We start from the raw sequence: 57671 nt of genomic DNA, 5'->3' as shown, positions 1-57671 counted from the left end.
GCCAGCAAAAGCCGATCCTGGGAAGAAAAGAGTTTTCGCTCGTTAATGAATGCTAAAAATTCGGTCAGCACGCTTGCGAATGGTTAATTTTGCCCATGCAAATGAAACACTGGCAAAGATATATTTTAGGGTTGCTACTCTTCCTTCCACTCTGGGGATGGGCTCAGAATCCCACGCCCGCTCCGGCAGGAAAAGTAGTGGATGTAGATTATTCCGATACACTCTGGGTGGACCAGACGGTCGGTAATACCTTTCTGCGGGGAAATGTACGCATGCGACAGGGGAATGTCGTCTTGCTCTGTCACCTGGCCAAGAAAAATGACCTCATCAACGTCGTCGAAGCTTATGGAAATGTAAAAATCATCCAGGGCGACAGTCTTACGCTGACGGGTGATACGGCGATGTACTTTGGCAACACCCGGCAGGCCAAGATTACGGGCCGCGTTGTGACGCTGAATGATAAGGTGTCTACGCTGAAAACCCGTAAGCTCGATTACGACATGAATTCGAAAATCGCCAGCTACAATACGGGAGGGACGCTGGTGGATAAAACCAGTACCCTGGTGAGTAAAGAGGGCTATTACAATACGGCTACCAAGCTTTCGGTATTCAAGCGAAATGTGAAAGTGAAGAGTCCGGAAACCGATTTATTTGCTGATTCACTCCGGTATAGTACCCTTTCCAAGGAAGCCTATTTTATCGCTCCTACGCAGATTATTTCAAAAAAGAAAAAGCAGGAAGCAGCCAACGATACGCTTTTTACATCCTCAGGTTCGTATAACTTGAATTCGCGGATTTCGAATTTCAGGGGACGTTCGACGGTACGTATGCCCAACAATGATTTAACGGGTGATTCACTGTTTTACGACCCCATTACCCAAATCGGCATTGCCCGAGGAAATGTAGTCATGGTGGCGAAGAAAGACAGTGCCATACTAACCGGACAGGTAGGAAGGTATTTCGGTAAAACGGGCATTTCGCGGGTGTACGGCGAAGCTTTATTACAAAAATTCTTTGCCAGGGATACCTTATTACTCTCCGCGGATACGCTGATTTCGCAGGAAATACGTGGGGTCAAAGACACTACCCGAAGGTTTATTGCGGATCGTCATGTACTGATTTTCCGTAACGATTTACAAGCCAAGTGTGATTCACTGGTCTACAATCTGGCTGATTCACTGATTTCCTTTTATAAAAAGCCGATACTCTGGAACGGCCAGAATCAGTCGGAAGCCGATAGTATTTTTGTCCGTTTAGTAAATAATAAGATGCGGACGATGTATCTCAACCGACGAGCCTTTATTATTGCCAGAGATACATTGATTCAGTACAATCAAGTGAAGGGTCGACGAATAACGGCTTATTTTAATGCGGATTCAAAACTCGATAATACACTGGTAGAGGGGAATGGCGAAAGTATTTATTTCGCTAAAAAAGATGATAGTAAACCGATTGGCATGAATTACGTCCAAGCTTCACGGATGCGGCTTCATTTTAAGGAAAACCAAGTGAAACGCATCGCTTTTGTGGGAAGTCCGGACGGTGTATTAAGACCTCCCAAAGAAGTAACGGCGGACAATCGGGAGCTGGATGGGTTCAATTGGCGGGAGAAGGAAAGACCTACGCGGGAAATGGTTAAACGCTTACCAGTCAAGCAGGTTAAGCCTACCCCAGTCAAGAAAGTAGAACCAACGGCTACCCTGAAAAAGTGAGAAAATTTGGGGAAACCAGGGTAGAAAATATTTGGTATGCCTTTTTCTCTGAGTAATTCACAAAAGTAAATTATTTAGTGTTAATACTTGTTAAAAACTTGGTTATCAAACGTATATGGCTACATTTGCTCCTGCAAAAAGTAGCGATTGCATTTCATACAACAATTTATGAAACACCTTTTACTCTTTCTGTACGGCATTTCAATCGTCCTGTCTTCAGCAGTGACGCTTGATACGTACGCTCAGGGAGAGCCGAAACGCAGTCGACTTGACATTAAACCAAAAGCAAAATCTGCGGTCGTTCCCCAACAAATGAGTTCTTTTTTCTATCCCAAAGCCGAAATGTCACGGGAGGTAAAGTTGAATCGTTCGACGGCCGTTAACGAATATTATCGTACGCTTTTACGGAATCGTCCCAAGTCGACGGGCTCCCCTAAAACGGATCAACCATTAGCTCCCTTAGCGGTAGTAGCTACGGAACCACTGGCTTCTGAAGAATCCAACCCATCGACGGAAAAACTGTACGTCAGCGATAAAATCACGATCTCCAATCTGTATCCGAATCCGGCTAACGATCATGTAGACGTAGAGTATGCCATAGCAGCTAACGCTGGCGATGCAAAAATTACCATTTACAGTCCGTTAGGTATGCAAGTGGCGGACATTATGCTGGATCGCAGTGAACGTAAGCAACGTATCACTACGTCAAATCTTCCGAACAACATTTATTTTTATCAGCTTTCGCAGGAAGGAAGAACATTAATTACGAAGAAATTACTGGTACGTCATCCCTAGTACGACCTGAAAAAACAATAGAAAGAGCTTCAGAAGAAATTCTGGGGCTTTTTTTGTAACGCCTTACGGGTGATTTTCGTATTTCTGCCGACGAGCATGTGACATTCTATACACAGCTCCGTAACTTTCGATTCTCAAGTCAAATCCCATTTTTGTTCCTTTAAAACTGAATACCTTGTTTAGAATTGGCATTTTCTTCGGTGGCCCGGCTCGCGAACGGGAGATTTCATTTTTAGGCGGAAAGACAACCTATACGGGGCTGGACCGCTACTTGTTCGAGCCCATTCCCGTATTTATTGATGGTCGGGGAAATTTTATCCTGCTTGAAACGCAGTACATGGAAGCGGCTTCCATTCGGGATTTCTACCCGCCTCAGTCATTCGTTCGTACGGAAGGATATCCGTTTCGGGTCTACGAAGAGTCACTGGAACTGACGCCTGAACAGGAGGAGAACATGATTAGTCAGGTAGGTAAACGCCTGATGCCGCACGAATTCAGGCAGTATTTTGATTTCGCTTTCCTGGCCGTGCATGGTCCTCAACTCGAAGATGGAGCCATTCAGGGCTTGCTCGAATGGTATGGAATGCCCTACTACGGCTCAGGCCTTATGGGTTCAGGAATTGGTATTGATAAGATTACCCAGAATCAACTCATTCAACAAACGGTAGGCTTGAACAAGCGACTCTTTTCGCTGAGTAAATCGGAATGGGATGAGTTCGATCGGGAATTGCTTTTTGAGCAGGTTAAACAGAATGTAGGATTTCCTTTTGTGTGTAAAGCTCCGCATCAGGGCTCGTCCATCGGCGTATCCTTTATTCGCAAGGACAGCCAGGAAGTATTCGAAAAAGGCGTACGGCAAAGCTTCTTTCAACAGGAAATTCGCCCCGATGAATGGGTTTATTTAAGTGATGAAGAGAAGGGAGCTTTTTTACAACGCGTCACAAACCTGGATGAAGGCATTGCTTTTCCGCTCACACTCAATGGCGAAACTACCATTGCTCACCCGGCTGATTTATGGAAAGCCCTTGACGAACAGTTTGCGGCCCAGTACTGTATTGTTATGCTGAGTTCTATTCACGCCGAGGACGCGGTATTGTTTGAAAGCTTTGTGTACGGACAGGAGTTTAGCTGCGGCGTAATTCAGGATTTTGACGGTTCTCCGCTAGCCCTGCCTCCTTCGGAAGTAATTAAAGCCGATGAAGATGTAGTATTTGATTTTGCCACGAAATACCTGACCAACACCGTACGCAAAGGAATGCCTATCCGTACCAGTTTGGAAAATAACCAGGAAGTACATCGGATGGTAAAAGAAACCTTCCGCCTGCTGGGTTTTGGCGTTTGTACCCGGATCGATGGGTTCCTGACACCGGCTGGAGAAGTGTTACTGCACGATCCGAATACCTTGCCGGGTATGTCACCCAGTTCGTTCATCTTTAAACAGATGGCTGAAATCGGGTTAAATGTTACCGACTCACTGACGTACTTTATTCGGTTCTCCATCCGCGAACGCATTCGTACGGGTAAATTCACGACGCTGTTACGCCAGCAACTGGCTCGTCTTGATGAAGCGATTGAGCAACGCGTAGCAGGGCTTCCACAACGGGAAGTTAAAACGATTACGTTTACAGCGACGGATGAATCGTATGAGCTGGCGAAGAAACTGTACAATGTCCTGACGGCTTCTGCAGAATATCGTCCCGAAATCATCTATACACACTCGGATGGCAGGGAACTAATTTTAAATGCTGCCTTTATGGCTAAACCTTCCATCGCTGATCTGGAACTTTCTTTGAGTGAACCTTTACATCCGCTCATTGAAGAATGCCGGATTAATGCCGCCGCTGTAACAACGTTCCTGACGGGCGAGTTAGTCCCATCTATGCTCGTACGTTCTTAGTTTGTTTTAAAGGACACAAAAAAATACCGCTCGAAATCCGAGCGGTATTTTTATTACAGCTATGATAATCAAATTATCTTACTACGAATTCGCCCTGGCCGATTTTAAAACCTTCGGCGTACAGCTCAACGTTATATTTACCTTTTTTGTACTGCTGACCACGCGTGTACAGCATCTCAACGACAGGCCGATTGTTAGAGTACTGAATCGACTGTTTGTAGGTATACTGCATGTCACGTCCCTGGAAAGAGAAGATGCCTGAACCCGTTTCAGTATCCGACAATACGGCACCTTCGGGATCAACCACACGCATCATAATGTCTTTCGATTCCTCTTTCGTCAGCGGGTTGGGAGCCAGCGTAAAGGCTACTTTAATTTTATCTACGCGTTTGCCTTTGTACTCGTTCTCATCATTTGAGCGAGTCTTGCCTTTCTTGTTAACGGCCAATACACGTACATTCTCAGCCCGAAGTGCGGAACCAATCGTTACTTTATCAGCTAACTCCTGGTTGCTGGTACGAAGCGTACTAACCGAATCACTATACGAACGACGGGTATTATCCAGGTCCGTACGGATAGTGGTATTTTCCTGCGTCAGTTGCTGGTTTTGATTCGTTAACTGACCATTTTCTTCCTGCAAGCGGGCAATTTCTTCATCTTTTTGGGTCAGAATTGCCTCATATTCTTTAATCTTCTTGGTATACTTAGCAATTGAGACATTTTTGGTCTTTAACAAAGAGGCTTTGTCCGCTTCGAGTTGCACTTTAAGTTTTTGTAACTCTTCGATGTTTCCACCTAACTGTTGTACTTGAGCAATTTTAGCATCCAATTCTCTAGAGATGGAATCCAGACGGCTGTGCGTGATAGCCAGGTCCCGGGCCTTGATACTGATTTCAGTCGATTGCTTATCGGTCTCCGTTTTTTCCTGGAACAGCAAGAAACCTAATACGCCTGAAATGGCCAACATTACTGCAAAGGCAGCTCCCCAAATTCCGCTAGATGATTTGTTTTGATTCGTAGTCTCCATAGTTATACGCTATTACGATGGATAAAGGGTTAAAAATGAAATTCAACAAAAAATAAGAGTGCGTAAAAAAGAGGACGATTAACTCCGGCTTTTTACAGGTTACTAAAATCTGGTGCAACGAGGCCCTAACATTTTAGTAAATAAGTGGTTAATGTAATGGGTTGATTTGTAACTGATTCTCATTTCATATTAACGAGATTTTAATAATGGCTGGATTTGTAAAGCCGTAAATTTTTTCGACGAAATGTACAAAGACTTGTTTCACAAGTAAAATTCCCCGTAAGATTGTACTACTATTTAGTAAGCATTTTAGTAGTAGAATTCTTTTTTACTCCGTGATGCACAGAATTTTGTAGTTTCCTCATACATCTTAATTTTTTATCAACTTTAACTACCTATATGTCAACCGGTCTCGACGCGATTATCCGCCAGAAAGTACAGAATTGGGTTTCTGGAAACTACGATGAAACAACCAGAACAGCGGTTCAGAAACTGCTGGATGAAAAAAATGATACGGAATTAACCGATGCCTTCTACAAAGAATTGGAATTCGGTACGGGTGGATTACGTGGCTTGATTGGCGTAGGCTCAAACCGTATGAACAAATACACGGTAGGGGCGGCTACGCAGGGTCTGGCCAATTATTTGAAGAAAAGTTTTCCCAGTCAGGAAATAAAAGTAGCCATCGCTCACGACAGCCGGAACATGTCCCCTGAATTTGCTCAGGTAACGGCGGATGTCTTCTCCGCGAATGGAATCAAAGTATTTCTCTTCAAAGAACTACGTCCAACGCCCGAGCTCTCGTTCACCATTCGCTTGCTGGGTTGCCAGAGTGGAGTAGTCATTACAGCCTCTCATAATCCGAAAGAGTACAACGGTTACAAAGCCTACTGGAACGACGGTGCTCAGGTGGTGGCTCCGCACGATAAAAACATTATCACGGAAGTCAACAACATTCAATCCGTTGACGACATCAACTTTCAGGGAAATCCGGATTTGATTGAAAAAATTGGTGAGGAAGTCGACGAGAAGTACCTGGAGCAGGTGATTACGAAGAACGTAGTGAATCCGGGCGTAATCGAGCGGCAGAAAGATTTGAAAATCGTGTATACGCCGATTCACGGAACGGGTATTACGCTGGTGCCGAAAGCCCTGGAAAAGATTGGCTTTACCAATGTAACGATCGTTGAAGAGCAGGCAACACCGGATGGAAACTTCCCTACAGTCGTATATCCGAATCCAGAGGAGACGGAAGCGATGACCCTGGCCATGAACAAGGCCAAAGAAATTGATGCGGATCTGGTGATGGCAACTGACCCGGATGCGGATCGCGTAGGTTCAGCCGTAAAGAATGCCGATGGAGAATGGCAGCTACTGAACGGCAATCAAATGGCTAGTTTGATTATCTTTTATCTGTTACGGGCCTGGAAAGAAGCGGGTAAGTTAACGGGCAAGGAATTCGTAGCGAAAACCATCGTAACGACGAATCTGATCGATAAAATGTGTGATCGGTACGGCGTGAACTGTTACAACACGCTGACCGGTTTCAAATACATTGCAGGAGTAATCCGTGATCTGGAAGGCCGCGAACAATTTATCGGTGGTGGGGAAGAAAGCTATGGGTATCTGATCGGTGATGCCGTACGGGATAAGGATGCGATTGCTTCCTGTGCCATCATTGCGGAGCTGGCTGCTTACGCAAAAGACCAGGGGCTGAGTCTGTTTGACATGCTTACTGAAATGTACATGGAAAACGGCTTCTACTACGAAGGACTGATTTCGCTGACGAAAAAAGGAAAAGAGGGAGCCGAGGAGATTCAGCGAATGATGAGCGACATGCGGAATAACCCACCCGCTGAAGTAGCCGGATCGAAGCCCGTTACGATTCTGGATTATCAAAACCTGGTATCTAAAGACGTAGCGACGGGTCAGCAAACACCGATCGCGGCGGAAATGGGTATTGAAAAGTCAAACGTAATTCAACTGATCCTGGCGGATGGTACGAAGGTATCGGCTCGTCCGTCGGGTACGGAGCCTAAAATTAAATTCTACGTATCCGTGAATGCTCCGCTGGAGAAACCAGAAGATTTTAACACAACGTACGATTCCCTGAAAGCGAAGGTAAAACAAATCCAGGAAGACCTGGGACTGAAATAAGCCGTCGTTTGTTGTTTTGAAAGAAGGGCTGGTGAGCATTCTCATCAGCCCTTCTTTAGCTATACTACATCAGTTATGAATAAAACTACGATCATCGAACGCTTAAAGTCGCTGCTGGATGAGAAAGTGAGTATTGCTTGGAATGCCATGCAGGCGGCTCAGGCTTCCGCCAATGAAGAAAGTAAGAGTTCGGCGGGCGACAAATACGAAACGGGTCGGGCGATGGCCCAGAATGAGCGGGATCGCTACGCCCAGCAATATGAAATCCTGCGGCAGGAACGCTTACAACTCGAACGGCAGGAACTGGCTGCCCACTACGAACGCGTGGAGTTTGGATCGTTAATTGAAACCTCTGAGGGGTGGTTTCTCATTGCCATCAGCGTAGGCATAATACCGGTAGATACCGAAAAAGTAGTTGTGATTTCACCCGGATCACCGATTGGGAGTCAGCTATTAGGTAAGCGGATAGGGGAGCATTTCCAGTTTCGAGGTAAATCCTGTTCGATTATACGAATTGAGTAAAACCAAAAAAAACCCGCCAAGTGGCGGGTTTTTTCTAACTGTATGCAAACAGGTAAAAAATCAGAAATAACTGGTACTAAACTAACTTTGAGCAAACTGAATTTTTAAATCATTCAAGCGACTCTTAATCGAATTATCAATCTGATTATCTCCTACCCGAAGTAAATAACCCCCAATCAGGTTGGGGTCTACGGTCTCCGACAGTTCAATTGACTTGCCCGTCTGTTGAGATACCACCGCTTTAAACTGGGTACGCTGGGCATCCGTCAGGGGTGAAGCTGTCGTAATATGGGCTACCTGGATTCCTTTTAGCTCCTGGTACTGTCGGTTGAATTCCCGAGCAACAGAAGGTAAAATAGATTCCCGATTTTTTTTCGTAATGATTTCAAAAATCGAAAACGTTACTGGACTCACACGGGACTGAAACAGGGCTTTCAAGATTTCCAGTTTCTTCCAGTGTTTAACGATAGGACTGTGTAAAGCCAGGGAAAAATCACGGTTGGTTTGGCAAATCTGCGTAAACAACTGCATATCCTCCTGCACTTTATCCAGCACTCCTTTTTCCTGAGCCAGCCCGATCAACGATTTGGCATATCGAAACGCTACGCTTTGGTCAGACATAGTGATAATACGTATTTATAACGACGGCTTTGTCGCCGTAGTACGTAATTAGTTCAATTTGGCATCTTTCAGCCAATCATTCACAAGAGCTTCCTGAGAAGTCTTGTCAGATAATTCGCGACGAAGTACCTTTTCAGCAATTTCCAGAGCGATTTTAGAAGTCTCGTCTTTCAGCTTCGATACGGCAGCCGCCTGCTCTTCGCGGAAAGTCTTGCGAGCTTTTTCGATTTCAGCTTTGGCTTCCTGAGCGGCTTCATTTTTTGCCGTGGCAATCATTTTCTCAGCCGTCTGGCGAGCCTGTTTCAGGATCGCGTCGCGTTCGATGATGGCATCGGCTTTGGCCCGATCGTTATCAGCTTTCAGCTGAGCCATTTCGTTACGCGTTTTCTTGGCGAGTTCGATAGCGTCTTCAATCGACTTTTCGCGTTCGTTCAGGCTCGACAGGATGGGTCTCCAGGCATATTTGCCCAACACGAAAACCAGGAGCAGAAAGAAAACCAATTGCCAGAAAATCAGACCAAGACTCGGGGTAATTAAGTCCATGACGTTGGAACTAGTTTGGGTTGAAAAATCAAATAGCGGCGAATGCCTATTTCTTTGTTTGTTTCACTCAGTGAGAAGAACATCGGGCCCGGTCACCTAATGCAAGCCGGGCCAGATGTCAGAATTTCGGCTCGAGGTGTGAATTACTTCACAGCTACGAGAAGACAGATTACCGCACCGAACAGGGCAACGGCCTCTACGAAAGCAGCTACGATCAACATCGCACCTTGTACTTTTCCAGAAGCTTCAGGCTGACGAGCGATAGCTTCCATGGCAGTACCACCGATACGACCGATACCCAGACCTGCACCAATAGCAACTAAGCCTGCACCGATTGCCGCACCAAGGTATGCTAAGGAAAGTCCACCTTCTTGAGCAACTTGTAAGAGAGTAGTCAACATGACTGTTTTATTTATTAAAGTGAAACAAAGAATGTATTTAAAAAAGACTGTAAAGAGCAAGCAAAGACGCTATTAATGATGATCATCGTGGTGATGCTCTTCAACGGCGGCTCCAATGTAACTGGCCGTAAGAACGGTAAAGATATACGCCTGTAGCACCGCTACCAGCAGCTCGATCATCGTCATGAATACCGTAAAGGGACCCACGATTACACTCAGAGCCGCTGACTTGAAAATGAAAATCAAGCTCAGTAAGCTCAGCAGAATGATGTGACCGGCTGTAACGTTCGCAAAAAGACGAACCATCAAGGAAAACGGTTTCATCATCATCCCTACAATTTCAACGGGCGTCATCACGATCAGCATCCATTTCGGTACACCGGGCATCGCGAAAATGTGCGTCCAGTAGGCTTTGCGACCGTTGAAGTTTACGACGATAAAGGTCAATACGGCTAGGGTAAGCGTTACGGCGATGTTACCCGTTACGTTAGCGGCACCCGGCAACAGACCCAGCAGGTTGTTAATCCAGATGAAAAAGAAAACGGTTAACAGGTAAGGCAGGAAGCGACGGTAGTGCTTTTCGCCGATATAGTTTTTAGCTACCTCATCACGAATAAAGATGATGAAAGGTTCCAGAGCCGATTGCAGACCTTTAGGAGCTTTACCCTGACGTTTGGCGTAGCCACCTTTCACAATCGAGAAAATGGTGATCAGCAGCACCACACTAATGATCAGCGACATTACGTTCTTGGTAATGGAAAAATCATAAACGTGTGATCCGTCTTCTGACGTAAAATGCTCATGATGTAAGTGGAATCCATCATGCTCGCCTGAACCATGGTAAAATGCGTTCGAGGAGTAGATGTTGAGGCCCCGGGTAGGCGTATACAGAATAACCGGAAGCGGAATAGCAAAGTGTGATTCGCCAATCGTAGCCAGGTGCCACTGGTGCTCATCGGCTACGTGGTGAAGAATCGTTTGACCAGGGTTAAATTCTTCCGTTTTTCCATGCTCATGGGTAGCTTCTGCATGGCCTTCGTGCTCGTGCTGAGCAAAAACGGCTTGCGAGCTAAAAACAGAAAGAGCAAAAGATAAAATACTGATTGCAAAGACTTTAAACGATCGATTGCGGCTCATCACGTAGGGATTTCAGGGCTTTTTCTCCGAAAAGTGCCGCAAGTTACTATACACGCCCGCAATTTCAAAACCTGTGAAAAATAAATAGAGTACAAAAAATTGAAGAATGAAGTGCTTGATGGCAAGGGTACCTAGAAAAAAGTAGACTATTAGGAATACAAAACTCAAAATCATCCGCAATACCATGCTGCCGAGGTAAAAGTTAACGAATTTATCGCCATTGTCAGCTAATCCCCATTTAACAAGCCGATAATTGAGAAAACCCAAGCAGGCAAAAAAGGCCAGCATATCCCAGCTATCGGGATGTATCCAAGCCTGAAGCCCCAATCGGGGAGCTAGAAAAAATACAATTCCTACGAAAAGTACGGGCAGGAGGGTTCGCCACATGTCGGGGTTTGATTAATACCAGCCTGCAAAGGTACGGCTTTGAAAAAAGTTCTCCTACCGCTTTTCCAGGTTTCAATGGCTGAGTTTTTAGGTTTTGGGTAGCCCCCGAATGAGAGAAATCAAGGCAGCTGCAATAAAAAATAGCGAACAGCCAATGGTAAACCAGGGCGTTTTTGTACCGACCCATTCGTCGAGCTTCAGCCCTAAAAAAACACCCACGCCAATCGTGACCAGCATTTGCATGGCTAGACCCGTATACCGGATGTAGGGGTTAAAATTCCGTTCTTCATTTTCCATAGGATATGCGGCTAGCGACTTATCTCAATTTTTTGAGAGGAATTTACGAACTTGGCATAAAATATGAGCCTAATTCCACGTTTTTAGGTTCGACTCTGCGTTTGATCCATGCCAACTCCATTGTACCGTTATAGCTTTCTAGTACTTTTTTTGCTCGGGATGATTAGCTGTACCCAGCATTCCACAGCCCCAGCGAATGTGGCGTTTCACAACCTGACTTCCAAGTACAACGCCTTATTACAGGCTCAGGAACTGTTAGGGGAAGCCAATAAAACCATTTTTGCTAATCGACGAGATAACTACGCGGCCCTGCTTCCGGTTTTAGTACCGATTGATTCGCAGGCGGCTTTGCTGGTAACTAACGAACTGGCGTCGGTGATTAAAAAAGCGTCCCTGGTAGCCGAGCGGCACCAGAATGCCAAATACCTTGACGATGCCTATCTGGTACTCGGGCAAGCTCGTTTGCAACAGGGTGACATCCGTAACGCCATCGAAACCTTCAAGTATATCAATACGAACTATCCCGATGGCAACGCTCGCTCAGCAGCTTTGATCGGACTCATGCGGGCGTATACGGAGGAAGGCGAGTATAACGTAGCTCTACGCGTAGCAGATGTGGTGCGTAATCTGCCCTTATCCAAAAGCGAAACGCTGGAGTATTACCTGACCAAGGCCTACTTACACCAGCAACGTCGGGAATACGCCGTAGCCGCTGCGATTCTGGAAGAAAGCTTACCGATGATGCCTAAAAATGATAAAAAGGCTCGGGTGTACTATGCATTAGGGCAGTTGTACGAACTAACGGACAAGCCAGCCAAGGCCATGAGTCAATACGCGGCCGTTCAGCGGAACCGGCCCAATTACGATCTGTCGTTTTATGCTCGACTGAACTCGCTGCTCAATCAGCCAAATCAGGATCCCAAGGTGAGTTTTAACCGCATGCTACGGGATCGTAAAAACGCCGATTTACAGGATCAGATTTATTTTGCCATGGGGTCCTACGAAGAGCGGCGTGGCCATATTCGGGAAGCGATTCCCTACTACAAAAGAGCCGCCAGTCTGGCCGCTCAGAAACCGGAACAACTGGCGGCAGTCTACCTGCGTATTGCGGATTTGAGTTACGACCCACTACAGGATTACGAAAGTGCCCAAATGTACTACGATAGCACGGTACAACTCAGACCCCGCAACCTGGGTAATCTGGCCCAGATTACAGAGAAGAAACGGGGGCTTGATCAGTTTGTCATGCACTTACGAGTCATCAAAACGGAAGATAGTCTGCAAAGACTGGCGGCGATGAATCCTACCCAGCTGGACAAGTACCTGGAGAAGGTGGTAAGCGATCGTCAGGCGAAGGAAGCCGCCGAAAAAAGACTGGCCGAGGAAAAAGCCGCCCGGGCCCGGCAGGAACAAATGCTAGCGGCATCGGGCATTCAGCCGGATAATGTACAGGCCTCCAATGTCTGGTACTTTTACAACCCTAATTCGGTGCAACGGGGTAGACAGGAGTTTCAGGAGAAATGGGGTACCCGAAAGCTGGAAGATAACTGGCGGCGGGTGACCAAGGAAACCTCCCTGACTTCGGATAATTCGAACATTACCGCTGTACGTCAACAAGGGGCTGTTGACCCTTCTAATCCACAGGCTACTCAGGCGGTTTCGCCCTTACAGGCTGAAGTCGAAAGTATGAAAAAGACGATTCCGTTTACGCCGGAAGCCCTGGATGCTTCGCGTAAAAAACAGGAACTGGCTTATTTTGAACTGGGCAAGTTGTACCGGTTGACGCTGAATGAAAATCAGAAAGCCATTCAAACTTTTGAACAGCTACTGACGCTCTTCCCCAGAACGCAGTACGAATCCGAGACGCTGTATTTGCTCTATCTGGCTGCCGAAGGAACACCCCGGCAGGGGGAGTACAAAAATCGTCTATTTCAGAAATTCCCCGATTCGTACTATGTGCGTCTGATTAACCGTAGCAGCCTGACCCCTTTGACGGCAGGAGCTGAATCGGAAGCCCAGAATCTGTACGCTCAGGCCTACGAAACCTACCGTCAGGGCGATTATACCAATGCGTTATCGCAAACCGAGCGTGGATTACAGGCTTACGCGGGAAATGCACTCGAAGATAAATTCGCCCTGCTCAAAGCGATGCTGATGGCGAAAACGCAAAATGCGGAGGCGTACCGAAAAGCACTCAATGAATTTATTCAGAATTATCCCGGAAGTAATTTGAAGCCTATGGCAGAAGAGATGCTGACGGCAGCCAAAGGCAAATGAGACGTTTGAGGCTTACGTTTTTGCCAGATACGGCACGACAGGCTATTGTTCAGATTACCCCATTGACAAACATTTGATTAACGAATGTATGGGTTAATGAGTACCGAAAACAAGCTGCGAGTGGAAGAGCGTATAGGACGCTCTGTGGTGCATACGCGATGGCAGAAGTATAGATTGCCCTGGATAGCAGAACCTAGAGCGATGCTAATCGATACGTAACCTAAAAAAAGTCCGGCACTGGTACGTTCGCATACCAGTGCCGGACTTTTTATACCAGTTTTTTATACTTGATCCGTTTCGGTGTAGCGTCCGTACCCAGACGTTTGCGACGGTTTTCTTCGTACTCGCTAAAGTTTCCTTCGAAGTAGTATACCTGTGAATCGCCTTCAAAGGCCAGAATGTGCGTAGCAATCCGGTCGAGGAACCAGCGGTCGTGGGAAATAATGACGGCACAACCCGCAAAGTTTTCCAGACCTTCTTCCAGGGCCCGCAGCGTGTTAATGTCGAGGTCGTTGGTCGGCTCATCTAACAGCAGCAGGTTCGAACCTTCCTTCAGCATCATGGCCAGGTGGACGCGGTTTCGCTCACCCCCGGACAGGTTTGAAATCTTCTTCTCCTGATCTGAACCGCCAAAGTTGAAGCGACTCACGTACGCCCGGGAGTTGACCATACGTCCCCCCAATAGCATCGGGTCGTTGCCCCCCGAAATGGTTTCGTAGACCGACTTATCCGCTTTCAGGTTATCGTGTAACTGATCGACGTAAGCCAGTTGAACCGTTTCGCCGACTTCAACCGTGCCCGTATCAGGATTTTCCTGACCCGTCAGTAATTTGAAAAGTGTCGTTTTCCCGGCACCGTTCGGCCCAATTACGCCGACGATACCCGCGGGAGGAAGCGAAAAGGTTAAATTTTCAAAAAGAATTTTATCGCCGTACGCTTTCGACACATTCTCAATTTCGATGACCTTACTGCCCAGACGGGGACCCGCCGGAATAAAGATCTCCAGTTTGTCTTCCCGTTCTCTGACATCCTCGTTCAGGAGGCGTTCGTAGGCACCCAAACGAGCCTTCGATTTAGCCTGACGAGCCTTAGGGGCCATGCGTACCCAGTCCAGCTCGCGTTGCAGGGTCTTCTGACGCTTCGATTCCTGCTTTTCTTCCTGCGATAGTCGTTTCTGTTTCTGCTCCAGCCAGGAGGTATAATTTCCTTTCCAGGGAATACCTTCACCTCGATCCAGTTCCAGAATCCAGCCCGCTACGTTGTCCAGGAAATAGCGGTCGTGGGTAACGGCAATAACTGTACCCTTATATTGCCGCAGGTGTTCTTCCAGCCACAGTACCGATTCCGCATCCAGGTGGTTGGTGGGCTCATCAAGCAGCAGAACGTCAGGTTCTTGAAGTAATAAACGGCATAAAGCAACCCGACGGCGTTCGCCACCAGAAAGCACGCCAATTTTGGCATCTTCGGGTGGACAACGCAGGGCATCCATAGCCCGTTCGAGTTTCGTGTCCAGCTCCCAGGCATCCAGGGCATCAAGTTTTTCCTGCACTTCTCCCTGACGGGCCAGTAGCTTGTCAAAGTCCGCATCGGGTTCACCAAACGCTTCATTGATTTCCTCAAATTCCTTAAGTAAACCTACCACTTCGGCGACGCCTTCTTCGACCACCTGGCGAACGGTTTTTTCGGGATCCAGCTGGGGTTCCTGCTCCAGCATACCTACTGAATAACCCGGAGAAAACACCACTTCTCCCTGGTAACTTTTATCAATGCCGGCGATGATTCGCATCAGCGTCGATTTTCCTGAACCGTTCAGACCCAGAATGCCAATTTTTGCCCCGTAGAAAAAGGAAAGAGAAATGTTTTTAATGATCGTTCGACTGGGTGGAATTACTTTACTCACCCGAGACATCGAAAAGATTATGGTTTCGTTACTCATTTTTTGTTTTATTTGTTGCTTGAATATCAGCACTGGCAAAAGTAAGGCGTTCAGGACCGTTTGCCCAGTCTCATCCCTCAAAAACCCATGGAGACCACCATCACACCCAACCGCTACGTAGAAGATACCCACGGTTACACAAAAGAAGGAAAAGTTTATCTGAAAGGCTACGCTGGCTATCCCGACCGGGAAATTGGCTACGTACGCAATACAGAAGAAGAAGCGTTAGATTATTTCCGGAATCGATTTCAGTTAGCTCAGCAAAAAGTCATCCAGCTTCACCAGGATGTGCAGGAAGCTCAAAATAAGGGCTCGTACCTGACTAAACTTTTGCAATTACGCAAAAACCTGCTGGAGTTCGACGGCCTTGGCGATTTTCCGCCCCTGCTGGCGATGCTCGATAAGCTGGAAACGTACCTTCGCGAACTGATCTCCTCGAACCAGGTAAAAAATCTGGAAATTAAACGAGCCCTGCTTGATGAGGTTCACCAGGCCGCTACGACCATTCCCGACTGGAATGAAGCCACGGACAAAATTCAGGAAATCAAAACCAAATGGCTAAAAACCGGACCGGTCGATAAACCCTACCACGATGAAATTGAGGGCGGTTTCGATCGAATTTCGGATGATTTCTTCCAACGCCGTCGCGAATACTACGCCGAACAAAATCGGATCATTGATGAACGCTTTGATAAACTCGAAGACATCGTTGCCGAATCGGAAAAATTAATGCGGAGTACGGAGTTTGATGAAGCCTTTGTACGGGTTCGTCAGCTACAGAATGAGTGGAAAACCGTAGGCCCCGTACCACCCAAGCGGCAAAGTAAGTTATGGAAACGCTTCAAAAAGGCGACGACCATTTTCTTCGACCGCTATAATGCCATGAAAGGCATTACGCCTCGTCCTCGGGTAGATCCCCGTTTACAGGAGCTGCAAAATATTGCGGCCGAAGCAGAAACGCTCACCGCATCTGTACATCAGGATATTATTTCCAAAGCCTCTGACCGGGCCAAGGAATTGCTGGTGAAGTGGAAAGACCTCGCTCCGAAGGTGAAAACGCTGGACCGGAACGTGGCCGAGAAATTCCGCTTAGCCTGCGATAAAGTATTTGAGTTGAACTACCTGCGTCGCGTGATTGGGTATCGCTACCCGGATTTCGACGAGAAGCCGAAACGTGATCAGCTGAAAATTCAGATTTATCAGATGGAATATCTGGTACGCAAGGAGAAGGGCGATCTGGAACAATATCTGGAGTTTGATGGCCGAATCCGGGCTTACGTAGCTGCTGACAAAGCCCTTTTCCAGAAGGTGAATACGCAAAAGCGGAAAGTAGCCGTGAAGGAAATGCTACTGGTTGAATTCAAACGCGATCTGGAAACGGTACTCTAACGATCCGGCATATTATTTTTTTCTAAAAGCCAGTCTTTCGAAAGACTGGCTTTTTTGTTTTAAAAAGTCCTTAAAATGAAATATTATGGGTTGAATTTCAGTTATCTATAGCTTTTGAGACCAATCCTTATTCCAAAACACTATATTCTGAATGAGAGCACTTCAATACGCCATAACGATCTTTTTACTGGGAACACTGGCTTCGTCGTGTAAAAAAGACAATGAGAACGATGTATCTACCGCCACGGCAGATGTACGAGACAGCGTTTACTGGTATAGTCAGGAAATGTATTTATGGCGTGACCGACTACCGTCCAAGGCAACTTTCAATCCTACGAGTTATCAGACTCCGGAAGCAGTCATGGAAAAGGTACGTACCTTCAGTCCGCTGGGTACCAATGGCAAAAATTTAGACCGCTGGAGTTTCGCCACAACTAAGAAAAACTGGGATAATGTAGCTTCTGGAGCAAGTGGCGACTTAGGCATGAGTTTCGGATTCATAGCCGCGAATGACTTACGGGTAGCTTTTGTGTACAAAAATTCCGACCCTGGTAAACAAGGGGTTCAACGCGGCTGGCAGGTGACATCGGTCGACGGTATTGCTGCTACCACTAGTAATGCGGATGCCCTCTCGAAAGCCCTTTTTAAAGAGTCCATGCAAATCACCTTTAAAAAACCGGATGGTACCTCTCAAACCTTATCGCTCAAGGTAGCTTCGTATCAAACCAATCCGGTTTTGACGCGTAGCATTATCAGTCAGAATGGTAAAAAAATAGGCTACATCGCCTTTGGTACTTTCCTGGGAGCTACTGCTGCCGCGGAATTAGACGAGGCCTTTGCTTATTTTAAAAGCAATAACGTAACCGATCTGATTTTTGACGAGCGGTACAACGGCGGGGGAGAGGTTGAGCTAGCCGAAAAAATAGCCAACCTGATTGCCCCTCGTTCCGCTGCAGGCAAGCTTATGTACAAGGATACGCATAATCAAAAGTACACGAGTTGGAATGAGACAGTAAACTTTGATAAGACCTTACCGGCGAGTAACCTGAACCTAAGTCAGGTCGTCTTCATTGCTACGGGAGAGACAGCTTCCGCTAGTGAATTACTGATTAACGTACTCAAGCCTTACATGACGGTGAAGGTAGTAGGAGAGACTACCTACGGAAAACCAGCGGGTTATTACCCGTTTTTAGTTATGAATTATTACACATTCCCGCTAGCAGTAAAGCAGGTGAATGCCAGTAATTACGGTGACTATTACGAGGGCCTTCCGGTAGATCGGCAACAGGCGGATGATGTGACCCGCAACTGGGGCGATCCGCAGGAGCTATGTGTTAAAGACGCGTTGAGTTTCATTACGACGGGACAATTCCCGGCTTCGAGCGGACGGCTAGCTAATTTCAATCCGTATGCCATTCGGGCACATCAGGTAGTGGACCTGCCCGGTGTACTCATGCGAAAGCCCGATACGCCGAAGCTATAATCGGTAGCCACGTTTAAATAGAAAACCTCCAGGCAACGCCCGGAGGTTTTTTCATTAACCTGAAAGTTATCTGTTGTACTGAAAATAAAAGGACGAGTGGGGGAAATGCTTAAAATTTATAACCTACGGAGAGTTGTACCGTCGAATTGCGTAGTTGAACCAAGTCGTTGAAGGACATGTCCGAGTTCTTACTGAATTTAAAGTCTTTATTCAGGTTATTGAAGCCATAATTATAGCGACCACCCACAACAAAGTTACCCGCTTCGAATTCCAGCCCGGCTACCCCGTCAATCCCTACTTTCTGGAAAGCATTGTCGTAATTAATGGCAAACCAGCTATTTAAACCAATCCGGGCATTAGCCAGGTAACTTACCTGCGGACCGGCTACAATGGATACATTAGGCGTCACGTGAATCTTCGCTAATACGGGTACACTGATCGTGTTCATCGTCACGGAACCAATTCCATTCAGGATCCGAAAGCCCTGACGTGAGTACAATAACTCCGGCTGAATACTGAATTTCTCGGCTACGGGAATGTCCGCAAACAGACCCGCGTGTAAATCCGTACGTCCGTTGACCAGGTTACCCGGCCGGGGCGAGACGATGACATTTGCCAGGTTCACCCCGCCTTTAATTCCAAAGCGAACGCCCTCGGGCTCGGTCGTCGGGCGGTAGCGATAGGACTGGGCATAGGTTACAATGATAGAAAGAACAAAGGCTGAAGTGAAGAATAATTTTTTCATGGCTTATCAGGGAAATACCCGTTTTATTGTTTTCGTTGCAAGGTCCGTTAGACGATTCAAAAGTGGCTTTGATTTGAATATTTCAAGAATTTCCTGCGTTAAAGAGTGTTAAGCCATTTCTGAAAAAATGTTAAGAAAAAAGGGGAGTTCTGAACCTGAGGCCATAAGCGAAAGGAAACTTTGAAAAAAAACCTAAAAAAGAAAGGGAGTCCATCGGTTGATGGACTCCCTGGTCAGAATGAGAAAGGAAAAGCGGCCTACAGGACGCGAATTTCTTCGTGCTCGACAAACTTCTCATATACTTTGCGAATGCCTTCGGGCAGATCCACCCGGTGCTTCCAGCCTAAACCATGCAGTTTGCTTACATCCATGAGCTTCCGCGGCGTACCGTCGGGTTTCGATGTATTCCAAACCAGCTCGCCTTCAAAGCCTACGGTTTCCTTCACCAGTTCAGCCAGGGCTTTAATCGACAAGTCTTCACCCGTACCCACGTTAACAAACTCTTCCCCGTCATAGTGTTGCATGAGGAAATAGCAGGCATCGGCCAGGTCATCCGAGTACAAAAATTCGCGTAAGGGCGAGCCCGTACCCCAGACTTCCACCGTGGGTGAACCATTCACTTTGGCTTCGTGGAATTTCCGGATCAAAGCGGGTAATACGTGCGAGTTCTGTAAATCGTAGTTATCGTTGGGACCGTACAGGTTGGTCGGCATAACCGAGATAAAGTTGCGGCCGTACTGACGACGATACGATTCACACATTTTAATGCCCGCGATTTTGGCAATGGCGTAGGGTTCGTTGGTAGGTTCAAGTTCGCTGGTGAGCAGGTATTCCTCTTTCAAAGGCTGAGGAGCCATTTTTGGATAAATACAGGACGAACCCAGGAACATTAATTTCTTGACGTCCGTTAAGTGAGCCGAATGAATAACGTTATTCTGAATCATCAGATTTTCGTAGAGAAAATCAGCTCGGTAGGTGTTGTTCGCCACGATGCCACCCACCTTGGCGGCGGCTAGAAAGACGTACTCGGGACGTTCTTCTTCAAAAAACTGCTGAACGGCCTCTTGGTTACGCAGATCCAGCTCTTTCGAGCCGCGGAGGGCGAAATTAGTGAAGCCCTCCTGCTGGAGTTTGCGGAGGATTGCCGAGCCAACCATGCCCCGATGGCCAGCAATATAGATTTTTGCGTTTTTTTCCACGATAGTCAACGATTATAATTGGCGGGAAGAGTTACATTTTTCTGCAAAAAACGAAAACTTTCCTATCTCTGCGTAATTCTTTCGCATTTTTGTATTAGATAATCAGCACGTTAAGAAAATAATTCCCGGACGTCTGCGTTCCAACCCCAGTAGAATCTATGCGTATGAGCCTTGATACAACGATAACTAAAATCTCCAGCTTCTGGTTTGTTGCCGGATTATGCGTGTGTCTAAGTCAGACGACTTTCGCCCAGAATGATTCCATCTTTACGACGGCTAAGAAGCCCCTCATCGAGAAAAGCGGCCGCAAAACGATTCTGGACGAACTGAGCGAAAAAAAGAATAAAATCAAGGAGGCTTTCAGCAGTAAGGAAAATTTGAAAAAGGCCGCTCTGGAAGGGGTATCGGCTAGTGCAGGTGTGAACTCTCCACTCGGGGAACTCAACAGTGACGGATTACCGGCCGATCTGGGATTGAAAGTATCGCACCGAACGAAGAAAAGCGGGAAAAAGAAAATCAACAAATTCGCGGCCAGCGAGTACGAGGGCATTCCCATTACCCATATTACCAATCGACTGGGTTCGGGCGAACGAGTGACCATTGAAGAGTTTTTTGTACTTAAAACCTACCAGACTCCCAGCGTATACGTTCGCGATATTCACTGGTTTGATTACCGGGCACACCGGATTCTGACGACTCTGATCAAGGACAAAGAATACGCCCAGATTCTGCACGGACCCTATCGACGATTCCGGGGTGAACACCTGGAAGAAGAGGGGTATTACTACATGGGCACCAAACACGGTCGCTGGGAAAAGTACGGGAAGGATGTGGACGGAGATGAAGGACTGACGGATAAACAGATCTATGAGAAAGGCTTTCCCAACGAATCGGTTATTACGTATTACGATGCGAATCAAACTAAAATCAAGGAAGTAATTCCCAAGATGCACGGGAAGTATACGGGGCTCTACCGCTCGTTTTATGAGGGTGGACAGCTCAAGGAAGAGGGAACGATGGATGATTCCGTACGCGTGAAACTTTGGCGGGAATACCATCAGTTTGGTTCGGGTGGACGTACCAAACGGGATATTCAGTACGGAAAAGACAAGTACGAAGCCATGGAAGGCACGGTGCTGCGGGAGTATGACAACCGGGGCAAATTGGTGTACGAAAACAAAAACAAGGGCAAAAAAGAGGAGGAAGTGGAAGGAGACCGTTTCTAAAACAGCTCTGGGTGGTACGCCAATTTAGCCCTGAATGAACAGAAGAGGATACGGTTCTGAGGCTAAAAATTAACTCGTGGGAGAGCGGGAAGCCCGGAACAAAGCCTGATTTTACGCATAGAAACCCTTAAATATTCACGAAAGTAGGCTGTTCTGGAAAAAATGATTTTTCTACCGTTGTAAAAATCAGCAGATTGGCCTAACTTTGCGAGCCTTTTTGACAGAGATGAGTAATCCAAAGGAATTACGCCAATACGATATTGATATTCTCCAGCTCGAAAACAAGCATTACGACTTTCATTTCGAGGGAGGTAACGAATTTTTCGCTGCTCTGGATCAGAATCTGATTTCAAAAGGAGCCTTTAAAGCGAAAGTAGGTCTGGACAAGTCGTCCACGATGCTGCAACTGAGTTTTGACATTGCCGGTAGCTACGAACTCATCTGCGATCGCAGTCTGGATCCTTTCGAGGAACCATTTCAGACCAAAGAGAAGCAGATTCTGAAGTTTGGAGATAAGGCAGAGCAACTCTCGGATGAAATCGAAATCATTCCCTGGGAAACGGCTACCGTAAATATCGCCCGCTTCCTGTTTGATTTCATCGGCTTAACCGTCCCCATGAAAAAGCTACATCCCCGGTTTCGTACGGCGGAGAGCGATGAAGAGGACGAAGAAGCTACCGCCGAAATTCTGGTGTACTCATCGGCTAAGCCCGACGAAAACGCCGAACCCGAGGTAGATCCCCGCTGGGAAGCCCTGAAAAAGTTGAAAAACGGTTCGAAAGGATCCTGATTTCAGCCCTGGTTAACGCGTATTCATATCGATCAATAGCTAACAAACGGCCGCCTGTAGCGGCTCATAATTAAGAACAACATGGCACACCCTAAACGCCGTCACTCCAGCACCCGTCGTGACAAACGCCGGACTCATGATAATCTGACCGTAAAACAACTGGCAACGGATGCTACTACGGGCGAAGTACACCTGTATCACCGGGCTCACGTACACGAAGGAAATCTGTACTACCGCGGTAAAGTGGTAGTTGAGAACTACAAAGCCAACGCCTAAGTACAGGCGTTCGGAATGGTTAATTGCTGGGTATTCATTGGAGATGAGAGGTTTGACCACTCCGGTCAGCTTCTACCGGTGAACTATCGGCAATTAACCATTTATTTTTTGGGCGAATCCCTTAATTTTGCCCGCCACCAAAATTGGTTACCTGGATGAAGATTGCTGTTGATGTTATGGGGGGTGATTTTGCCCCAAAAGCGATTGTAGAAGGAGCATTGCTGGCTGCTAATGAATTAACCGAGCAAGTTCGAATCGTATTGATTGGAAATCAGGCGGATATTCAGGAAGTTTTAGGTGAACGAACGTTACCTGCTACGATCGAAATTGTACATACCACCGAAGTGATTGCCATGGGCGAGCATCCTACCAAGGCCCTTTCTCAGAAGCCCAATTCCAGCATTGGAGTTGGGTTTAAACTTTTGAAAGAGCGAGTCGTAGATGCTTTCTGCTCGGCTGGCAATACGGGAGCGATGCACGTAGGGGCTCTCTTTAGCGTGAAAGCGGTTGAAGGACTCATTCGGCCCGCTATTGTGGGTTTTGCTCCGCAGGTTTCGGGTAAAATGGCCGTTTTGCTGGATATTGGTGCCAATGCCGACTGTAAGCCCGAAATGCTTGAACAATTCGGTGAAATCGGTTCCCTGTATGCTCAGTATACGCATGGCGTCGATAATCCCCGCGTAGCACTGGTGAATATTGGTGAAGAAGAACAGAAAGGATCACTCGTAGCTCAGGCGGCTCATCAGTTAATGAAAGCCACCAAGAAATACAACTTTATCGGTAACCTCGAAGGTAAAGAGCTGTTTACGGATAAAGCCGACGTGATTGTTTGTGATGGATTTACCGGAAACGTCATTTTAAAAATGGGCGAATCCATTTATGATATTCTTAAAAGCCGGGGTGTGGACGACGAATTTGTCAACCACATGAATTACGAAGCCGCGGGCGGAAGCCCTATTCTAGGCGTGAATGGAAACGTCATTATTGCTCACGGTATTTCTTCCCCGCTAGCGATTAAGAGTATGATTCTATTAGCCAAACGGCAAGTCGAATCAGACGTATATACGAAGATCAAGCAAGCGTTAAGTTAGCAAAGTGAGCACGAATCCGCCGACGTATGGGCAGTGGCTTCGTGCTTTTTTGCTTTAGAATACACTATGAAAATCACTGCAGCGATCACGGGCGTTCACGGATACGTGCCTGACTACATATTGACGAATGAAGAACTTTCGACAATGGTAGATACTTCAGACGAATGGATTACGAGTCGTACGGGCATCAAGGAGCGTCATATTCTCAAAGGCGAAGGACAAGGGACTTCGGTCATGGGCATTGAAGCAGTGAAGGGCTTACTGGCCAAAACGAATACGAAGCCGGAAGAAATAGATTTATTGCTGTGTGCAACGGTTACTCCCGACTACGTATTTCCTTCAACGGCCAATCTGATTGCAACGGCTTGTGGTCTGGGTCACGTACCCAGCTTCGATCTAGGAGCGGCCTGCTCGGGCTTTGTCTATGCACTGACCATCGGATCTCAGTTTATCGAAACCGGGAAATACCGTAAAGTCATTGTGGTAGGAGCTGATAAAATGTCGTCGATCGTTGATTATCAGGATCGGACGACGTGTGTGCTGTTTGGTGACGGAGCCGGAGCTGTTTTGCTCGAACCCAATGCCGATGGATACGGTATTATAGATTCGAAAGTTTATTCGGATGGAGCTGGAGTGCAACATTTGTACCAGAAGGCGGGCGGGAGCAAGTATCCACCCACGCTGGAAACGGTACAGAACCGCGAGCACTTTGCCCGTCAGGAAGGTCAGGCGGTATTCAAATTCGCCGTGGTACGAATGGCCGAAGTCGCCGCCGAAATCATGGAGCGAAATCAATTGACCAGCGAAGAGATTGCCTGGCTGGTGCCTCACCAGGCCAACAAACGCATCATTGATGCGACGGCTCAACGCATGGGCATTGGGCCCGAAAAGGTAATGCTCAATATTCACAAGTACGGTAATACCACCGCAGCTACGATTCCACTGTGTTTGTGGGATTACGAAAGCCAACTCAAGAAAGGCGACAATCTGGTACTGGCTGCCTTTGGCGGTGGGTTTACCTGGGGTGCCGCTTTGGTAAAGTGGGCGATCTAACTTTCTGTACGCATCTTTCCTGATGTTCATCAGGCTTTGAATACGAAGAAAGTAGCCAGCAGAAATCCTGGCTACTTTTATTATCAAATACCCTGGTTCCGGTTCACGAAATATCCGTTTGGAATCCAGCAACTCAAGCATTCAAAAATTCTCCTTCATGGCAACGACCGCAGACATCAAAAACGGCCTGGTCATTAATTACAATAACGACCTGTTCCAAATTGTTGAATTCTTACACGTGAAACCCGGTAAAGGCCCCGCTTTCGTACGTACGAAATTGCGGAACCTCACCACGGGTCGGGTTATTGATAACACGTTCAACTCTGGCGTAGCAATTTATCCAGTACGGGTAGAACGTCGCACGTTCCAGTTTCTTTACAAAGACGAAACGGGTTACAACTTCATGGATAACGAAACGTTCGATCAGATTACGCTGGACGAAAAACTCGTGGAAGGTGCTGATCTGATGAAAGAAGGACAGAACGTTGAAATTCTGATCAATACGGAAACGGAAGCTCCCTTAACGATGGAATTACCTCCCTTCGTTGAACTGGAAGTAACCTACGCTGAACCCGGCATCCGCGGGGATACGGCTAACTCCCCCAAGAAACCCGTAGAAGTAGAAACGGGTGCTAAAATCATGGTACCTCTGTTTATCGAGCAAGGTGAAAAAATCCGGATCGATACCCGTACCTACGATTACGTAGAACGCGTAAAGTAATACCGCCAGTCGGCCTGTACGCGTCGACTCTTCAAGACCGAAAATTCATTCACAATGGAAACCAAAGACATACAACATCTACTTGATTTCATCGCCCAGTCTGGATTGGACGAAGTAAACATTGAAACAACTGACCTGAAAATCAGCGTGAAGCGTTACGCGGGTGTAGCAGCTCCCGTGGCGGCTCCAGCTCCGGTAGCAGCCCCCGTAGCCGCTCCGGCTCCGGTAGTTACCCCGAGTGCTCCGGCGGCTCCAGCCCAGCCTGCAGCGGCGGCGGAAGCTTCCAACCTGATTACGGTTAAGTCACCCATGATCGGTACGTTCTACCGGGCGGGTAGCCCCGATGCTCCGGCATTCGTGGAAGTAGGTACGGAAATCAAACCCGGTAAAGTAGTTTGTGTGGTTGAAGCCATGAAACTTTTCAACGAAATCGAGTCAGAAGTATCTGGCCGTATCGTGAAAGTACTGGTTGAAAATGCCACGCCGGTAGAATACGACCAGCCGCTGTTCTTAGTTGAACCTGTGTAAGTTAGTTTTCTGTTTTCAGACGTCCGTTTTCAGTAGGAGCGGACGTTAATTTTAGTGAATACGGAAAACCGAAAACTGCAAACTGAAAAGATGTTTAAAAAGATATTAATTGCCAACCGTGGCGAGATTGCCCTGCGGATCATCCGTACCTGTCGGGAAATGGGTATTAAAACGGTGGCTGTATACTCGACTGCCGATCGCGAAAGTCTGCACGTACGTTTTGCGGATGAGGCAGTATGTATCGGGCCTCCGCCAAGTCGCCAGTCTTATTTAAGTATCCCCAACTTGATTTCAGCGGCTGAAGTAACCGGTGCCGATGCCATTCACCCCGGTTATGGATTCCTTTCGGAAAATGCCGAGTTTTCGCAAATCTGCCGCGAATACGGAATCAAGTTCATTGGAGCTACTCCCGAGCAAATCAATTCCATGGGTGACAAGGCTACGGCCAAGGCAACCATGAAAGCCGCTGGCGTACCGGTTATCCCCGGTTCTGACGGTTTGCTGGAATCCCTGGAGCAGGGAATCGAGTTGGCCCGTGGCATTTACCCCGTCATCATCAAGCTACGGCCGGTGGAGGTGGACGCGGTATGCGGGTCATTCGCAGCGAAGAAGAATTCGAAAAAGCCTGGCACGACGCTCGTACGGAATCGGCGGCGGCGTTCGGCAACGATGGTCTGTACATGGAGAAATTCGTGGAAGAACCCCGTCACATCGAAATTCAGATCGTAGGGGATCAATTTGGTCGGGTATGCCACCTGTCCGAACGCGATTGCTCCATCCAGCGTCGTCACCAGAAACTGGTCGAAGAAACGCCTTCTCCCATCATTACGCCGGAGTTACGGGCGAAAATGGGTGAGGCCGCCATCAAAGGAGCATCCGCCATCGGTTACGAAGGAGCGGGTACCATTGAGTTCCTCGTTGACAAACACGGTAACTTCTACTTCATGGAAATGAACACCCGTATTCAGGTAGAACACCCGATTACGGAAGAAGTAACCGATTTCGATTTGATCAAAGAACAAATCAAAGTGGCCGCCGGTGTACCCATTTCAGGTCAGAGCTACAGCCCGAAACTGTACTCGATGGAATGCCGCATCAATGCCGAAGATCCCGGACATAATTTCCGTCCGGCTCCCGGCAAAATCACGACGCTGCACCTGCCCGGTGGACACGGCGTACGGATTGACAGCCACGTATACGCGGGTTACACCATTCCGCCGAATTATGATTCCATGATTGCCAAGGTAATCGTAACGGGTCAGAGTCGGGAGGAAGTGATTACGCGGATGAAACGGGCTCTGTCGGAATTCGTTATTGAAGGCGTAAAAACGACGATTCCTTTCCATTTGCGACTCATGGACGATCCATCTTTCCAAAGTGGACAGTTCACGACGCAATTCCTCAATGACTTCGATTTCAGTGGACTTTAAGAGTCAACTGGTATGGATACTGAAAAAGGCTGGAGCGATCCAGCCTTTTTTTATGGCTTGAAAGTCCGGAAACTTGCCGCACTTTCGTTCCAGATGATCCTATTTTCAGGGTCAACGATAGCGGGATCGCCCTTCGCAAATTATATTTACAAAATTCCCTACCAAAAAGATAGATTAATGAGCCGGATTAAGTCCATTGCTTCGCTGCAAACCGAAGCTGCCGAACAAGGCAGTAATACCCTGAAACGAAGCCTGAGTTCCTGGAATCTAATTGCCATTGGCATTGGCGTAATCATTGGAGCCGGCTTGTTTTCGCTGACGGGCATTGCGGCAGCCAACAATACGGGTCCGGCCGTCGTGCTATCCTTTTTGCTGGCCGCTGTTGGTTGTGCATTCAGTGCCTTATGTTACGCCGAATTTGCTTCCATGGTGCCCGTAGCGGGTAGTGCCTATACGTATGCCTACGCCACCATGGGCGAACTTTTCGCCTGGATCATCGGCTGGGATTTAATCCTCGAATACTCTGTAGGAGCAGCAACCGTTTCGATTAGCTGGTCGCAGTACCTGATTAAATTTCTGTCTTCCTACGGGATTCACCTGCCACCGCAGTGGGTACGCGGTCCTTTTGAAGCCGTAACGCTGGCGAATGGTAGTACAGTCAGCGGAATTATGAATTTGCCGGCCCTGCTTATTCTCTGGATCATCACCGCCATTATCATTCGCGGTACGAAGGGATCGGCCTGGGTGAATGGCATCATTGTGGCGATCAAAGTGGCCGTAGTAATCGTGTTTATTGCGTTGGGTATTCAGTACATCAAACCGGAGAACTATCATCCGTTCATTCCTGAAAACACGGGTACTTTCGGCGAATTCGGAGCGAGTGGAATCCTTCGCGGAGCCGGTGTGATTTTCTTCGTATTCATTGGTTTCGACATTGTAGCGGCGATGGCTCAGGAAGCCCGCAATCCCCAACGAACCATGCCCATTGGCATTATTGGGTCTTTGGCCATCTGTACGGTATTATTCGTGGTCTTTGGCTTTGTCCTTACGGGTATGGCTCACTATACGGAATTCAAAAATAGTGCGGCTCCCATCGCCGTCGCGATCGAAAAAACACCATATCAGTGGCTACAGCAACTGATCATCTTGGGAATTCTGATTGGGTATACCTCCGTAATCATGGTGGACTTGCTGGGACAGTCCCGGGTATTCTATACCATGAGTAAAGACGGCCTGCTGCCTAGGGTCTTTTCCAGCCTGCATCCGCGTTTTCAGACACCGCATAAATCCAACGTTTTACTATGCGTTTTCATCAGTTTATTTGCCGGGTTCATGCCCATTCATATCGTGGGTGAAATGGTTAGTATCGGTACATTACTGGCTTTTGTAATGGTTTGTCTGGGCGTGATTGTCCTCCGAAAACGTCAACCCGAGACGCCTCGTCCATTCCGTACGCCCTGGGTACCTGTAGTGCCTATTTTAGGAATCCTCACGTGTTTGCTCATGATGTTTTCCCTGCCCGTAGATACCTGGATTCGCCTGATCGTATGGTTGCTGATTGGCTTCGCGATTTATTTTCTGTATGGGAAAAAACAAAGCAAACTGCGGGAAGAATAAGTTTAAAAAGGCCTGATTGATTTGAATTCTGAATACCTGCCTTCTATTTTTTTAAAAGAGCAGATAAATAGGTACGTATACGCGTTGTTATAATAATTTTTTGCTACAAGTGGCTGTAGTTCAGTGGTTTATTTAGGTATGATAAGAGCAGGAACGTGTTCGCAAACCGCTGTAAGTCTGGTAACTGATCCTGGTGCTTATTCCGCTCCTATGGAATTTTCTGCCTATCTTTTCAGGCTTTTTTAAAGCTACTTCCCGAACTTTCGATCTTACCCTATCGCGTTTACATGTTACTATCTGTTATTGTTCCAGCATACAACGAAGAAAAGACGATCCAAAGAGTTCTTTCGCGATTGGAATCTATTCAACTCCTTCAGCCTTTTCAGAAAGAAATTATTGTCATCAACGACTGCTCAAAAGATCAGACGGAACGGGCCGTTAAGGAATTTCAAAGTCTGCATCCCCACCTGGATTTAACGTACTTGAAACACGAAGTAAATCAGGGAAAGGGAGCCGCTTTACATACCGGTTTTAAAGCAGCCAAAGGAGATTATATTATTGTACAGGATGCAGATCTGGAGTACGATCCCGAGGAATTTAACTTACTGTTGAAACCGATCATCAATGGCTATGCCGACGTGGTGTACGGTTCCCGGTTCATGGGCGGTCGTCCGCACCGGATTTTGTTCTTCTGGCATTCCATCGGCAACAAAATGCTGACTTTCGCCAGTAACATGTTTACCAATCTCAACCTGACGGATATGGAAACGTGTTACAAACTTTTTCGGGCCGATCTGCTGAAAGGACTGACTTTAGAAGAAAAACGGTTCGGCTTTGAACCCGAAGTAACGGCCAAAATTTCCCGGATTAAGGGCATCCGGATTTATGAAGTAGGTGTTTCATATTACGGTCGCACCTACGAGGAAGGCAAAAAAATCAACTGGAAAGACGGCTTCCGGGCCATTTACTGTATCATTAAGTACGGTCTGGGCGGATAGGTACATACAAAGTCTACGATTCAAAAAGAAAACGTTCCGAAGCTCAGTTTCGGAACGTTTTCTTTTAGGATGGTGCGATTTAGCTACGTTTAGTCTTCTGTTTTCTTCTGTAGGGGCCAATACGCGTTAAACAAGGTCAAATACCATAGGATGAGTACGGTTGGCAGCGAATACTTATCCCAGGAAAGTTGAGCTTTTCCGAGCATTAGCAGATTAATCAGTAGTACCCAGCTACCCAGCGAAAGCTCGGGTGTAATGAATCGCATCAACAGCAGGAGCATCAGAGCGGCGTACAGCAATTGTTTGACAAGGCCCGAAAGTCCGATTAGGGTCAATCCCTGATCAACATAGCCCAGATACGGCCAGTCAAAATACTTGTTATTCGTTTGCTGAGCCGGGAAGAATACAGCAATAACCAGAACTACAATAACCAGGCCACTAAAGAGAAGGGGATTCTTCCGGGGATAAGCCAGATAGTGACCCCAGCGGCGGGTCATCAGGGCTTCGGGAATGACAAAATAGACGCTGATACAGGAACTGGCGTAGAGGACAAAACCCAGATTATAAATCTTACCCGTCTCGTAATACTGACGGGCCATTTCGGCCGCCGGAGCCGCTCCTTTCCACAGTAAAATCCAGGGTACCAGACTCAGTACGGCCAACAGGTAAGCAAGCCAGGGCGTTTGCTTGAAAAAAACCGCGATAAACCCCCAACCATTGCGTTGATACGATTGCCAGGCCAGATGCATGAGGATTGCGGCTGGAAAGGCAATCATATACTGCCGTGAACAAACCGCTGCGATAAAAAACAGACTGGCTACCACGTGTGAATTCCGCAGGTAATACACAAAACCCAGCAGCACGCAAATCATGGCAATAATGTCCGTGTAGTAGTAAATGCTGCAGAGGTAATAACTGGGAAACAGGAAAATGCCGATCAGGCTTACCCACAGACGAGCCGTAGGCCGGGGCGGGGTCCAGATAAACAGGAGAAGAATGCCATAGCTCAGAACGAAATTCAGCATCCGCAGGTAAAAAATGTCTTCGCCAAATAACCGAATGATCCAGCCACCCAGTATAAAAGGCAGGGGCGTATTCAGCTCTCCGTACGTTTCGAGTAACTTCAGCGAAGGAATTGGTTCTTTACTGAACTGAATGGCGGTTTGCAGAAAGTGAATTTCATCCTGATACAGGGCTTCGCTGAAAAAGCGTTTATACACAAAAATCAAAGCGTATATCACTAGAAAAACCAGCGAGGCAATGAGGGGTCGAGTCGTGCGGGAAGGAGACGTTTGCGTCATGATAGGAAGAAGGATTCAGGTACTGGGGAAAACCAGCAAAGGGCATCCCTGCGGATAGCCCCTGCATACATCAGCCGAATTCGAATAGACTTTCGACGGTTTAATACTTCATCAATCGTTTACTTACTTTCAGGCCCGTATCGGTCACCAGCGTCAGTACATAGATACCGGGTTTAAGCGTTTGCACGTTCAAGTCCGTTGATTTTTCTTCGGAAATTTCCCGTTGAGCCAGTAACGTGCCCTGTAAACTATACAGCATTAAGGTTCCTTTCAGCGTTGCTCCAAACGTCAGATAGGCTTTCGTTGTGGCTGGGTTAGGCTTAACCTGCCAATTCGCCGTTAAGTATTCTTCCGATAAAGCCGGGCTTTGAATTTCAGTGGAAGCGTACGGGGATTCAGAAACTGCACTAATGGCTTTTAAGCGATAGGTATAGGTCTGACTGGGCTCCGTATTTCGGTCTTCGTAAGAAGTAGCGTCGCCCTTCAGTTCAGCTAGTAATTCATAGGTGTTGGTTGAAGCCGTCTTCCGTTCCAGGCGGTAACGTTGGACATTGGGTACAGTGGGCCAGTTCAGAGAGACGACACTTCGATTGAGTTGAGCTTTTAAGGATAACTCAATGGCCGTTGCAATTGGAAATTCGTGAAAAGTAAATGCTCCTAGACCCCGGCTATTTGACAGAAAGGGTCCTGGGAAGGCACGCATATCCGTCAGGATGTTGTACGAAGGCAGATAATTGAGCTTAGTTGCTGCGATTGGATTTCGAAGCGTAAGCACTACCTGATTGCCGCTGGCCTGCCCTGAAGTAACGGGAGCTACGGAAGTTTCCTTGCCGTCCAGATAGAAAAAGTCTTTCAAGCTGACGGTAACCGATTTACCCGATTCATCTTTTAGCAACTGATCGTCAGGCCATACCATTGTCTGGTTAGCATCAAATTCCAGCACAATACTCGTTTTTTCGGCGTTTCCGTAAAATACCTTCTGGATGTTGGGGGTACGAATCTGCAGGGTATCGGTAGATTTATAAAGTTTGGGCGAAAGAAAGCGGAAAAGCCGTTCGGCGAGTTCCTGATAACCCGGTACTTCATAATGAATGCCGTCATAAGACGGTAAGCCTACGGTAGCGAAGTGGTCATTTTTCGGATACAGGGTCGGGCTTTTTCGCTGCAATTCCCGAATGGCTCCGGCCGTATAGTTTTTGGAAAAGAGCAGATTCAGCTGCATAATGACGAAGCGGTCTACCATGGGCATGTCCTTTTGCCACTTCTTCTGTAACTGGTCAAACTGAGCCGGATAATTTTCCGTAAAGCCCAGAATGTCATCTTCACCCTGGTAATAGAAATAAGCCCGGATGCGGCTGATGCGGGACTTCTGAATCCGGTACAGCAAATGATCGTAAATCCCGCCTAATTGCTCAGCAATTTTTGTACCCGGAAAAGCTCCGTTAATGACGCAAACGGGAATTTTATAGGTTTCAATAATTTGCTTCTGTAATTCCTGACCCCAGTAACCTACCGGAGAAACGGCCCAACCCGCCGCGATCCAGTTCGTATCCGCCTGGGAAACACCGTTTGGACTCTGAGCGGGCGTACTCGAAAAGGTACGGGCGTATTCGTTGTAATAGTTATAGGGTTTGATGGCGTTGGCATTGGACTGCCCCTGAATGACGAAAAAATCACCCGCAACGACTTCACTTCGGGTGGCCATCAGGACCGAATCCTGCTTGCGGCAGCAGTAGATCTGAAAGGAATATTCGGCAAGTTCGGCTTTGATGGCAGGTGATAACTGAAAGGTGGCCCGGTTAGTATTGGGGGTAAAGGTAAAAGCTGCTTTATGGTAGGAATACTTCTCCTTACCGCGGTACGTAATCACGGACATGTATTCCCAGTCTGTACCCGTCGTTCGGCCTGAGATCGGTACAATGGCCGTATTGTTATCGTCGCGGGCGTACAGTTGTTTATCGCGAGGAAGCTGATCGAAGGTAACCCAGCCAATCTGTTGGGACGTTGCGGAAAGTGAACCCAACAGGCACAGCAACAGACTTAGGACTCGTACGTTTAAAGCAGGTAAAAGGTATTTCATTGAGAACGGGGGCTTAGTCAATTAACGTTTGCAAAGAAAGCGTTTCTGCGAATAAGCGAATTCAGTTAGTGTTCAAAATTACAGTCTGAATGATTTTTACTACTAAGTGGTACAAAAAATAAGGATTTCCTTCCGATGAGAATAAGGAAATCCCTAAACATAAAAAGACTGAAAAGTATACGAATAATCAATTACTTAGACAACACGGCCTGCTCAATCATAGCACAGGCTTCCTCCATCTGAGCTTCGGTAATCACCAGGGGTGGAGCAAAGCGGATTTTATTGCCGTGCGTGGGTTTCGCCAGCAAACCTCGATTCTTCAAATCCAGACACACTTGCCAGGCGGTATTACTCGTTTCAGTGTCATTAATAACGATGGCATTGAGTAAGCCTTTTCCCCGAACCAGTGTAATCAGATCACTTTTCTGGCTGAGTTCACGCATACGGCGGCGAAACAGTTCGCCCATCCGCTCGGCGTTTTCGGCGAGTTTTTCCTGCCGAATTACATCCAGAGCAGCCATGGTAACGGCACAGGCCAGCGGATTCCCGCCGTAGGTGCTACCGTGTTCGCCGGGACGAATGGTCAGCATGATGTCATCATCGGCCAGTACGCAGGAAACGGGATAAACGCCCCCCGACAAAGCTTTGCCTAGTACAAGAATGTCCGGACGGACGCCTTCGTGATCGCAGGCCAGTCGTTTACCCGTACGGCCCAGACCCGTCTGCACTTCGTCGGCAATGAAGAGAACGTTGTATTTCGTACAGAGGTCACGAACGCCCCGCAGATACCCTTCGTCAGGTACTACCACGCCCGCTTCACCCTGAATGGGTTCCACCATGAATCCGGCAATGGTGGGATCAGCGGCCAGGGTTTCTTCCAGAGCGGCCAGATCATTGTAGGGAATGATCACATAACCGGGCAGGAAAGGTCCGTACTCGTTCCGGCTGTCGGGATCCGTCGAGGCCGAGATGGCGGCCAGGGTACGACCCCAGAAGTTTCCGGCGGCGAACACCGTTTTCGCCTGATCGGCGGCAATTCCTTTGACTTTATACGCCCATTTTCGGGTAAGCTTGAGAGCGGTTTCTCCGCCTTCCACGCCCGAATTCATCATCAGGGCCTTGTCGTAACCGAAATATTCGGCCAGATACTTCTCGCATTCGCCGAGTTTATCGGAGTAAAATGCACGGGAGGTAAGCGTCAGTCGCTGGGCCTGCTCGGTCAACGCAGCAATGATCGCGGGGTGGCAATGTCCCTGATTCACCGCTGAATACGCGGAAAGAAAATCGAGATACTGTTTATTTTCCACATCCCAGACGTATACGCCCTGGCCTCGGCTCAGGACTACGGGGAGGGGATGGTAATTGTGAGCACCGTATCGCTCTTCGAGGGCAATTGCTCGCTGAGTAGGGGATTCAAACGTCGTGTACATCGCTATCTAAAGGTAAAAAGGGGAGAAAACCGAAAGGCGGCGGCCCTTCGTTTATATAAACCAGGAAAGCAGTACTACTGCGGGATTTCGCCCGCCGTGGCCATGACGTAGAGCAGCTGATCGGAAGAGGTACGGATGCGGTGAAGCTTACAGAAATGACCGTACAACGTACCCGCCGTAGCCGTCCGCCGGGCTTTGCTCGGGCATAGAAAAAAGCGGGTTTGTTTGTGAAATAAATCGGCCATACTAGAAATGTTAGATGGCCTAAGCTACGAAAAAAAGCCCGGATTTGGGGCGGGTCACCTGAACAACAACGTAGCTTTCATGGGGAAAAGGGAATAATCCTGGAAAAAAAATGACGGAACTAAGTCTTTGATTTTCTGTCAGATGAGGAGAAACTTGCGGTTTGTCCTGGCTGACTAATACGAGCATTTTCCGGATCATTGTTTTTCTTTACCCCCTTGAAGGATGTTGTATTAAGCGAACCACGTGAATTCAATAACGGAAGAACAAGTCGTTTCATTAGCTCCCGATGCTGCTTCGCTCAAAGCAGGCAAAGCCTTAGCCGTTGAGAATAAATGGCTGACGCTGGCATTCAACGACCGCGTCCTGTGGGGCGAGGTACAGGGGAGCGGCAAGGATCCCTACCGCACCCAGATAGACCTGGGGCAAATGGCCTCTAAATGCAGTTGCCCCAGCCGGAAATTTCCCTGCAAACACGGCCTGGGCCTGTTGTTACTCTTTGCCAAACCATCGCCCGCCTTTCAGTCTCCGCCCGAAGAACCCGCCTGGGTGAGTGAGTGGATGGATAAACGTCAGACCAAAGCCGAAAAAGCCGCCGAACCCGTCGTGGCCTCGCCCGCAACGGACGAGCAGAAAGAAAAGGATCGGCAAAAACGGCAACAGGAACGCCTCCGAAAAGTACAGGGCGGCGTTACGGAACTGGGCCAGTGGCTGCGGGATATGGTGCGAACGGGTACGCTAAACGTACCCGAACGCGGCTACCGGCATTTTGATCAGACCGCCGCCCGCATGGTCGATGCTCAGGCTACCGGACTGGCGAATGCCGTGAAAGCTTTCAATACTATCCCGTACGCGGGCTCCGACTGGCAGAGTCAGGTGCTGGAACAGTGTACCAGGCTGTTTGTCTGGACGGAGGCATTCAAAAATCTGGATTCGTTGCCCATTCCCGTACAGGAAGATATTAAAACGGCCCTTGGCTGGAGCCGCTCGGCGAAAGACCTGGATGCCGAAGGCGAAGTCGTTACGGATGACTGGCTGGTACTGGGTCGCCTGACGCGGGAAGAAGAGCGGATTACCGTGCAGCAAAACTGGCTCTGGGGTCATCAGACGAATCGTATCGCACTGGTACTGAATTTCGCGTATCAGAATGCAGGCATCGAAACGCCCCTGGTACCGGGCACGAGTTCCCGGGCGGAGTTACGCTTCTTTCCCTCGGCTTTTCCTTTTCGGGCGATTGTTGGTAATCATTCCGGCTATTCCAACTTAGATACACCGCCTCCAGCATTTGCTAACTGGCTGAAAGCGGAAGCGTTCCTGAACCAAATCTGGCTGGCTCAACCCTGGGCCGACCAGATTCCGTTGTGGATACAGACCGTGTCGCTGGTACGGGTAGGCGATCAGTGGTTACTACGGGATACCGAAAATCGGGTTGTACCGCTCTCGGAAGAATTTTACGAAATGAAAATTTTCCATCTGCTGGCTCTCGGTGGCGGAAACCCCCTGACCTTATCAGTACGCTACAGCGATGGTACGGTCTATCCGCTCGGCATCTGGCTGGATGATCAGTATCAACTCTTACCTTCCTAAGCCGCATGAATACCTGGAATGAACTCGTACAAGTGGCATTGCTGGGAACGGAGAAAGGCAGGTTTTCCCTCGAAACCTTGCCCGAATCCATTCAGCAGGCACTGGCTCAGACCAATCCGCAGGACCGCGAAGGTTTTTTCTTACAGGCCGCCGCTCTTACCCATCAGTACGAACGGGCGGGTCGTCAGGCTCCCGTACTGGAATCTCCGGGCGTACCCCTTGCCGAAGCCGAAGAAAAAGCCGTTGCCCCAACGGAAGCCGTTCGCATCCTTAAAACCCTGCTGGATCAGCAGCCGCTGAATCCGGTTTTACTGGGTTTACTGTTACAAAAATTAGCTCAGAAGGACTGGATTGTACCGCCCGCCTGGCTGGTATCACTACTGAACATCGGACTTGATTCCGTACAGGAAGCCCTGATTCCCGTGCAAGGCAAACGGGGCGAGTGGTTACGGAATTTTTACGAACCCTGGAAAGCCAAAGCTTCGGAAGCGAGCTGGGAGGAAGGCAAGACTAGTGAACGAAAGCAGGTACTAACGACCCTGCGAAAGCAAAACCCCACCGCCGCCCGCAAGCGACTCGAACAGGCCTGGCCCGAACTCAATGCCCGCGAACGCAAGGATTTTCTGGACGTACTCTTTCTGGATTTATCTCCCGCCGACGAGCCTTTTCTCCGGCAGGTGCAGCAGGAATTGAAGGGCAATAAACCCATTCAGCAGGAAACCCGTCAACTGCTCATCCGTCTGCTGGCCACCTTACCCGATTCGCCCGAACGGCGGCTGGTGCAGCAGGAAATGCGGAAGTATGTCGTTCGCGAAAAGAAATTGCTGGGACTGGTTTCTGCCGATCCCAAACTGGTACTGCCCGAAACCGAAGATGCATTCTTTTCGATGGAACGCTTTCACCAGCACTGGGGCTTTGCGGCCCAACCTACGGATTCCTATCAGTACCAATCGCTGATCGAATACTGGTTTACCGAAGCCCTGGTACTGGTCGATCCGCGAGTATGGAAAGAAGAACTCAAAACGGACTGGCCCGGCGTAGTTAATTTTTTCACCGTAGAAAAAGCCAAAGCGGACCGCTCGTACGCCCGCTACGTATCGCTGATGGAGGCGTCCGTTCGTTTTCGCGTACCTGAACTCTTTGCCATACTGGCGAAAGCACATATTCCGTATCCCGGCCTTACTTCCTTCACGATGGAAGAATGGGAGAAGATCTTTACCATCGTTCCGTTCCGGGAGCTGAGTATGCAACGCTCCGAATTACTAACCGCTCCCTGGTCGGCGAAATTGAGCAAACATATCTTGCGGGAATCGTTCGAGCTGGTCAGAAACTCGCACGTGTATCTGGAATTTGTTCGCCAGGCCAGTGCGTACTGGTACCCGCTAAGCGACGCGGAGATGGATGCCCTTCGGCCCTCGGATACGCCTTCGTATTACCAGTCGGGCGAAGAAAAACTCATCATTCTGTTGAAAGAAATCCTTCAGCTTCGTCAACGCATCGAAGCCTTATAACTGTTTTCTAACCTACTTTTCACGAAGAAATGAACGCTTTACGCCAACACGCCGAAGAGCAATTTGCCGAAGAATTAGAAGAATTGCGGAAACAGGATAGCGGTCAGCGGCCCCCCAACTGGGTCCTGACGCCGCAATCGGTCGTAACGTACCTGATGGGCGGTACGCTGAAAAATGGATTCGAAGTAAGTCCTAAATACATTGGCAGTCGCCGCCTGATGGAAATCGCCGTCGCAACCCTGACTACTGACCGGGCTCTGTTACTGTACGGTTTGCCGGGCACGGCCAAATCCTGGGTAGCCGAGCACCTGGCGGCTGCGGTATCGGGCAATTCTACGCTGCTCATCCAGGGAACCGCTGGTACGGGGGAAGAAGCGATTCGCTACGGCTGGAATTACGCCCGCCTGCTGGCCGAGGGTCCTTCCCCGAATGCTCTCGTCGTAACGCCCATGATGCGGGCCATGCAGGACGGGAAAATTGCCCGGATCGAAGAATTAACGCGGATTGCCGCCGACGTACAGGACACGCTGATTACCATTCTTTCGGAGAAAACCCTGCCCATTCCCGAGCTGAACTCGGAAGTACAGGCCACCAAAGGCTTCAACGTAATTGCCACGGCCAACAACCGCGATAAGGGTGTCAACGAATTATCGAGTGCCTTAAAGCGGCGTTTCAATACGGTCATTCTGCCCGTACCCGAGAGTATGGACGAAGAAGTCAGCATCGTGCAACGCCGCGTAAGCAGTCTTTCCAAAGCCTTGGAACTACCGGCGGAACTTCCCCACCTGACTGAAATCCAGCGACTGGTGACCATCTTCCGCGAATTACGCTCGGGGGCTACGCAGGACGGCAAAGCCAAGCTGAAAACGCCATCGGGTACGATGAGTACCGCCGAAGCCATTTCGGTGATGAACAACGGAATGGCCCTGGCCGCTCACTTTGGCGATGGCCGCGTGACGGCGGAAGATCTGGCCGCGGGTCTGATCGGAGCCGTGGTGAAAGATCCGGTTCAGGATAAAGTAGTCTGGAATGAATACCTGGAAACGGTACTGAAAACCCGCGAAAACTACCGCGATCTGTACCGGGCCTGCAAGGAACTGACGCTATGACGATTCATTTGTTGGGCATTCGCCACCACGGCGTAGGTTCGGCCCGGCGGGTGCAGGAACGACTCACGGAAATTCAGCCCGATCTGATTTTAGTGGAAGGGCCACCCGAGCTGACGGAGATTCTGCACTGGACGGCTCACAAAGATTTACAGCCGCCCGTAGCCGTGCTCGCCTACGACGCCGAGGAACCGCAGAAAGCCGTATTTTACCCCTTTGTCGAGTACTCGCCCGAATGGGTGGCCGTGCAATACGCTCACCAGCACGCGGTGACCGTACGCATGACCGACATGCCTTTATTGCATTCGCTGGCGAAGGAGGAAGCACCCAAAATCGACTCCCTTCAAAAAGAGGAGTCTCCCGAACGGGAAATTTCGCCGCTGCATACGCTGGCTGAACTGGCGGGCTATGAAACCTATCACGACTGGTGGGAGGAACGCTTCGAACAGGACCCCCGCATCGGTGATTCGGCGGCGTATTTCGAGGCGGTACAGCTAACCATGGAAACGGCTCGGGCCGCTTCGACCCATCCGACGCCGGAACAGGATGCGATTCGGGAGGCTTTCATGCGGCAGCATATTCGCGAAGCTCAGAAAGAGGGTTTTACGAACATCGCCGTCGTTTGCGGAGCCTGGCACGTGCCAGCTCTGACCGATCTGAAAACGACCAAAAAGGAGGATACGCCGCTCGTCAAAGGCTTACCCAAAGCTAAAGTACGCCTGACCTGGATTCCCTGGACGAACACCCGCATGAGCTGGTGGAGTGGGTACGGGGCCGGGATTCACTCGCCGGGCTGGTACGAGCACCGCTGGTATCAACCCGAAGACCGGGGCGAACAATGGCTCACCCGCGTTGCCCGGCTCTTTCGTCGGCAGAAGATGGACGTGTCTACGGCTCATATTATCGAAGCTTTCCGACTGGCGGATTCGCTGGCGACCTTGCGGAACCTCCCGCGTCCGGGTTTGAACGAGCTAAATGAGGCTACGCAGTCGGTGATGTGCATGGGCGACGGCATTCTGATGCGACTGGTAGAGAAAGAGCTGATCGTGGCTCACCGCATGGGACAGGTGCCCGACGAACTACCGAAGTTGCCCATTCAAACCGATTTTGAAACGATTGCCAAAAAGCTACGCCTTGAAATTCGGGAAGAGACCAAGTTTCTGGAGCTGGATCTTCGCAAAGACCTCGATCTTTCCCGGAGTATCTTTCTCCATCGCCTGCGGGTGTTGGATGTACCCTGGGGCAGTTTGACGGGTATTTCCGGCAAAGGAACGTTCAAGGAAGGCTGGCAACTGCGGTGGAGTCCGGAGGCGATTCTTCAACTCATTGAAAAAGCCATCTGGGGGAACCGGATTGAAGACGCGGCCACGCAGTACCTGCTCGACCAGACCCAACGGAGTACCTCCATTACCGAACTGGCTCAAAAACTGGAAGCGGCCATTCCGGCAGAATTGTTTGGCGTACTCGACGGCCTGATTCATAAAATCAGTGAACTGGCGACGGTGTCGGCGGATATGCAGGAACTGATGATGGCCCTGCAACCGCTGGTCACGGTGAGTCGCTACGGAAGCGTTCGGAAAACGGACTTATCCACACTCATGCAGGTCGTGGAAGGGCTGCTGACGCGAATCTGCATCGGTTTACCTACCGCCTGCTATGGACTGGACGACGAAAACGCCCGCCGGATGCTCGGACTCATTCGTCAGGTGGACGAATCCGTCCGTCTGCTCGAACGCGAATCGCTGGTGCAGGCCTGGCGGGATACCTTATGGATTCTGGCAACGAAAGAACATTTGCCCGCTCTCATTACCGGCGGGAGTACGCGACTGCTCTTTGACAGCAAAGTACTGGAAGAGGAACTGATGACGCAACGGTTTGAACGAGCTTTGTCGAAAGGCAACGAACCGAGCGAGTCGGCGGCCTGGCTGGAAGGCTTCTTAAGCGGTAGTGGGCTCATTTTACTGTACGATCCAGCTCTCTGGAAATTGCTGTATACCTGGGTGGCCGAACTGGCAGGGGAAACCTTCATGGAGTTACTGCCCGTCCTGCGTCGGACCTTTGCGACCTTCGAAGTAGCCGAACGCCGCAAGCTGGGTGAAAAAGCCAAACAACCGCCCGTAACGCTGGAAACGGCCGTGCAAACGAGTTGGGCAGAAGGCGAATTCAACTGGGAACGAGCGGAAGCCAGTTTATCACCGATGAAAGCATTACTGGGACTGAATTAAGCACACATGGCGATACACGAAGAAACGCTCAAACGCTGGCGATTGCTGCTAGGCGGAGAGCAGGCCGACGGTACAGGCGTGGCACTCGACCCTACGGAAGCCCAGATTGACAAGGCTCTGTCGGCCCTGTACGACTTTGAAATACGCGGCAAATTTGAGTATAGTCCCGAACGGGCGGGTGGGTCGGGAGCTTCACAACCGAACGTAGCCCGCTGGCTGGGCGATATTCGCACGTACTTTCCGGCGTCGGTGGTGCAGGTCATGCAGCAGGACGCCCTGCAAAAGCCGGAATTACAAAAGAAACTACTCTTTGAACCGGAGATTCTGGAGCAAGCTACGCCCGATGTACATCTGGTAGCTACGCTGATGGAATTGGGTAAGCTGATTCCCTCGAAAACCCGCGATACGGCCCGGCGGGTTGTACAAAAGGTAGTGGATGAGTTGCTGGAAAAACTGGCTCAGAATACCATTCAATCCATTAGCGGAGCCCTGAATCGGGGCGTTCGCAATCGGCGTCCGCGGTTGAGTGAAATGGACTGGCCGAGTACCATCCGCAAAAACCTGAAGCATTACCAGCCGACGTATCAGACGATCATTCCCGAGGAACTGATTGGCTTTGGGCGAAAAACGCGGCGTTCGCTGAAAGATGTGGTGCTATGCCTGGATCAGTCGGGTTCGATGGGCAGTTCCGTCGTCTATTCCGGAATTTTTGGCTCGGTTATGGCGTCCATTCCGGCCATCAAAACGCAGATGATCGTGTTTGATACCGAAGTGGTCGATCTAACGGAAGACCTACGCGACCCCGTTGATTTGCTCTTTGGCGTACAACTCGGCGGCGGTACGGACATCAACCGGGCCCTGGGCTATTGTCAGCAGGTCATTCAGAAACCCAACGATACGATTCTGGTGCTGATTACGGATTTATACGAGGGTGGAAATCTGGCTCAGATGCGGCTACGCGTCCAGGAAATCGTAGCTTCGGGCGTTCAGCTGATTTGTCTGCTGGCTTTGAATGACGAGGGAGCCCCGTATTACGATCACGGAAATGCCAAGTTTTTAGGGGATCTGGGGATTCCCGTTTTTGCCTGTACGCCCGATATGTTCCCGGAAGTCATGGCCGCGGCCATTAACAAGCAGGATTTGAAACAATGGGCGGGTGATCGGGAAATTGCCCTGAAGGGCTAATCCCATCGCTGGGAATCACGTCTAAACGAAACAAATGTGCAACTGATTGCAGATAGTGGATCAACGAAAACCGACTGGCGAATGCTGGCCGCCGATGGAAGCGTGTCGCAGGCCCGTACGGTGGGATTCAATCCCTTTTACCAGACCTCGGAAGAGATTGCGAAAGAGCTGTCGCTGAGTCTGAAACCAAAAGTGACGGAACCCGTCACGGAAATTTTCTTTTACGGAGCGGGCGTGAGCGGGCCGGAAAAGGCGGCAATCATCCAGGCGGGGCTGTCGGCGGTGTTTCCCGAGGCTACGCACATCGAAGCTCATTCCGATATGCTGGGAGCGGCCCGGGCCCTATGCGGACGCGAGGCGGGGATTGCGTGTATCCTGGGAACGGGTTCGAATACCTGTCAGGTCGCCAACGGTGATATTCAATATAAAGTCGATACGCTGGGTTTCTGGCTGGGCGATGAAGGGAGTGGGGGATACCTGGGCAAAACGCTGGTACAGGCCTATCTGCACCGGGAATTACCGGAAGACCTGAAGCTCAAATTCGAGAAGCGGTACCCTACAATCAATCGGGATACGGTACTGGAAAATGCGTATCAAAAACCTTTTCCGAATCGCTATTTCGCGGGTTTCTCCAAGTTTCTATTCGATAATCGTACGCATCCCTTTGCCTATCAACTGGCCGCTGATGCCTTTCGACTGTTCTTCGACAAATACATTCTCAAATACCCCGATTACGCGAATTACCGCGTGCATCTGACCGGATCGGTCGCGTTTTATTACTCCGATATTATTCGAAGAGTAGCCCGGGAAAAAGGCGTAACCATCGGTGTGATTATGGAAACACCCATTGCGGGACTGACGCTCTACCATCAACCCGAGTAATGAAAAAAGGCTGGTTCAACCAGCCTTTTTTCATTACTCGATATTCGTTTGGGGTGTTTCGAGATTCACGGCCGCTTTGTTCTCCAGTAAGTCGGCAATCGTCGTTTGCTCGAGTACGTGAAGGTTGGCATCCCGCCAGTCCCGCATGACATTCCGTAAGGTACAGGTATGCTCATCGGCACAGTCGTCGCACTTTCCGTAGAAATACAGCGAAACGCAAAGCGTGGGTGAAATCGGACCGTCGATAATTCGAAGTACTTTGGCAAAGTTTACTTCGGCCGGTGGGATCCGTAACATATAACCACCACCTTTTCCTTTCTGGCTTTGCAGAATGCCGTGATTCCGCAAATCGAGCAAAATGGCTTCCAGAAATTTCTTGGGGATTTTCTCCTGCTCGGCAATGTAGGAAATCAGTACTGGTTTTTGGTTCCCAAACTCCTGACCCAACACTTTCAGGGCTTTGAGAGCATATTTGGCTTTTTTTGAAATCATATTAACGATGAAGTAAGCCGGGTAAAGGCTTGTTCAATTTTGCTTTGAATCTACAAAAAGTTTACCACATCTATCCGTTACCTGGGCTGAAAGGCAACGCTCTACGGTATTTTCTGTCGAAAAAGAACCGCAAAGAGAAGGGTTTTTGCAGCAATATGCAATGCTATTTTCCAGACTAAAATGAGAATCAATCGATCCGTAGCTGGTTAGATACAGCCTAGTCAGAAACCAATCCGCGGGCACCATACTCCTGGAATTCTACCTCAACTAGGCTGTAAATAAGTCCATTCTATACCACTGAAACCACCTCATTTTGACCCATTTTCATTTTCTAACACCAAAAACATAGAAAAAAATCCTTTTTTTAAGAGGACGTCTTGTGAAACAGAATTTTATGGCTAATTTTGCCGCTCGATTCTGGAAAAATGAGTTATCCGTTGTCAGTTCTCAAGCTCAACGGCCTGTACGGATAACAGATAACCAAATAAATAGATAAGGCAATGAAAAGAACTTTCCAACCATCAAATCGCAAGCGTCGCAACAAGCATGGCTTCCGCGAGCGGATGAGCACTCCTAATGGACGTCGTGTACTAGCTGCCCGTCGGGCACGTGGTCGCTGGAAACTGACCGTTTCTGACGAAAAACGTCACAAGCAATAGGATTATCTTCCCAATTGAGGAAAAGAGAGCAGCGGCAACCGTTGCTCTCTTTTTTTGCCCTTTACTTTTGCTGACCGTTTACAAACGTAGCTGGACCCAGGACCTTACCCTGCGGATCGTAGAAGGTACCTTCGCCCGTTAGTGACAGCATGCGACCGTCGCTGAACGTACCCACGAACTTGCGACCATCACCGAAGCGATACTCGCCTTTCCCAGCCGGCATTCCTTTTTCATTATAGGGACCGTGCCAACCCAATTCGGGATGGAAACGACAGAGAAACGTGTCCGGATTCTGCAATTGCAGGACAATCTCAAACTGATCGGGGTTGGCCTGCACGTAGGGAATCAAGTAGCGGGGCGTCGAAGAGTAGCCTAGAGCGTCAATGACCACAAAATTGGTTTTGCGTTTGGTCAGATACTCCCGAAAGTCCTTTTGGTTCTCCGTGTAGGGATACGTGGTTACGTAGCTGTTCGAGAAAACCACGAACAAACTGGGTTTGCGGCACACCACCATGGAGTTCTTGGGGGCGTATTCCTTAATCCACGCCGCAGCCTGGAAATAGTTTTCGTGAGCCGGGTCGTAGCTGGGAATCCGGGCCATCTGCCGCAGAAACTTGATGCCATCGCCGGGACGTGTCTCGGTGGCCGTTTGCCCAATAAAACTGGGTACTAAAAACAGGAAGAGAAAGGGAACCGCTACCCGCCGAATCAGTGGACTGTTCACCCGTACTTTTTCCAGTCCTAATCCAATCAGATAATACAAGCCGTACAGTCCGCAAAACAGGAAGAAGGGGACTAGGTGTAGCATCAGTCGGTTCCCCGTCCAGACTTCCGGATAAATCAGTAACAGAGCGAAGGTAGCGAGTGCGTACCCGGCAATGAGCAAGCGGTATTGTCGCAAATGAAACCAGCCCAAAGTAATCAGGGCCAACAGAGCAAGTCCAGCCAGCCATTCGCCCGAAGAAACGGGCGAAGCGTAATCTTCCACGTTCGTACTCAGGGTAGCACTGGGAATCTCGCGGGTGATGTAGCGTTCCGTATTGTGCCAGAAACGCTCTACCCAGCCGCCAAAGCCCTGAACCACCCCTTCTTCAGGCCGAAGCGGATTGATGCGTTGCATATCTCTCAAGTGACTGTCGCCGCCCAGCTTCGAAGCCCGGATTTGCCAGGGCAGCACGCCTAGTACGAAAATCACGCCCATGAAAACGATGTGCAGCCACTTCTTCCGAACCAGCAGATAGAGTCCGGCTCCGCCCAGCATCATCAGTCCCGTTTGCCGCACATAGTACGAAGCCACTACACCCAGAGCAAAACCCCAGAAGTAGGGATCTTTCCAGGCTGAACGTTTGAGATCTGACTTTACGAAAAACCACAGGGCCAGCAGCGAAATGAAGAAATACGTCATTTCACTCATCATCATGGTTGCGTACTGTAAAATGTGAAAGTTGAGAGCCACCAGTAATGCCCCGACGAAAGCCAGATGAATATTCCGGCCCATCCGGCGAAAAATGTCGAATAGTAGTATCAGGGATATCACCAGGAAAAAGCCGTTGAAGGCCTGAATGGTCGTCGTTTTGTCCGAAAACAACCGCATGATCATCGCAATCACAAAGGGGTATCCCGGCGGAAAGTGATTGGCCGGTACGCGTTCAGGACCCGTGATGCCCACGTAGCCATCCCCCTGAGCAATGGCTTTACCTAAAATGTAGTAATCCGTAGCGTCGCCGGTTAGTGAAAGTTTTTTGTCGAAGATGTACTGAAAAACAAACCATCCAATCAAAGCTAATAAAGCAGCGTATACATAAAGGAGGATTCGGGAAGTTCCAGCAGTCGCAACAGAGGGCGGTTCAGTCGTGAGGTTTTTGTTTTTCATTCCATGCATCTTTCAAACGGCTCAAAGATACAATTGAATTACAGACAACGGGAAGCTTCTGCCTCGAACCCGTTATGTATCCCTGACATAGCCGTAGACAAATGAACGCAATCCGGCGGATTTTGCCGAAATGCTGGCGAAACTCGTCGCTAGAGCGGGACAGAATCGCAAAAAAATGGGTATACTCGCATTAGAAAACTCCGACCGCGTGGCTCTATGCAAGTACGTTGATTCTTTTTACGTACGATCTCTCGTCTGTTTTACTCTATTCTAACTTTTACATTGCTAATGAAGTCTACCGTTCGGATTCAACTCATGCTCATGATGTTTCTTCAGTTTTTCTGCTGGGGATCGTGGTATGGTCAAGTAACCAAGTACCTGGGAACGACACTGGGAGCTACGGGTGAACAACAGGGTGCTGCCTTTTCGACGTTTTCGATTGCGATGCTGATTGCCCCCTTTTTCGTGGGGATGATTGCAGACCGTTATTTCTCAGCTCAGAAAGTACTGGGTGTACTGAACCTGCTGGGGGCTGCCGTTCTTTATTTTCTAACGCAGGCAACGAATCCCGATCAGTTTTTCTGGCTGATCCTGGCGTACTGTCTCACCTTTACGCCAACGCTGGCTCTGGCGACGAGTATTGCCATGAACCAGATGGAGAGCCCAGAGAAGGAATTTCCCAACATCCGTGTGGCAGGAACCATTGCGTGGATTGTCGTGGCGAACATTGTGGGTTATCTGGGCGTAGGAGATCAGGTAACGATCTTCCAGTTTGCGATGGTTGCTTCGGTGATTCTGGGCGTCTTTTCGTTTTTCTTACCCGATACACCACCCAAGGCAACGGGTCCGGCTAAAGCTTCCCAGATTCTCGGAACCGATGCCTTTGTACTGTTCAAAGATCGGTCTTTCGCTATTTTCTTCCTGTCTTCGATTCTGATCTGTATTCCGCTTTCGTTTTACTACGCCATGGCGAACCCTTCGCTGACGGATTCCGGTATGACGAACGTAGAAAACAAAATGTCGCTGGGACAGGCTTCCGAAGTGATTTTTATGTTGCTGTTACCGCTGTCGTATAGCAAACTGGGTGTGAAGTGGACGTTCATCGTTGCATTGATTGCCTGGATTGTCCGCTTCCTGTGCTTTGGTTTCGGCGATGCGGGTTCCGGCGAGTGGATTCTGTACATGGCAATCATTCTGCACGGCGTTTGCTACGACTTTTTCTTCGTAACCGGACAAATCTATACCGATAACAAAGCCGGTGAACGCATCAAAACGCAAGCTCAAAGTCTGATTACGTTTGCTACCTATGGGGTAGGGATGGGCATCGGCTCGTACATTGCAGGCGTTCTGAAAGATACCTTTACGACGGAAGCGGGGGTGAACTGGAGTGGGTACTGGATGGTACCGGCGGGCATCGCGGGCATCATTCTCCTGCTGTTTATTGCCGTATTCCGGGAGAAACAATCGACGGCTTCACCGGAAAAAGTGTTACAGTAAGGGAATGCATTTTCCATAAAAAAAGCCGTATCGAGCGTTCGATACGGCTTTTTTTACGGACTTAACATTAGGCTAGAGCGACCAATGTCGCCGCTGGAGCCGTATGCTTTTGGCGTTTGTGATACATGACGTACGAGGTCAGGAGCAATCCCAGAAAAATCAGCGGAGCTACGCTACCTGAAAGGGGATCACCGGAAGCCGTATGAGCAATGAATGCGGAAATGAAATTAATCGTAAAGCCAGCGTAGACCCATTCTTTCAATCGGCCCGTAAAAGGAATCATCAGACCCAGCACACCCAGTACTTTAGCGATGGCTAGCTCTATGCGAAAATACGCAGGGAAGCCTAGGTGCTGGAAAGCCTTTTCCATCTCTGGATTAGTCAGGTATAAATAGGCCGAAAAGCTCATCATCACCGCTACTAATCCAGTGGTTATCCAGTAAATAAGGTTCGTTGCTTTCATTGTTGTGTTTTTTGAAACAAACGATTTAATGAGATTCAACGAGCGGTAGAAGGGATCTCGGCCCGGGTACTTTCCCACGAACTAAAAGAGCTGGAAATCAATGGATTCGTAAAGCGGGTGGTGCATACGGAAACGCCCGTGGTTATTGAATACGAACTGACGGAATACAGCGGTACGCTTCAGGATGTGCTGGAATCCCTGAGCAGATGGGGCGAAATGCACCGAGAAAGAATCATGCGTTTACCTATGAGCGAATAAAAAAAGCCCTCGCTTAGGCACAAGCGAGGGCTTTCTATGTACTAGTATCTATCGGTATTAAAAATCTTCGGATTCGGTTCCGGCCAGCGGAAATGAAATCGTAAAGGCCGTACCTACACCCACCTCTGATTCGACATCAATACGGGCTTTGTGCGACTGCACGATACTCAGCGTAGCCGCCAGACCCAGTCCAATTCCATTGTTCTTGGATGTAAAATAAGGCTCAAACAAACGGCCCAGATTCTCAGCCGGAATGCCCGATCCGTTGTCTTCAATGGCTACGTAGCAAAAATCACCGGCTACGTGATTTTGCACGTGAAGAATACCCACTTCGGGTTCCATGGCTTCAATGGCATTGACAATGATATTAAGAATCGCAATTTTGATTTTCTCTTTATCAACCTTTACAAAGCAATCTTCGCCGTAATCTTTCTGTAACGTAATGTTCTTCAATTGAACCCGATCCATTGCCAGAGCCAGCGTCTCGTCGAGAATCTGGTGGATCGAGAAATCGGCCAGATTGATTTCCGCCTGCCGGGAGGAATTAAGAAGCTCCGAAATCAGATCATTAATTCGCTGAGAATTGCGTTTGATGATCTGGGGGTACATCAATAGCGTATCGTCTTCCATTCCCGTGAGCAATTCGTCCGCTGACAAATTGATGTTTGTGAGCGGATTACGCACTTCATGGGCCAGCGTACGCACCAGACGGGCGGTAGCCGCGAGCTTTTCCGTAAGCAGAGTGTCCCGTTCGGCTTTCTTTCGAGCTGTGATATCGTGAACAATCCCCTGAATCTGTCGGCTACCGAAACCGTCATTCTGGACACTGGCGTAAATCGTACAGTACCGTTTTTCGCCCTGACTGGTTTGTAAGGCTACTTCGAAATCTTCGATTTCACCGAATTGCTCCAGTATGGATGAGAAAATGGCGTAGCGATCCGTGCTCTCAAACAATTCGGGCATTCGCTTCTGGGTGAATTCATCCGGAGTATAGCCCAGTAATTCACTACCATTCGGATTGACGTACAAAAACTCTCCCGAAGGACTCGCCAGAAAAATCATTTCCCGTAGCTGATTGAACAAACTCCGGTATCGGCGTTCACTCTCGCGTAAAGTGTTAAGCGTAGCAGCCCGTTCGAGGGCGTAACGGATACAGCGTTCGAGTTTTTCAGCGTTCAAATCCCGTTTGACCAGGTAGTCGACGGCTCCCCGTTTGGTAGCTTCCTCATCTACCTTGCGGTCACCGCGACCCGTCAGTAATACCATAGGTGTTGACAGACCAATGGCGTGAACTTCCTCGATGAGGTCAAGGCCCGTTTTGGCTCCGAGAAAGAAGTCGACGAATGCAATTTGGGGATTGCTGGTTTTGAGCTTTTCCAGAGCACTGGAGTAGCTGTTGGCCCACTCTAACGCAAACTGACTTCCTGGAATGTCTCGCAGGTAGTCGCTTGTGAGCAGGTAATCGTCCTCATCGTCATCCACGATTAAGACTCTCGTAACATTATTCATAATTCCTCCCTGCTCGCCAGAGAGCATTTAAAGGTGAAACGAAGGTATAGGTTAATCCTAGGGCGAAGGTAGCTGAACTACTTCAAACCAGTATCGCCCAAGGGATTGTGTGACTTCGATAAAATCTTTAAAAGTTACGGGTTTATTGATGAAGCAATTCACGCCCAGATTGTAACTCCTGATAATGTCTTCTTCTGCGTGTGAAGTCGTTAAGATTACAACCGGAATACTCCGTAAGTCAGGATTCGACTTGATTTGCTCCAAGGCCTGGCGACCGTCCATGCGGGGCATATTCAGGTCCAGTAAAATCAAACCGGGTCTTGGACTCCGTTCGGGATCGGCATAAACTCCCCGGCGAAACAGATAGTCGATCAGTTCCAGACCATCAACCACCAAATGGATTTCGTGCAAAACGAAATTTTCCTCGAAAGCCTCCCGGGTCATTTTCCGGTCCTCTTCATCATCGTCGGCAATGAGTAACACTACCGGTTTCTTGAGAATGTGTTTCATGACGCTCCTATAAAACGTAGGAGGGAGGGCTTGCGGTGTTTGTGGTCTACGCTTAGGTTCCTACCTCATTTTACTTTCTGTTGTTCAGGAAAGATCAGTACGAAGGTTGCACCCTCACCAGGCTTACTCTGAGCGTAGATAATGCCACCATGGTTTTCAACAATTCGCTTACAAATCGCTAATCCCATGCCTGCTCCTTCGTATTCAGAGCGTCCGTGTAATCGTTTGAACAAAGTAAAAATCTGTTCCGACTGCCCCGGTTCAAAGCCAATCCCGTTGTCGCTCAGGGCGATCTTGTGGTACAGCGTACCCGGTAACAGGCGATGTTCAGCCATTTCCTGCCGCGTTAACAGGCTTGAGGTAATCGTCAAGTGCGGTTTACGGTCGGAGCTGGTAAATTTCAGGGCATTGCTCAGTAAATTCTGAAATAACTGGTGCATCTGCGTGGGTAGGGAAGAGATGGTCGGTAACGTACCTACCTCTACTGTCGCTTCCGTTTCCGTGAGCCGTAATTCAAAATCACTGAGTACATTTCTGGCAACTTCGTTTAGGTTGACAGGGGTGAAAGGTTCCTCCGGACGCGAAATTCTGGAATAACTCAGCAGACTTTCGATGAGTAATTTCATCCGCTGCGTTGCTCCGAGCATCCGGGAAAGGTAATGTTTACCTTCTTCACCTAAGTTCTCCTGGTAGCGGCTCGTTAGACGTTCGCCAAATGACGTAATCTTGCGAAGCGGCTCCTGTAAGTCATGCGAAGCAATGTAGGCAAACTGTTCCAGCTCAAAATTTGACCGGTCCAGGGCTTCCATTTTTGCCTTTAATTCCTGTTCAAAAAGATAATGAGCGGTCAGGTCGGCCGTAATGCCTACCAATCGCACATCGTTGGTTTCAGGAATCGAAAGTACGTTCCCACGACTCATCAAAACGAGTTCGTTGCCCGTATAGTCCAGAATACGATACTGAATCTGGAAAGGAAGCTTGTGTTCAAGAGCTTTTTGAACAGATTCAAGCACATGTTCCCGATCTACCTCCACGATCTGCTCATAGAACCAATCCACTGTGGGTGGCGTACGAAGTTCAGCCGGAAAGCTCAGAACACGGAATAAACCCTCTGACCAGTAGAATTCTTTTGTAGTACTCGACCAGTCGAATGTGCCAAAGCGTAACAAAGATTCAGCTTCCCGAAGGTAGGCATTACTATCATAAAGCTGAGACATACTGATAAGCTAAAAGAAGCGACAATATCAAAGGGGCATGCTTCTGACGTAAACAGGAGCATGCCCGGAAATCACCTAAGACAAGTGATAGTTTTTCATCTTGTTGTAAAGCGTTTTTCGGTCAATACCCAGCAATTGGGCCGCTTTACTTTTATTAAAATTGACCTGTTTAAGGGTCTTTAGAATCATGTCATATTCGGCTTCCAGAGCAGCTGACCGCAGATTAGGCTTTTCACCTTTGGGAACTTCGGGAGCTATCACGCCCACGGGTGGTTCACTGTAGTACGTTTGCGGAGGAATAACCGGAATCTCGGGTACGTAAACAGGAGTAACGGGTGGTGTATTCGTCTCCATGGATTGTAACTTGTTAAAGTGCACAATCTCAAAGGGAAGATCCCGCGACTGAATGCTTTCGCTATCCGTCAGCAGCGTAGCCCGTTTGATGACGTTACGCATTTCCCGAAGGTTACCCGGCCATTCATATCGCATGAACAGATCCACTACATCGTCTGCGAAGCCACGTACCTGCTTGCCCAGCTCTCCATTGGTTGCCTGCAGGAAATAATCGGCAAATACCAGAATATCTGCATTACGTTCGCGAAGCGGCGGTACGTCAATGCTGAATTCGTTAAAACGGTAGTAAAGGTCTTCCCGGAATTTTCCTTTTTTAGCGGATTCAATCAGACGTTCGTTCGAGGCCACAATGATACGTACATCAATAGGCGTTTCTTTTGTACCGCCCAGTCGTCGTAACTTTCGTTCCTGTACTACCCGCAGGAGAGAAACCTGTACATCATAAGGCAGGTTACTTACTTCATCCAGGAAAAGCGTACCCCCGTGTGCCTGCTCGAAGTGCCCAATTTTCTGATTAAGAGCTCCGGTAAAAGCACCCTTCTCGTGCCCGAATAATTCCGAACCAGCCAGATCCTTGGAAATAGCACCACAGTCCATAGCGACAAAAGGTCCACTGGAACGTTTACTGCGTTTGTGAATTTCCTGAGCAACGGCTTCTTTACCCGAACCACTTTCGCCGTAAATAATAACGCTATAATTGGTAGGAGCCACCAGATCCACCTGACGATACAGGTACTTGGATTCCGGACCATTGCCGAAGATATACTGTTCGGAGCCCGTAGGCCGTTTAGGAGCCGGAGTAGAAGTTCCGGTTTCACCATTTACGCTCGGAGCTGCAGGTTGAGCGGCACTTTGATCCAGTGCTTTCCGAATCGTTACTAAGATTTCATCTGGGAACAGGGGCTTGGTTACGTAGTCGTACGCACCCTGTTTCATCACGTTTACAGCGATCTTAATATCTGAATAACCAGTGATGACAATGACGGGTACGTGTGGAAACTGTTCTTTAATACGAACCAGTAATTCGCCCCCGTCCATATCTCCCAGGCGGAAATCTGTCATGACTAAATCGGGCTTGAAATCAGTAAGGATTTCAAGACCTGAAGTTCCATTATGAGCAATGGCGACCTCGAAGCCATTACGCCCCAAGAATCGCCGTAGAAGCAGACAAATGTCCGTATCGTCGTCAATTACTAATATTTTCTGCATAGAAAATCTACCATTACCCTCACTTGAATCAGAGCCTTATGGGTGTGAAATGCTCTTTTATTAACAACAAACGATTATTATCTGCTCAAAGGTTATACGCCCCGTCGGAACTGGGCAGACTGAATACCTAATTGATCACGGTATTTGGCGACGGTCCGACGTGAAATCTTGTATCCTTGCGTAGCGAGTAATCGCATCAGATCGAAGTCATTGAACGGATTGCGTTTATCTTCGCAGGAAATATGTTCCACGAGTGCCTGCTGAATCGCTTTGTTCGAAACTTCGTGACCGTCTTCCGTCCGAATCCCTTCGGTAAACAGGTCTTTCAGGTGAATCAGGCCAAACGGTGTTTGTACGTATTTCCCCGAGGTAACCCGTGAAATGGTGGAAATATCCATACCAATTCGATCGGCTACATCTTTGAGAATCATCGGTCTGAGATTCCGTACGTCACCTGTTTCAAAAAAGCCACGCTGCAATTCCACCAGCATTCGCATGGCACGGTGCATCGTATTTTCCCGCTGACGAATCGCATCAACCAACCATTGAGCCGATTGCAGCTTATTTTTCAGGTACGTAGCGGCTCCGCGTTCACGACTGGTATCTACTAGACCAATAATCGAGCTATTCACCCGAATATCAGGCCAGTTGCCTCGGTTCAGTGCTACTTCAATCCGTCCGTAATCGTCGTAGTGCAAAACATAGTCGGGAATAATTCCACGTTTTACGACTACTGAATCGTTGTTACCTCCAACGATGGGTTTAGGATTGAGTTTACCAATTTCGGCAATAGCCACTCGTAATTCATCCTGATCAATACTCAAATGCTTACAGATCTTTTCAAAGTTACGATTGGAAAGTTCAGTAAAGCATTCGCTGACAATATCCATGGCTCGCAGTGTTGCTGCGGTAGCCCGGCGACTTTCAAGCTGGAGGAGCAGACATTCGCGTAAATCACGAGCTGCCAAACCGGCGGGTTCAAGCTCATCGTGAATGGCTGCAATAACCTCTTCGACTTCCGAACCATCTACAAAAATTCCATGCCCGAACGAATAATCATCGGCTAGGGCATCCGCATCGCTGCGTAGGAAGCCATCATCGTCGAGAGAATCAATAATAAATTCGGCCAGAGCCCGCTGACGATCCTTTAGATTCATCCAGCGAATTTGTTCCTTAATTGCTTCCCGCCAAGTTTCCTGTTCAACGATCGGAGAAGAGTATAAATCATCTTCTGCGTTGGGATCCTGACTTAATCGCGTTTTATATTCAGGAATATCATCATTCGAAAATTCGTCCCAGTCCCGGTAGTCTTCGACGTTAGTTGGCGTTTCGTAATCGGCCGTATGGTCATCCCTTTCGTCCGACGACATTTCCATTTCGCCCTCATCGTTCGACTCCTTTTCAGTGGCACCTTCTTCCAGCAGAGGGTTTTCCTCTAATTCATTCCGTAAGTGCTGCTCAAGCTCTAAGGTAGAAAGTTGCAAGAAATTTAAAAACTGTATCTGCTGGGGAGCAACCCGCAGGGTTTGTTTCTGAGTTTGCGAGAGGTTAACTGAAGTGCTCATATTGTGGTTTGGATAATTTAAGGCGGTAACTGAAGTACTGTACCTATTCATAAAGTCAAGCCACGCGAGACTTATCCAGACAAATCCTCCCTAATTGAGGATGATTTCGATCACCTAGCACGTTTTTTTTGTTGATAATCAAGCCACTTTTGAACGAATGATACCGACGAGTTTATTTTTTTGCTTTCCTCTTCTCTTTTCTTTTGGCGGAAAACTGCCTTTTTTTGCCTCCTCTTATTTCCCCAAATTGTAGAAATATAACCACTCGTCTGGTATCCAATTAGTAAATGAAGTCTTCGAACGTCTGGCTACTCAATATCGCTGCTGCCTCCGCCATTGCCATACTGGTATTGCTGACTTATCTATGTTTAGATCAGGTACGCTCTACGGAATGGTTTAGCGAGCGGGTCGAGCATACGTATAGAACTATTAATGAAAGTGAACGACTGATTTCGTACGTCAAAGAAGCGGAATCTGGCATTCGTGGGTATTTGCTTACGTCCAATAAACTATTTGTCAAATCGTATGAACAGATGCGAAGCGAGTACGAAGCTTCTGCTCAACGCATGCAGATCCTGCTCAACGATAATGTACCTCAGTTGCGACGGCTGGCAGTCTTCAAAAGTCTGGCTCGTGATAAATGGGAAAGTATGGATACGCAGCTCAAGGGCATTGACAAGATGCAGAATCAGGATGCTACCATTCTCAAGAGCAAAGCCATCATGGATGCCATGCAAAAGCAGATTGATGAAATTAAAAAAGAAGAAAGCAAGTTGCTAACGAGTCGGTTGAAGGCTCGCCAGCGGGAGTTTAATCTGGCTCCCACCTATTTACTAACGTTAGCTCTGCTGGCGGGAGGATTGCTGATTATTTCCGCGACGTTACTCAACATTGAACTTCGCCGGCGGCGGCTGACCCAGATTGATCTGGAGAAGAAAGTTGAAGCCCTTAACCGTTCGAATGCTGAATTGGAACAGTTTGCTTACGTCGCTTCCCACGATTTACAGGAACCTTTGCGGAAGATCAGAGCGTTTGCAGACCGTCTGCTCATGCGGCAACGTGAGCAACTGACGGAAGATGGGCAGGCCATGCTGGACAAAATCGCCAACGCGGCTGAACGCATGCAGGGGCTGATTAATGACCTGTTGACATTTTCGCGAATGGTAAGTCGTACTGATAAGCTGCAAACCGTTAGCCTGAATGAAGTAGTGGACGAAGTAAAATCCGATCTCTCAGAAGTGATTGCTGATCGGCAGGTTTCGATTGACGTACAATCCCTGCCTACTCTTCAGGGCTATCCCTCACAGATACGGCAGCTTTTTTTGAACTTACTCAGTAATGCCCTGAAATTTACCAGGGCTGACGTCCTTCCAGTTATTCAAATCACCTACCAGAAAGTGGAAGGTTCTGAAATTGTAACACTGGATTCGGATCTAAAGAAAGAACAATCGTATCATCGGATACAGATCATTGACAACGGGATCGGGTTTGAACCCGAATACGCAGAGAAAATTTTTGTAATTTTTCAACGGTTACACGCTAAGTCGGCCTACGGAGGTACTGGAATTGGACTGGCCATTTGTCGGCGTGTGGTGACTAACCACGAAGGTTATATTCTTGCGGAAGGTAAACCGGGGGAAGGAGCGGTTTTTACGATCTACCTGCCGATTGAAACCGGTAGGCAGACTTTAGCCAGTACAGCAGAATAAAAAAATAGCCGTATCTTTAAGGGCGATTAGACAGCAATAGCGTATGGCCCTGAGCCTGGTGCAGGTATGAATACACAGATTCCCATTTTGGTGGCTGATGATGATGAAGATGATCGTTTTTTAATCCGAACCGCTTTTCGGGACAGCCAATTAACCAACGATATATTTTTTGTAGCCGATGGAGTAGAGCTAATGCAGTTTCTTCACCATCAGGGTCCGTATGCTGATGCAGAAAAGTATCCGCGTCCCGGTATCATTTTTCTGGACCTGAATATGCCCCGGAAAGACGGCTGGGAGGCCTTGTCAGAAATCAAGCAAAACCCTGAATTAAAAGCAATCCCGGTAGTGGTCCTGACTACTTCGAATTCCGAACGGGATATTCTACGTACTTACGAGTCGGGGGCCAATTGTTACATCACTAAGCCAATTTCTTTCGATCAGCTTTTACAGATTGTCAAAAGTTTTGGTCAGTTCTGGCTTAGCATTGCTTCCATCCCCTGGAAATAAAATAACCAGTATTCAACAAAAAAGCCGATTCTCGTAAGAAATCG

The 57671-nt window shown here is 48.5% G+C and carries 49 protein-coding genes and 3 pseudogenes (1 of these 52 running past the window's edge); 29 read left to right on the top strand and 23 right to left on the bottom strand.

Annotated features, from left to right (window positions below):
* Positions 1 to 71 (bottom strand): annotated as a pseudogene (gene tilS / locus BWI97_RS12390) (tRNA lysidine(34) synthetase TilS) (its annotated part extends 468 nt beyond the left edge of the window); the annotation flags it as partial.
* A 60-nt stretch (positions 72 to 131) separates the two neighbouring features.
* Between tilS and BWI97_RS12385 the strand changes: the two are divergent.
* The 3 genes from BWI97_RS12385 (at position 132) to BWI97_RS12375 (ending at position 4404) form a co-directional block, all read left to right on the top strand.
* Complete coding sequence (locus BWI97_RS12385; protein WP_158242746.1) at positions 132 to 1712, top strand: OstA-like protein; 1581 nt, start codon at positions 132 to 134, stop codon at positions 1710 to 1712.
* A gap of 168 nt (positions 1713 to 1880) precedes the next feature.
* Positions 1881 to 2507, top strand: coding sequence for a T9SS type A sorting domain-containing protein (locus BWI97_RS12380; RefSeq protein ID WP_102201220.1), 627 nt, complete (start codon positions 1881 to 1883; stop codon positions 2505 to 2507).
* 175 nt (positions 2508 to 2682) lie between these two features.
* Positions 2683 to 4404, top strand: coding sequence for a D-alanine--D-alanine ligase (locus tag BWI97_RS12375; RefSeq protein WP_233207827.1), 1722 nt, complete (start codon positions 2683 to 2685; stop codon positions 4402 to 4404).
* Positions 4405 to 4477: 73 nt separating this feature from the next.
* On the opposite strand, the gene BWI97_RS12370 is transcribed toward BWI97_RS12375, so the two are convergent.
* Positions 4478 to 5431, bottom strand: a complete 954-nt coding sequence (locus tag BWI97_RS12370) for a hypothetical protein (protein ID WP_094814999.1) — start codon at positions 5429 to 5431, stop codon at positions 4478 to 4480.
* Positions 5432 to 5830: 399 nt separating this feature from the next.
* Here BWI97_RS12370 and BWI97_RS12365 point away from each other — a divergent pair, with 399 nt between their 5' ends.
* Both BWI97_RS12365 and BWI97_RS12360 read left to right on the top strand, forming a co-directional pair.
* Positions 5831 to 7588: a phospho-sugar mutase gene (locus BWI97_RS12365; RefSeq protein ID WP_094814997.1), complete on the top strand. Its 1758-nt coding sequence runs from the start codon at positions 5831 to 5833 to the stop codon at positions 7586 to 7588.
* A gap of 75 nt (positions 7589 to 7663) precedes the next feature.
* The gene (locus BWI97_RS12360) at positions 7664 to 8110 is read left to right on the top strand and encodes a transcription elongation factor (RefSeq protein WP_102201218.1); all 447 of its coding nucleotides are present in this window, start codon (positions 7664 to 7666) and stop codon (positions 8108 to 8110) included.
* An 81-nt stretch (positions 8111 to 8191) separates the two neighbouring features.
* Here BWI97_RS12360 and atpH read toward each other — a convergent pair whose 3' ends face one another.
* From atpH to BWI97_RS12330, 6 genes are all read right to left on the bottom strand, one after another.
* Positions 8192 to 8731 carry an ATP synthase F1 subunit delta gene (atpH, locus tag BWI97_RS12355; RefSeq protein ID WP_102201217.1) on the bottom strand — a complete coding sequence of 180 codons (540 nt, stop codon included), beginning with the start codon at positions 8729 to 8731 and terminating at the stop codon, positions 8192 to 8194.
* Positions 8732 to 8779: 48 nt separating this feature from the next.
* Positions 8780 to 9274: a F0F1 ATP synthase subunit B gene (gene atpF, locus BWI97_RS12350; protein WP_094814991.1), complete on the bottom strand. Its 495-nt coding sequence runs from the start codon at positions 9272 to 9274 to the stop codon at positions 8780 to 8782.
* Between the two features lie 143 nt (positions 9275 to 9417).
* A complete protein-coding gene (gene atpE, locus BWI97_RS12345) occupies positions 9418 to 9675 on the bottom strand; it encodes an ATP synthase F0 subunit C (protein ID WP_102201216.1) in 258 nt (85 codons plus the stop codon).
* 72 nt (positions 9676 to 9747) lie between these two features.
* Positions 9748 to 10812 carry a F0F1 ATP synthase subunit A gene (gene atpB / locus BWI97_RS12340; RefSeq protein WP_102201215.1) on the bottom strand — a complete coding sequence of 355 codons (1065 nt, stop codon included), beginning with the start codon at positions 10810 to 10812 and terminating at the stop codon, positions 9748 to 9750.
* 12 nt (positions 10813 to 10824) lie between these two features.
* A complete protein-coding gene (locus BWI97_RS12335; RefSeq protein ID WP_102201214.1) occupies positions 10825 to 11199 on the bottom strand; it encodes a hypothetical protein in 375 nt (124 codons plus the stop codon).
* Between the two features lie 87 nt (positions 11200 to 11286).
* The gene (locus BWI97_RS12330; protein ID WP_094814985.1) at positions 11287 to 11496 is read right to left on the bottom strand and encodes an AtpZ/AtpI family protein; all 210 of its coding nucleotides are present in this window, start codon (positions 11494 to 11496) and stop codon (positions 11287 to 11289) included.
* 159 nt (positions 11497 to 11655) lie between these two features.
* Between BWI97_RS12330 and BWI97_RS12325 the strand changes: the two genes are divergently transcribed.
* A complete protein-coding gene (locus tag BWI97_RS12325; RefSeq protein WP_158242745.1) occupies positions 11656 to 13773 on the top strand; it encodes a tetratricopeptide repeat protein in 2118 nt (705 codons plus the stop codon).
* A gap of 268 nt (positions 13774 to 14041) precedes the next feature.
* On the opposite strand, the gene ettA is transcribed toward BWI97_RS12325, so the two are convergent.
* Positions 14042 to 15709, bottom strand: a complete 1668-nt coding sequence (ettA, locus tag BWI97_RS12320) for an energy-dependent translational throttle protein EttA (protein ID WP_094814981.1) — start codon at positions 15707 to 15709, stop codon at positions 14042 to 14044.
* Between the two features lie 87 nt (positions 15710 to 15796).
* Here ettA and BWI97_RS12315 point away from each other — a divergent pair, with 87 nt between their 5' ends.
* On the top strand, positions 15797 to 17098 hold the full coding sequence (locus tag BWI97_RS12315) for a DUF349 domain-containing protein (protein WP_094814979.1): 1302 nt from the start codon (positions 15797 to 15799) through the stop codon (positions 17096 to 17098).
* Positions 17099 to 17249: 151 nt separating this feature from the next.
* A complete protein-coding gene (locus BWI97_RS12310) occupies positions 17250 to 18581 on the top strand; it encodes a S41 family peptidase (protein WP_102201212.1) in 1332 nt (443 codons plus the stop codon).
* A gap of 109 nt (positions 18582 to 18690) precedes the next feature.
* Here the strand turns inward: BWI97_RS12310 and BWI97_RS12305 are convergent, their stop codons facing one another.
* Together BWI97_RS12305 and BWI97_RS12300 are read right to left on the bottom strand one after the other, a co-directional pair.
* A complete protein-coding gene (locus tag BWI97_RS12305) occupies positions 18691 to 19326 on the bottom strand; it encodes a porin family protein (RefSeq protein ID WP_102201211.1) in 636 nt (211 codons plus the stop codon).
* Positions 19327 to 19583: 257 nt separating this feature from the next.
* Positions 19584 to 20525: a GDP-L-fucose synthase gene (locus BWI97_RS12300; RefSeq protein WP_094815061.1), complete on the bottom strand. Its 942-nt coding sequence runs from the start codon at positions 20523 to 20525 to the stop codon at positions 19584 to 19586.
* Between the two features lie 158 nt (positions 20526 to 20683).
* Here BWI97_RS12300 and BWI97_RS12295 point away from each other — a divergent pair, with 158 nt between their 5' ends.
* The 10 genes and pseudogenes from BWI97_RS12295 to BWI97_RS12250 all read left to right on the top strand — a co-directional run bounded on the left by BWI97_RS12295 (position 20684) and on the right by BWI97_RS12250 (position 30255).
* The gene (locus BWI97_RS12295) at positions 20684 to 21751 is read left to right on the top strand and encodes a toxin-antitoxin system YwqK family antitoxin (RefSeq protein ID WP_141217555.1); all 1068 of its coding nucleotides are present in this window, start codon (positions 20684 to 20686) and stop codon (positions 21749 to 21751) included.
* A 226-nt stretch (positions 21752 to 21977) separates the two neighbouring features.
* On the top strand, positions 21978 to 22541 hold the full coding sequence (locus BWI97_RS12290) for a DUF177 domain-containing protein (RefSeq protein WP_094814971.1): 564 nt from the start codon (positions 21978 to 21980) through the stop codon (positions 22539 to 22541).
* A gap of 81 nt (positions 22542 to 22622) precedes the next feature.
* Positions 22623 to 22817, top strand: a complete 195-nt coding sequence (gene rpmF / locus BWI97_RS12285) for a 50S ribosomal protein L32 (RefSeq protein ID WP_094814969.1) — start codon at positions 22623 to 22625, stop codon at positions 22815 to 22817.
* 155 nt (positions 22818 to 22972) lie between these two features.
* Entirely contained in the window at positions 22973 to 23908 is a 936-nt protein-coding gene (plsX, locus tag BWI97_RS12280) for a phosphate acyltransferase PlsX (RefSeq protein WP_094814967.1), read from the top strand.
* 66 nt (positions 23909 to 23974) lie between these two features.
* Positions 23975 to 24961 (top strand): beta-ketoacyl-ACP synthase III, encoded by a 987-nt coding sequence (locus BWI97_RS12275; RefSeq protein WP_094814965.1) that lies wholly within the window; start codon positions 23975 to 23977, stop codon positions 24959 to 24961.
* A gap of 157 nt (positions 24962 to 25118) precedes the next feature.
* Positions 25119 to 25682: an elongation factor P gene (gene efp / locus BWI97_RS12270; RefSeq protein ID WP_094814963.1), complete on the top strand. Its 564-nt coding sequence runs from the start codon at positions 25119 to 25121 to the stop codon at positions 25680 to 25682.
* 54 nt (positions 25683 to 25736) lie between these two features.
* Positions 25737 to 26210, top strand: coding sequence for an acetyl-CoA carboxylase biotin carboxyl carrier protein (gene accB, locus BWI97_RS12265; protein ID WP_094814961.1), 474 nt, complete (start codon positions 25737 to 25739; stop codon positions 26208 to 26210).
* Positions 26211 to 26300: 90 nt separating this feature from the next.
* Positions 26301 to 27640, top strand: a pseudogene (accC, locus tag BWI97_RS12260) (acetyl-CoA carboxylase biotin carboxylase subunit).
* Positions 27641 to 27817: 177 nt separating this feature from the next.
* The gene (locus BWI97_RS12255; RefSeq protein WP_102201321.1) at positions 27818 to 29257 is read left to right on the top strand and encodes an amino acid permease; all 1440 of its coding nucleotides are present in this window, start codon (positions 27818 to 27820) and stop codon (positions 29255 to 29257) included.
* Between the two features lie 287 nt (positions 29258 to 29544).
* Positions 29545 to 30255 (top strand): glycosyltransferase family 2 protein, encoded by a 711-nt coding sequence (locus BWI97_RS12250; protein WP_102201209.1) that lies wholly within the window; start codon positions 29545 to 29547, stop codon positions 30253 to 30255.
* Positions 30256 to 30344: 89 nt separating this feature from the next.
* Here the strand turns inward: BWI97_RS12250 and BWI97_RS12245 are convergent, their stop codons facing one another.
* From BWI97_RS12245 to BWI97_RS27665, 4 genes are all read right to left on the bottom strand, one after another.
* Complete coding sequence (locus BWI97_RS12245; protein ID WP_102201208.1) at positions 30345 to 31556, bottom strand: hypothetical protein; 1212 nt, start codon at positions 31554 to 31556, stop codon at positions 30345 to 30347.
* 100 nt (positions 31557 to 31656) lie between these two features.
* Positions 31657 to 33636, bottom strand: coding sequence for a sialate O-acetylesterase (locus BWI97_RS12240; RefSeq protein ID WP_102201207.1), 1980 nt, complete (start codon positions 33634 to 33636; stop codon positions 31657 to 31659).
* Between the two features lie 191 nt (positions 33637 to 33827).
* Positions 33828 to 35066, bottom strand: coding sequence for an ornithine--oxo-acid transaminase (rocD, locus tag BWI97_RS12235; protein ID WP_102201206.1), 1239 nt, complete (start codon positions 35064 to 35066; stop codon positions 33828 to 33830).
* Positions 35067 to 35140: 74 nt separating this feature from the next.
* The gene (locus BWI97_RS27665) at positions 35141 to 35311 is read right to left on the bottom strand and encodes a hypothetical protein (protein WP_158242744.1); all 171 of its coding nucleotides are present in this window, start codon (positions 35309 to 35311) and stop codon (positions 35141 to 35143) included.
* 244 nt (positions 35312 to 35555) lie between these two features.
* Here BWI97_RS27665 and BWI97_RS12225 point away from each other — a divergent pair, with 244 nt between their 5' ends.
* The 6 genes from BWI97_RS12225 to BWI97_RS12200 are packed head-to-tail and all read left to right on the top strand — an operon-like array spanning position 35556 to position 43805.
* Positions 35556 to 36896, top strand: coding sequence for an SWIM zinc finger domain-containing protein (locus BWI97_RS12225; RefSeq protein WP_102201205.1), 1341 nt, complete (start codon positions 35556 to 35558; stop codon positions 36894 to 36896).
* Between the two features lie 5 nt (positions 36897 to 36901).
* The gene (locus BWI97_RS12220) at positions 36902 to 38407 is read left to right on the top strand and encodes a DUF5691 domain-containing protein (RefSeq protein WP_102201204.1); all 1506 of its coding nucleotides are present in this window, start codon (positions 36902 to 36904) and stop codon (positions 38405 to 38407) included.
* A 29-nt stretch (positions 38408 to 38436) separates the two neighbouring features.
* Positions 38437 to 39516 (top strand): AAA family ATPase, encoded by a 1080-nt coding sequence (locus BWI97_RS12215; protein ID WP_094814943.1) that lies wholly within the window; start codon positions 38437 to 38439, stop codon positions 39514 to 39516.
* Complete coding sequence (locus tag BWI97_RS12210) at positions 39513 to 41738, top strand: DUF5682 family protein (RefSeq protein ID WP_102201203.1); 2226 nt, start codon at positions 39513 to 39515, stop codon at positions 41736 to 41738. The genes BWI97_RS12215 and BWI97_RS12210 overlap by 4 nt, the downstream gene beginning before the upstream one ends.
* Before the next feature lie 6 nt (positions 41739 to 41744).
* Entirely contained in the window at positions 41745 to 42923 is a 1179-nt protein-coding gene (locus BWI97_RS12205) for a VWA domain-containing protein (RefSeq protein WP_102201202.1), read from the top strand.
* Between the two features lie 36 nt (positions 42924 to 42959).
* On the top strand, positions 42960 to 43805 hold the full coding sequence (locus tag BWI97_RS12200) for an N-acetylglucosamine kinase (RefSeq protein ID WP_102201201.1): 846 nt from the start codon (positions 42960 to 42962) through the stop codon (positions 43803 to 43805).
* A 33-nt stretch (positions 43806 to 43838) separates the two neighbouring features.
* Here the strand turns inward: BWI97_RS12200 and BWI97_RS12195 are convergent, their stop codons facing one another.
* Positions 43839 to 44297 carry an Rrf2 family transcriptional regulator gene (locus BWI97_RS12195; protein WP_094814933.1) on the bottom strand — a complete coding sequence of 153 codons (459 nt, stop codon included), beginning with the start codon at positions 44295 to 44297 and terminating at the stop codon, positions 43839 to 43841.
* Between the two features lie 500 nt (positions 44298 to 44797).
* Between BWI97_RS12195 and rpmH the strand changes: the two genes are divergently transcribed.
* On the top strand, positions 44798 to 44956 hold the full coding sequence (gene rpmH / locus BWI97_RS12190; RefSeq protein ID WP_093208143.1) for a 50S ribosomal protein L34: 159 nt from the start codon (positions 44798 to 44800) through the stop codon (positions 44954 to 44956).
* 61 nt (positions 44957 to 45017) lie between these two features.
* Here the strand turns inward: rpmH and BWI97_RS12185 are convergent, their stop codons facing one another.
* On the bottom strand, positions 45018 to 46829 hold the full coding sequence (locus BWI97_RS12185; RefSeq protein ID WP_158242743.1) for a glycosyltransferase family 39 protein: 1812 nt from the start codon (positions 46827 to 46829) through the stop codon (positions 45018 to 45020).
* Between the two features lie 288 nt (positions 46830 to 47117).
* Here BWI97_RS12185 and BWI97_RS12180 point away from each other — a divergent pair, with 288 nt between their 5' ends.
* Positions 47118 to 48326, top strand: a complete 1209-nt coding sequence (locus BWI97_RS12180; RefSeq protein WP_102201199.1) for a nucleoside permease — start codon at positions 47118 to 47120, stop codon at positions 48324 to 48326.
* A 67-nt stretch (positions 48327 to 48393) separates the two neighbouring features.
* On the opposite strand, the gene BWI97_RS12175 is transcribed toward BWI97_RS12180, so the two are convergent.
* On the bottom strand, positions 48394 to 48789 hold the full coding sequence (locus BWI97_RS12175; RefSeq protein ID WP_102201198.1) for a DoxX family protein: 396 nt from the start codon (positions 48787 to 48789) through the stop codon (positions 48394 to 48396).
* A gap of 30 nt (positions 48790 to 48819) precedes the next feature.
* On the opposite strand from BWI97_RS12175, the pseudogene BWI97_RS12170 reads away from it, so the two are divergent.
* Positions 48820 to 49047: pseudogene (locus BWI97_RS12170) on the top strand (winged helix-turn-helix transcriptional regulator); the annotation flags it as partial.
* 57 nt (positions 49048 to 49104) lie between these two features.
* Here the strand turns inward: BWI97_RS12170 and BWI97_RS12165 are convergent.
* The 5 genes from BWI97_RS12165 to rpoN all read right to left on the bottom strand — a co-directional run bounded on the left by BWI97_RS12165 (position 49105) and on the right by rpoN (position 55411).
* Complete coding sequence (locus tag BWI97_RS12165; protein WP_094815059.1) at positions 49105 to 50556, bottom strand: ATP-binding protein; 1452 nt, start codon at positions 50554 to 50556, stop codon at positions 49105 to 49107.
* Between the two features lie 57 nt (positions 50557 to 50613).
* Positions 50614 to 51066, bottom strand: coding sequence for a response regulator (locus BWI97_RS12160; RefSeq protein ID WP_094814925.1), 453 nt, complete (start codon positions 51064 to 51066; stop codon positions 50614 to 50616).
* A gap of 65 nt (positions 51067 to 51131) precedes the next feature.
* Positions 51132 to 52283 (bottom strand): ATP-binding protein, encoded by a 1152-nt coding sequence (locus BWI97_RS12155; protein WP_094814923.1) that lies wholly within the window; start codon positions 52281 to 52283, stop codon positions 51132 to 51134.
* Positions 52284 to 52358: 75 nt separating this feature from the next.
* Positions 52359 to 53846: a sigma-54 dependent transcriptional regulator gene (locus BWI97_RS12150; protein WP_094814921.1), complete on the bottom strand. Its 1488-nt coding sequence runs from the start codon at positions 53844 to 53846 to the stop codon at positions 52359 to 52361.
* Between the two features lie 92 nt (positions 53847 to 53938).
* Complete coding sequence (rpoN, locus tag BWI97_RS12145; RefSeq protein WP_102201196.1) at positions 53939 to 55411, bottom strand: RNA polymerase factor sigma-54; 1473 nt, start codon at positions 55409 to 55411, stop codon at positions 53939 to 53941.
* Between the two features lie 287 nt (positions 55412 to 55698).
* On the opposite strand from rpoN, the gene BWI97_RS12140 reads away from it, so the two are divergent.
* Entirely contained in the window at positions 55699 to 57120 is a 1422-nt protein-coding gene (locus BWI97_RS12140) for a CHASE3 domain-containing protein (RefSeq protein WP_094814914.1), read from the top strand.
* A gap of 66 nt (positions 57121 to 57186) precedes the next feature.
* Complete coding sequence (locus BWI97_RS12135) at positions 57187 to 57627, top strand: response regulator (RefSeq protein ID WP_094814912.1); 441 nt, start codon at positions 57187 to 57189, stop codon at positions 57625 to 57627.
* Positions 57628 to 57671 lie beyond the last annotated feature (44 nt).

This window comes from Siphonobacter sp. BAB-5405 (genome assembly GCF_002872335.1).
GTDB lineage: Bacteria > Bacteroidota > Bacteroidia > Cytophagales > Spirosomataceae > Siphonobacter.
The sequence above is the reverse complement of the archived record's forward strand: the minus strand, read 5'-3'. Positions and strand labels throughout refer to the sequence as shown.

Coding starts and splice junctions, on each gene's coding strand:
- efp (WP_094814963.1), top strand. CDS start 25,119: ATGGCAACGACCGCAGACATCAAAAACGGCCTGGTCATTAATTACAAT.
- BWI97_RS12160 (WP_094814925.1), bottom strand. CDS start 51,066: ATGAAACACATTCTCAAGAAACCGGTAGTGTTACTCATTGCCGACGAT.
- BWI97_RS12180 (WP_102201199.1), top strand. CDS start 47,118: ATGAAGTCTACCGTTCGGATTCAACTCATGCTCATGATGTTTCTTCAG.
- BWI97_RS12360 (WP_102201218.1), top strand. CDS start 7,664: ATGAATAAAACTACGATCATCGAACGCTTAAAGTCGCTGCTGGATGAG.
- BWI97_RS12330 (WP_094814985.1), bottom strand. CDS start 11,496: ATGGAAAATGAAGAACGGAATTTTAACCCCTACATCCGGTATACGGGT.
- BWI97_RS12290 (WP_094814971.1), top strand. CDS start 21,978: ATGAGTAATCCAAAGGAATTACGCCAATACGATATTGATATTCTCCAG.
- BWI97_RS12370 (WP_094814999.1), bottom strand. CDS start 5,431: ATGGAGACTACGAATCAAAACAAATCATCTAGCGGAATTTGGGGAGCT.
- BWI97_RS12215 (WP_094814943.1), top strand. CDS start 38,437: ATGAACGCTTTACGCCAACACGCCGAAGAGCAATTTGCCGAAGAATTA.
- BWI97_RS12155 (WP_094814923.1), bottom strand. CDS start 52,283: ATGTCTCAGCTTTATGATAGTAATGCCTACCTTCGGGAAGCTGAATCT.
- rocD (WP_102201206.1), bottom strand. CDS start 35,066: ATGTACACGACGTTTGAATCCCCTACTCAGCGAGCAATTGCCCTCGAA.
- BWI97_RS12315 (WP_094814979.1), top strand. CDS start 15,797: ATGGAGACCACCATCACACCCAACCGCTACGTAGAAGATACCCACGGT.
- BWI97_RS12255 (WP_102201321.1), top strand. CDS start 27,818: ATGAGCCGGATTAAGTCCATTGCTTCGCTGCAAACCGAAGCTGCCGAA.
- atpF (WP_094814991.1), bottom strand. CDS start 9,274: ATGGACTTAATTACCCCGAGTCTTGGTCTGATTTTCTGGCAATTGGTT.
- atpB (WP_102201215.1), bottom strand. CDS start 10,812: ATGAGCCGCAATCGATCGTTTAAAGTCTTTGCAATCAGTATTTTATCT.
- BWI97_RS12310 (WP_102201212.1), top strand. CDS start 17,250: ATGAGAGCACTTCAATACGCCATAACGATCTTTTTACTGGGAACACTG.
- BWI97_RS12380 (WP_102201220.1), top strand. CDS start 1,881: ATGAAACACCTTTTACTCTTTCTGTACGGCATTTCAATCGTCCTGTCT.
- BWI97_RS12240 (WP_102201207.1), bottom strand. CDS start 33,636: ATGAAATACCTTTTACCTGCTTTAAACGTACGAGTCCTAAGTCTGTTG.
- atpH (WP_102201217.1), bottom strand. CDS start 8,731: ATGTCTGACCAAAGCGTAGCGTTTCGATATGCCAAATCGTTGATCGGG.
- BWI97_RS12335 (WP_102201214.1), bottom strand. CDS start 11,199: ATGTGGCGAACCCTCCTGCCCGTACTTTTCGTAGGAATTGTATTTTTT.
- BWI97_RS12185 (WP_158242743.1), bottom strand. CDS start 46,829: ATGAAAAACAAAAACCTCACGACTGAACCGCCCTCTGTTGCGACTGCT.
- BWI97_RS12250 (WP_102201209.1), top strand. CDS start 29,545: ATGTTACTATCTGTTATTGTTCCAGCATACAACGAAGAAAAGACGATC.
- BWI97_RS12295 (WP_141217555.1), top strand. CDS start 20,684: ATGCGTATGAGCCTTGATACAACGATAACTAAAATCTCCAGCTTCTGG.
- BWI97_RS12275 (WP_094814965.1), top strand. CDS start 23,975: ATGAAAATCACTGCAGCGATCACGGGCGTTCACGGATACGTGCCTGAC.
- accB (WP_094814961.1), top strand. CDS start 25,737: ATGGAAACCAAAGACATACAACATCTACTTGATTTCATCGCCCAGTCT.
- BWI97_RS12140 (WP_094814914.1), top strand. CDS start 55,699: ATGAAGTCTTCGAACGTCTGGCTACTCAATATCGCTGCTGCCTCCGCC.
- rpoN (WP_102201196.1), bottom strand. CDS start 55,411: ATGAGCACTTCAGTTAACCTCTCGCAAACTCAGAAACAAACCCTGCGG.
- BWI97_RS12135 (WP_094814912.1), top strand. CDS start 57,187: ATGAATACACAGATTCCCATTTTGGTGGCTGATGATGATGAAGATGAT.
- BWI97_RS12305 (WP_102201211.1), bottom strand. CDS start 19,326: ATGAAAAAATTATTCTTCACTTCAGCCTTTGTTCTTTCTATCATTGTA.
- BWI97_RS12205 (WP_102201202.1), top strand. CDS start 41,745: ATGGCGATACACGAAGAAACGCTCAAACGCTGGCGATTGCTGCTAGGC.
- BWI97_RS12220 (WP_102201204.1), top strand. CDS start 36,902: ATGAATACCTGGAATGAACTCGTACAAGTGGCATTGCTGGGAACGGAG.
- atpE (WP_102201216.1), bottom strand. CDS start 9,675: ATGTTGACTACTCTCTTACAAGTTGCTCAAGAAGGTGGACTTTCCTTA.
- rpmF (WP_094814969.1), top strand. CDS start 22,623: ATGGCACACCCTAAACGCCGTCACTCCAGCACCCGTCGTGACAAACGC.
- BWI97_RS12195 (WP_094814933.1), bottom strand. CDS start 44,297: ATGATTTCAAAAAAAGCCAAATATGCTCTCAAAGCCCTGAAAGTGTTG.
- BWI97_RS12245 (WP_102201208.1), bottom strand. CDS start 31,556: ATGACGCAAACGTCTCCTTCCCGCACGACTCGACCCCTCATTGCCTCG.
- BWI97_RS12210 (WP_102201203.1), top strand. CDS start 39,513: ATGACGATTCATTTGTTGGGCATTCGCCACCACGGCGTAGGTTCGGCC.
- ettA (WP_094814981.1), bottom strand. CDS start 15,709: ATGAGTAACGAAACCATAATCTTTTCGATGTCTCGGGTGAGTAAAGTA.
- plsX (WP_094814967.1), top strand. CDS start 22,973: ATGAAGATTGCTGTTGATGTTATGGGGGGTGATTTTGCCCCAAAAGCG.
- BWI97_RS12165 (WP_094815059.1), bottom strand. CDS start 50,556: ATGAATAATGTTACGAGAGTCTTAATCGTGGATGACGATGAGGACGAT.
- BWI97_RS12325 (WP_158242745.1), top strand. CDS start 11,656: ATGATTAGCTGTACCCAGCATTCCACAGCCCCAGCGAATGTGGCGTTT.
- BWI97_RS12175 (WP_102201198.1), bottom strand. CDS start 48,789: ATGAAAGCAACGAACCTTATTTACTGGATAACCACTGGATTAGTAGCG.
- rpmH (WP_093208143.1), top strand. CDS start 44,798: ATGAAAAGAACTTTCCAACCATCAAATCGCAAGCGTCGCAACAAGCAT.
- BWI97_RS12150 (WP_094814921.1), bottom strand. CDS start 53,846: ATGCAGAAAATATTAGTAATTGACGACGATACGGACATTTGTCTGCTT.
- BWI97_RS27665 (WP_158242744.1), bottom strand. CDS start 35,311: ATGGCCGATTTATTTCACAAACAAACCCGCTTTTTTCTATGCCCGAGC.
- BWI97_RS12365 (WP_094814997.1), top strand. CDS start 5,831: ATGTCAACCGGTCTCGACGCGATTATCCGCCAGAAAGTACAGAATTGG.